Raw genomic sequence first — 57,671 nt, 5'->3', positions numbered from 1 at the left:
GCTGCCGACGCCGCCGAGTTCATGAATTTCGGTTTTCTGGCCGGGGCCAGGACCATGTTTAAGGATATCATGAACCTGTTGCCCGGTTCCACCATGACGTTCTCTCCGGAAGGTCGCAAGGAGCGGGTCTACTACACCGTGCCCCTGCTCTGGGATACTCCGCCCGAAGTCAACGAGAGCTACAACGCCTTGGAGTGGATGTGGCGAGTGCGCACGGGCCTGGACATATCTTTGCAACAGCGCTTTATGGCCGACGTGCCCTTCGGAGTCATGCTCTCGGGCGGGGTGGATTCCTCGCTCATGACATTGCGCGCCCAGCATCTGCGCCAGGATCCCTTGGACACGTTCAATGTGCGTATGCCGCCGCCGGTCACCGACGAAGGACCCTACGCCACTGCCGTGTCCAAGGTTGCCGGTACGCATCATTGGGAAGTCTACGGAAAGGAAAGCAGCGCCCTGGATTTGCTCACAAAAATGGCTTGGCACCACGACGAGCCCATGTGCTTCGACAATGGCGTCTGGGTGTATGCCATCTGCAGTCTGGCGCGGGAGCACAAGGAGAAGGTCCTTCTTTCGGGAGAGGGAGCAGACGAGGTTTTCGGCGGTTACATTCGCTACAAGGAAACCCTCCAGCGTTATTATGGGCTGGAGCATGCCAGAATGGGTGGGTCCCTGACTGATCGAGCCACGGCAGCCTCGGACCATTTGGCGTTTTCATGCTCCCTGAACCTGGATGAAACCCTGTTGCTCTCCAGTGCGGTATATTCAGCGGGCAAGGTGGCCCGGCTCCTGGGCACCATCGAGTGGGACAACCCCTACCGGGGCCAGGTGCTGGAGCGCGTGTCCCGTATCAAGGATCCCGTCCGTTCTCTCATGGCCCTGGACCAAGCCATTAGGCTGGTGGCGCTGCTTACCCGCATGGACAAGATGGGCATGGCCGCGAGCGTGGAAGTTCGGGTCCCGTATCTTGATCATCGATTCGTGGAGGAGGCTTCCACCATTCCCGCTCATTTGCTGATTCATCCCGATCAGCAGGAAGAGAATGGTTATGCTACAAAATCTTTGCTCAAGCGTCTTGCCCTGGGAGAAGGCGTGCCCCGGGACGCCATTTACAGGCGTAAGGTCGGGCTGGCTACGCCCATGAGTGATTGGCTCAAGAACCCCGATGGCCTTGGCCGTTATCTGGTGCGGCTGCTTGAGAAGAATGGCCGGGGCATATTCGATCCTAAGGAAATCCGGTCCATATGGGACGACCATCGAAGCGGACGGGAGGACTCGCGAGTAGTCCTCTGGTGGATGGTTTCGCTGGAGATGTGGGCCGAGCATTTTATCGACAACTAGGATCAGTTCATGCAACGCATTGTAGTGGAGAGTGAGGCGGCCTATCGGTATGCCGCTGCACAGGCTTCCCAAGAACGGGTATGGCTGACCACTTCACCGTGGCTTTTGGATTTGCTACCTCGTGAGGGGGAAACGGTTGTTTCGCTTGAAGCGGGGGTCGAGAGCTGCGACGAAGTCGTCTTCGGCAAGATCGCCATGGAGCTTGCCGGGGCGGTCGCGGACCACCTTGATTCGATGGAGACGGGCGACTTCAAGCTTGGATCGGCCATGTATGCGGCCCTGCACATGAGTTGCAATCCTTTGTTGTATAAGGCGTGGCTGTTGTGTCGGGCGCTTGCGGAAGGCGATCTCATCATAGTGGGATTGCCCGACATGGTTCTCCCCAGAACGTTGGGATGTGCTGCCGGGCGCTTTGATACGCTGTACGCGGCCATAGCGTCGCGCACGGTGAGCGGGCCCGAGGTGTGGCGGTTTGAGGATCGTAGCGGGGACGATCAGGTCAAGCGGATGCGGTCTGTGGGGGCGAGTTTATTTGAACGTTTGATTTTTTTGGTTAATTCTCGGGCTTGCTCGTTGTGGCTCAGATTCGTCAGGAAGGCACTGGGGGGGAAATGGCCGGGGCTGCCCGGCGCTCGGTTGTTTTTGATGGGGCGACAATGCGAATTGCTGGAGGAAACGGCTTTTGCGTTGGCGCTCCGGGGTTGTCGGTTGCAGTTGATTGATATGCCATCGGAGGAGAGCGAGGGCGCAGAGATTCCTCAAGGCTTCGATGCTCAAGGCCTGGAGACGTTGTTGTGGGAGCGGCTGAAACGCATTTGCCTGGATCAAGGGCTGCCATGTGGTGAGGTGCAACGGGCTGCTCTGGGTGCGTTTATGGAACTGCTCGTTGAGGGCCTGCGTCACTTCCTGCCTACACTCCACGCTGTGGAGGGTTTGGCATCATCCGTCGAGGTTGTTGGATGCGACGCCTTGTTGACAAATGGCTTGTCCGCTGTTTCTGAGCGCTTGTTATTCCAGGCGTTGGACCGGGCAGGGGTCACGGTGGTCGGATTCGAGCATGGGCTGCATGATGGCCTGGGAACATCAAGTCTGTATTCAGTTGGGAATTGTTCGACGTTACAGAGCCATGGCGTCGTCTGTTTGACCCCCGCCGCCGCAGAGCATTTTACGCGCCATGGAGCCGAGCAACAGTTTGCCATCGCAGGTGCATTCGGAGAGGTTCGGCGCGTCAAGATGCGTTGGTTGCAGCGGTTTTTTGTCAGCAGGCAGATCAGTGTGGGGAGGAATGAAAAGGTCTGCATGTATGTCATGACAAGCAATCGAAACAATGTGCTGCAAGGTCCTCATGGTCAAATTGACAAAGAATTCAGTTTGATCACGAGCAGCGTAGCCAAAATTCTCCATAATTCCCCATATTCGGCCCTGCTTAAGCAATACCCCTCCAATCGTTATCTTGATCCTGAACCGCTCGAACATCGTTACGCCGACGCAGGCACGACCCGAGTACTTCAATACATGGAGTACCGCTATGTGCGCAGTTGCGCGGACGTCATCGTGTTGGACAGCGCCCAGAGCGTTTTGGCCTGGGCCTGGGGAACCGATCGGCCGTTGGTGTTTTTGCAACTGCCTTCAGACCCTTTGCTGCCGGAAGCTCGCCGAGCGTTCGAACATGCTATATTCTTTATCGATTTGGCAGAGAGCGGCTGGGAGGAGAAATTGACGGAACTCCTTTGGATGCCGTTGGAAGAATTGCAGGCCAAGTGGAAGGCTAAAGAGGAGCGGCGGCAATGTGTGAGCGAGCACTTCATCATGGGGCCGGAGGGGAACTCAGGGGCGAGGGCTGCCAAGGCTGTGCTCGATTGGGTTGGGCGAAAGCGGCTCACCACTAGTCATGACAAGAACGGTTGTCCGCACGGGAGGGCATGATGGGACAGGCGATGAGAAAGCCGTTTCTCGTGGGGGAGCGCATTTATCTGCGTCCCCTGGAAGTCGAGGATGTTACGGACGAATATCTGCACTGGATGAACAACGCCGCCCTGGCAAAATTCATCCCCGCCATGACCTTCCCGGGTACGCGGGCCAGGGTGGAGGAATACGTGCGGCGGGAATCAGGCAGGCCGGAGGTGGTTTTTTTGGCCATCATCGAGAAGGCCACGAACAGGCACATAGGCAACATCAAGCTCGGCCCCATCAATTGGCTGGACCGGCGTGCCGAATACGGCCGCCTTATCGGAGACATGTCCGTCCGCTCCAAAGGATATGGCTCCGAGGCCGTGCGACTCATTCTGGGATACGCTTTCGATCAACTTAACCTGCACAAGGTGTATGCCTCGTGCCTAGCTTCCAATGCGCCGGCAATCCGTTCGAATCAGAAGAATGGTTTGGAGATCGAGGCATCCTTCAAGGAATACCGTTTTGTGGAAGGCCATTTTGAGGATGTGGTGTACATGGGCATAACGCGGCAGACTTGGTTGGCTAGGCCGAGGGAACACGCGTGAGTTCACGCACTGTGGAGATTTCCCTGAAACGCTTGTCGTTTTTTGGCCTGACGGGCTGGCGCATCGCCCTGTTCGTGGGATTGACCACGCTGACGGGAGTGTTCGAGGGCTTCGGCATGGCCATGTTCCTGCCCGTTCTGGAGTTCGTCGAGAAGGGCCAGGACTTGGCCCTGTTGGCCGGGCAGTCGGCCATGTGGGAGCGGCTGATAAGGGCGTTTCGGTTTGTGGGCTGGGAAATCACTCTGGCTACGCTGTTGGCGGCGGCCCTAGGCGTGATGATGGTCAGGGTTGGGCTCATGTACGCTAGACAAATCTATTCCGTCTGGCTGTCTAATACAATTCTGCACGTGACTAGGACCAAGCTTTTCGACGTTTATATGAAAATGGACTACGGGGCCTATGCCGGGCATTCCAGCGGGGCCATCATCAACATGCTGACCATCGAGTCACAGCGTGTGGGCGGCGGCTTCAGTGGCTTGCTGGCCCTGGTGGCCAATGCCGTGGTGGTTGTGGGGTTCCTGGTTGTCTTGCTCTGGCTGTCCGCGCCCATGACTCTATTGGCGGCCGGATTTCTTGGGTTGGCCAGTTGCGTGGTCCTGTTTTACGTGCGTCACACTCGGCGTTGCAGCAACGCGGTGCATGTGGCCAACGATCTTTATTCCCGTGGTGTTCTGGAGCGCCTGGGGGCCTTCAGGCTCATCAAGTTGACCATGACCGGCCCCCGAGAATCAGACAGGATCAGCCACACCTCGGGCTACGTGCGCGACACCAATTATTGGATGGCTAAGCTTCAGGCCCGGGTGGATCTATTTCTGGAGCCGTTGGTGTTGCTCTCGGGTGGGATCATCCTGTTTTTGTCCGTGACCTCCTTTGGCATGAGTATCTCCCAGCTTGGTCTGTTTATGCTTGTGCTCATGCGCCTTTTGCCCTTGTGCAAAGAATTGCTCCGCTCGCGCCAGTCCTGGGTGGGCAGCCTAGGCAGTCTGGACGCCGTGCTCCAGGATTTGGAATGGGCAAAGACGAGCCAGGAAGCCACCGGGGGCAACAAACGTTTTGAGCGTCTATCGAGGGGCATTACCCTAAAGGACGTGAGCTTCGTTTATCCGGGCAAAGATGTTCCAGCCCTGCAAGATATGACCATGGATATTCCGGCGGGCAGGATTACGGCCCTGGTCGGCCCCTCGGGCGCGGGCAAGACCACGCTGGCCGACCTGCTCCCCCGGTTGCGCGTTCCGCAGCGTGGGCGGCTGCTTTACGACGGCGTGGATGGGGCTGAATACGACCTGGTTTCCCTGCGCACGGGCATGGCCTTCGTGTCCCAAGATGCGGCCATTTTGGACGATTCCGTTGCCGAGAATTTACGTTTTGTACGCTCTGATGCCACGGATGCGGATATGTGGGACGCCTTGGACAGGGCGCGTGCCAAGGAATTCGTGATGGCCTTGCCCCAGGGCCTGGAGACCCGTCTGGGCGAACGTGGGGTTTTGCTTTCGGGTGGCCAGAGGCAGCGCCTGTCCCTGGCCAGGGCGCTGTTGCAGCACACAGGGGTGCTCATCCTTGACGAGCCCACAAGCGCTTTGGATTCGGAAACAGAGGCTGATATCCAGCGCGTCATCGACGATCTTCGCACAGCGGGTGAGACCACCATCGTCATCATTGCCCATCGCCTGTCCACTATCCGCGGCGCGGATCATATTGTGGTTTTGGAGGACGGGCGCATCAAGGAGCAGGGTACCCACGCAGAACTCATGGTTTCCGAGGAATGGTACAGCCGCGTTTCGGGATTACAGTCCGCAGGGTAGGCGGATAGGAGCATTTATGGAACTAGGTGGAAAGAAGATACTGGTCACCGGGGCAGATGGGTTCATTGGCTCGCATCTGACCGAGGCGCTGGTGCGCAGCGGGCACGACGTGCGTGCCTTCGTGCTCTACAATTCGTTCAACTCCTGGGGCTGGCTTGATCACAGCACCCCCGAGATCAGGAAGGGTCTGGACGTCTTCGCCGGCGACGTGCGCGATCCCAACGGCGTGCGCACGGCCATGCGGGGCTGCGACGTGGTGCTGCACCTGGCCGCGCTCATCGCCATACCCTATTCGTACCATTCGCCGGACACCTACGTGGACACCAACGTCAAGGGCACCCTGAACGTGGTCCAGGCGGCCCGCGACCTGGGCGTGGAGCGCGTGGTACACACATCCACCAGTGAGGTCTACGGCACGGCCCGCTACGTGCCCATCGACGAGGAGCATCCGCTGCAGGGCCAGAGCCCGTATTCGGCCTCCAAGATCGGGGGTGACCAGATCGCGTTCTCGTTCCACAAGAGCTTCGACACGCCCGTGAGTGTGATCCGGCCCTTCAACACCTACGGCCCGCGCCAGAGCGCCCGGGCCATCATCCCCACGGTCATTACACAGATCGCCGCTGGCAAGCGCACGCTGAAGCTGGGCTCCCTGCACCCCACCAGGGACATGAATTTTGTGGCCGACACGGCGCGGGCATTCATGGCCGTGGCCTGCTGCGACGAGGCCGTGGGCCGGGTGGCCAACGTGGGCAGCAATTACGAGATTTCCATGGGCGGCCTGGTGGGGCTCATCGCCAAGGTCATGGACGCCGACGTGGAGATCGTCACCGACGACCAACGCGTGCGGCCGGAAAAGAGCGAGGTGGAGCGGCTGTGGGCGGACAACGCTTTCATCCGCAAACTCACGGGATGGGCGCCAGAATACGGCGGCCTCGACGGCCTGGAGCGCGGTCTGCGGGAGACGGTGGACTGGTTTCGCGTTCCGGAGAACCTGAAGATGTACAAGGCCGACCTGTACAATATGTAGGCTGGTGGAGTGATGCGTATCGTCTTTATCGGCAGCGTGGAGTTCAGCAGGCGGATGCTGGCCGTGTGTCTGGACGCCGGTGTGCAGGTGGTCGGCGTAGTCGCCAAACCAGAGTCCGCCTACAACGTCGATTTCGTGGACCTCGCTTGCATGGCGGATGCCCATGGTTTGGATTTGCTGCACACCAAATGCATAAACGCCCCCGAGACCCTGGCCTGGGCCCGCGAGCATCGCCCGGATGTCATCTTCTGCTTCGGCTGGTCCTCGCTGCTGGGCCGGGAACTGCTGGCCATTCCGCCCTTGGGTGTGGTGGGTTATCACCCTGCCATGCTGCCTTCCAACCGAGGGCGACATCCTTTGATTTGGGCCTTGGCCCTGGGCCTGGAATGCACGGGGTCGACGTTTTTTTTCATGGACGAGGGTGCGGACTCCGGGGACATTCTCAGCCAGAGTGAAATGCCTATCGCCTACGAGGATGACGCGGCCGTCCTGTACGAGCGCATGTGCGCGACCGCCGCTATCCAGGTTCGTGAATTCCTGCCCAGCTTGGCCGACGGCTCGTATGTTCGCGTGCCCCAGGACTCCGCCTGCGCCAATGCGTGGCGCAAGCGCGGTCGGTCCGATGGTCGCATTGATTTCCGCATGACCAGTCGCGCGATCTACAACTTGGTGCGCGCATTGACGCGCCCCTATCCCGGAGCGCACGTGGAGACTCCCGAAGGTGACGTCACGGTCTGGAAGATCAGGGAATGTGCGATCGCCCCGGCGAACCTGGAGCCCGGCAAGGTGCTTTGGGTTCGGGACGGAGGGATAGGGGTCAAATGTGGCCTGGGGGCGGTGGAGTTGGTGGAGCATGAATTCGAGGTCCTGCCGAACGAAGGAGACTATTTGTGAGCGAGATCGTCTTGGTCGTGGCCGTACACCCCGATGATGAAACCCTCGGGTGCGGGGGCACTCTGCTGAGGCATCTCGCGTCGGGCGATGCCGTGCATTGGTGTCTGGTCACCGGAATTTCTGAGGCCGGGGGCTGGCCCCCGGACGTCGTGGCTCGGCGCGAGGACGAGATACGCATCGTGGTCGAGTATTACGGCTTCGCCGGTGTGCATCGGCTGGGCTTCCCGGCCCCGCGGCTGTCCGAACAGCCCTTGGGCGACGTGGTCCAGGCTCTGGGCGACGTGGTCCGGGCCGTGGGGCCGACCACGCTTTACCTGCCCTTCCTGGGGGACGCGCACAGCGACCACCGGATCGCCTTTCAGGCCGCGTACACCTGCGCGAAATGGTTCCGGTATCCTTCCATACGTCGCGTGTTGGCCATGGAGACGCCGTCCGAAACGGATTTCGCCCCGCCCGTGGGGCAAGGTTTCGCACCTAACGTGTTCGTGGACGTGAGCGTCCATTTTAAGGGCAAGCTGGAGGCCATGCGGCTCTATGGCCAGGAGTTGGGCGATCACCCCTTTCCGCGCAGCGAACGAGGCATGGAGGCCTTGGCCGTGACGCGAGGCGCGGTCTGCGGCTGTGAATACGCCGAGGCCTTCATGCTGCTCAAGGAAATTCGGCGGTAGGCGACGCCATGCGTCTGGCAGTGTTTTCCGTCATCCATCCCGGGGTCGCGCCCTTCCTGCCCGCCTGGGCCGAGAGCGTGGCCGCCCAGGATGACCGGGACTTCGACCTCTGCCTGGCCCTGGATGGCCTGGACGAGGCCCGTGCCGTGGCTGCTTGCGGCCGTGACCTTGGGGCGCGCTGGTTTCCGGCCTCGGCCGGGGCCGGTCCGGGCCGGGTGCGAGGTGAGGCCCTGGCCGTCCTGGTGGAGGAATACGAGGCTGTGGTCCTAGTGGATAGCGACGACGTCCTGTTGCCAGGGCGCGTGGGCCATGCCCGGGGCATGCTGGCCCTGGCCGACTTGACCTGCTGCGCCATGCGCGTGGTGGACGAGGCCGGACGCGAGTGTGGCCCTGTGTTCACACCCGGGCCGTGGTTGGAGCAACTGCATCGGGTTAACGTCTTCGGCTTCACCAACAGTGCCTATCGTTCTGAGGCCCTGCGGGCCGCCCTGCCCTTGCCCGATGACTGCCTGCTGGTGGACTGGCTGGTGGCCTGCCGGGCCGTCCTGGCCGGGTTTCGGGCCCGGATCGACGGACGCCTCGGCATGGACTACCGCCAGTACGGGGTCAATACGGCTCGCATCCTGGCCCCGTTCAACGCCAGGCAGGTCCTGCGGGCCACGCGTCTGGTGCTGGGCCATTACGTCTGCCTTGGGCGGGGAGGGCGGCTGGAAGGAGCCTGGGCCGAGGCCGCGAGGGATGCGGCGGACTTTTCGGATGTCGTCAATGGGGATGCGGCGTTGCTGGCGGCCTATGTCCAGGCCCTGAACGGCTTGGAAGGCGGGCACGTCTGGTGGTCGTGCGTGGCCCATCCTGATCTGGAGGAAATATGGAAAAATTGAACATCGAGGGTCGACTGATCGGCCCGGGCGAACCGCCCTATGTCATCGCTGAGATCGGCTCCAACCACAACGGTGACATGGATCTAGCCCGCAGGCTGGTGGACGCGGCCGTGGAGGCGGGAGCGGATTGCGCCAAGTTCCAGTCCTGGTCCAAGCGTTCGCTTATCTGCAAGGCCGAGTACGAGCGCAATACGGAGTACGCGGATACGCACCGGCACTTCGGCACCCTGGAGCAGATGTGCGCGAAGTACCAGTTCACCGAGACCCAGCACCGCGAGATGGCGGATTATTGCCGGGAAAGGGGCATTACCTTCATATCCACGCCCTTTTCGGCCCATGAGGCGGATTTGTTGGAAGGACTGGACGTGCCCTTCTTCAAGATCGCCTCCATGGACGTGCCCAACCTGCCCCTGCTGGAGCACATCGGGGCCAAGGGCAGGCCGGTCATGCTCTCCACGGGCATGTCCACCGTGGGCGAAGTGGAGCGGGCCGTGGCGGTCCTGCGCGAGGCCGGATCGGGTCCGGTCTGCGTCCTGCACTGTATCGCCGTGTACCCGCCGCGCTACGCGGACATAAACCTTCTGAACATCCCCATGTTCCAGGACGTGTTCGACGTGCCGGTGGGCTTTTCCGATCATTCCCGTGGTACGGCCATCCCCTTGGCCTCGGTGGCCGTGGGGGCCTGCGTGGTGGAGAAGCACTTCACCCTGGACAAGGACATGAAGGGCTGGGACCATTGGGTGTCCGCCGACCCGGCGGACATGGCGGAAATCGTGCGCGAAGGCCGCAATATAGCCTTGGCCCTGGGCGGCCGCAGACGGGTGCTCTGCGCGGACGAGCAGGCCAAGAAGCTGGCCTTCCGGCGCAGCGCCGTGGCCGCGCGGCCCCTAACCAAGGGCGCCGTGCTGGCTATGGACGACTTGGATTTCAAGCGCCCGGGCACGGGCATCGGCCCGGACGAGGCCGCATACCTGGTCGGTCGGACCCTGGCCCGGGACTTGGCCGAGGATGAGGAAATGCAATGGAACGACCTATTATAAATGGAGACTCATCATGTCATTGAACAAAATTGTGCATGTGGGCGACAAGTTCGTAGGTGACGGTTGCCCGTGTTTCACCGTGGTGGAGCTTGGCGTGAGTCACGAACAGAACGTGGACTTGGCGCGCGATTTCATTCGCCAAGCCAAGGCCTCGGGCGCGGACGCCGTCAAGGTGGAATCCTTCCAGGCGGACGACTTCGCCTTCGACAAGACCCTGACCCATACCTATGGCACGGCCGACGGGCCGCGCACCGAGAATTACTATGCCATGCTCAAGCGCCTGGAGTTGAGCTACGACGATTATGCCAAACTCAAACAGGAGGCCGACGAGCAGGGCATTCTGTTCTTCTCCACGGTGCACAATTCGGCCAATGCCCAGGTCATGCAGGACATGGACGTGTGCGCCTTCAAGATCGCGTCCAGCGACGTGACCAACCTGCCTCTGATCCGCGATCTGGCTAAACGAGGCCTGCCCGTGTTCATGGATACCGGTGGGGCCTACGTGGGCGAGGTGGAGCGGGGCATCCGCGAATTCGAGGCCCAGGGCTGCGAGAATTTGATCCTGATGCACAATCCTCTGGGCTATCCCGCGCCGCCGGACAAGACCGACCTGCGGATGATTCCGTCCCTCAAGGCGCTGTTCGATGTGCCCGTGGGCCTGTCCTGCCACACGCCGGGCTTCGACATGGTCGTGGCCGCCACGGCCCTGGGAGCCAACGCCATGGAAAAGCCCATCACCAGGGATCGGACCCTCCCTTCTCCCGAGCATATCTTCGCCTTCCAGACCGAGGAGTGCGACGAATTCGTGTTCAAGGTCCGGAATACAGAGATTGCCCTGGGCGGCAAGCGCCGGTCCAGTGTGCCCAGCGGATCCTATGCCCGCAAGACGCGCAGGGGTGTCTACGCGGCCAAAGCGATCAAGGCCGGGGAAACGCTGAGCGGAGACAATGTGGTCTTCGGGCGGCCCCTCAAGGGTATTCCGGTGGAGTTGGCCGACGAGGCCATGGGCATGACCCTGCGAAGGGACGTCGGGGTGCATGAACCCATCAACTGGAAGGACCTCGAATAATGGCCTCGGCCTGCATCATCCCGGCCAAAGGCCGTTCGCGGCGCCTGCCGGGCAAGAATGCGCTGCCCGTGGGCGGGGTGCCCATGGTGGTGCGTTCGGTGCGCGGCGCCGTGGACTCCGGGCGCTTCGACTACGTGGCCGTGAGCAGCGACGACGAAGCCATCCTGGCACTGGCCCGCGAGGCCGGGGCCGAAACCCTGCGCCGGGGACCGGAACTGTGCGCCGACGACGTGCGTGCCAAGGATGTGGTCCGCGAGCACCTGCGTGCGCTGGGCCGAGAATTCGAATACGTGGCCCTGCTCATGAACACCAATCCCTTCCGCACCGCGAACCACGTGCGCGAGGCCTTCGATCTCATGGTCGCTCGCAAGGTGCGGACCCTGGTGGGCGTGTGCGCCTTCGAGTTTTGCCCGGGGCTGGCCATGCGCATCGAGGACGGCCTGCTGCGGCCGTACCGAGGCCAGGGCATGGAATGGCTGCGCGAGGAGGATTTCCCCCAGGGTTACCGTCTCAACGGGGCCATGTTTATGGGTTGCTACGACCATTTCATGGCCACGGGCACGTTCCTGGATTCCGAGACCGTGCCCTACGTCATGGACCGCATGAGCTCCTGGGACATCGACACCCCGGAGGACTACCGCCTCGCCGAGGCGTACCTGAGGATGGAACAGTGATCGGTATCGTCAACTACGGCCTGGGCAATTTGTCCTCGGTGCGCAACGCGCTGGAGTTCCTCAAGCGCGAGGCCGAATTCGTCACTCGGCCTGAGGACCTCGATCGGGCCGAGGCCTTAGTGCTACCGGGCGTGGGCCATTTCGTTGCGGGTATGGAAAACCTCCTTCGTGGCGGCTTGGCCCAAGCCCTGTACCGGGAAGTGGTGGACAGGGGCAAGCCCATCCTGGGCATCTGCCTGGGCATGCAGCTCATGTGCGCGTCCAGCGCCGAGGCCCCGGGTGTGGATGGCCTTGGCTGGTTCGATCTGAGCTTCGAACTGCTCAAGAGCCGGGATCTGCGCACCCCCAACATCGGCTGGAACGATGTCTCGGCGACCGGGGATTCCCGGCTTCTGGCCGGGCTGAAGACTCCGACTTTCTATTTCGTGCACAGCTACTACGCCGACGGCCTGGGTTCCGGGGTGAGCTCATATATCGACGCGGACGTCAAGGTGGCCGCCTCCCTGGAGCGCGGCAACATGTTTGCCACCCAGTTTCACCCCGAGAAAAGCCAGCAGGACGGGCTCAAGGTATTGTCCAATTTCCTGGAGATCGTGGATCATGGCTAAGCGGCGGTTGATAGTTTCCTTGCTCTATCGAGATGGGGTCATTGTCCAGAGTCGACGGTTTTCGCACACCAACGTGGTGGGCTCTATGAAGATCGCCATCGAGTTCTTCAACGTCTGGGAGGCCGACGAGATCGCCATTCTCAACGTGGCCCGCCAGGACGACAACTTCGACTTGTTCGTGCAGGACATCCACGAGGTGTCAAAGTCTTCGTTTTTGCCCCTGTCCGTGGGCGGCTGGGTCACGGACAGGGACCGGGTGAAGATGCTCTTCGACAACGGGGCGGACAAGGTGGTGGTCAACACCCGGCTTTTCGATGATCCGGACTTCGCCCGGGCCATCGCCTCGCAGTACGGCAACCAGGCCCTGGTGGCCGCCATCGACGCCAGGCTTGAGAATGGTCGGCATATGGTCTATGTGGACCGTGGCCGCCGCCCCGTCGGACTGGAAGCGGCTCACTGGGCGCGCAAAGTGGAGTTGTTGGGGGCGGGTGAGATTCTGCTCACGTCCATCGACCAGGACGGCCAGAAGAACGGCTACGACTTGGAGCTCATGCGCCAAGTGTCCGAGGCCGTGGACATCCCCGTCATCGCCTTCGGAGGCATACAGGATTTCACCAATATGGCGGATTGTCTGGAGACCACGCGCATCGACGCCGTGGCTGCGGGCAACGTGTTTCACTATTTCGAGCAGAGCACTCGCAAGGCCAAGAACGCCCTTTTGGCCCGGGGCGTGGACACCCGGGTGCCCAACAACTACTTCAAGTACTAGTCCCCAGGGAACGAGGAGAATGACATGCAGTATTGCAAGAGGTGCTGTTATCCCAGCAACGCCCGCCCCTACACGGTTTTCGACGACGAGGGCGTGTGCAGCGGCTGCCGCGTGGCAGAGAGGTTCGTGGAGGTCGACTGGGACGAGCGCATGAAGGCCCTCAAGGACCTTGCCGCTCGGTACAAAGCCATCGCCAAGGAGCGCAAGAACTTCTGGGACTGCATTATCCCCGTGTCCGGGGGCAAGGACAGTCACTACCAAGTCCACGTGGCCAAGCACGTCCTGGGCCTTAACCCCCTGCTGGTGACATACAACCACCTGTTCAACACGCCGTTGGGCACGCGCAACCTGCGCAATCTGGTCTCCAAGCTGTCCTGCGACAACGTGCGCTTCACTTCCAATCCCGACGCCGTGCGCCGCCTGTCCACCTACATGCTCAAGAAATGCGGCGACCTGACCTGGCACTACCACGCGGGTATCCTGACCCTGCCCCTGCAGATGGCGGTCAAGTTTAACATCCCGCTCATCATCTGGGGCGAGAACAATTATTCGTTCCTGGTGGGCACCTTCGACCCCGACGACATGGTTGAGTTCTCGCGCAAGCACCGCAAGGATTTCGGCCTGCGCGGCATCGAGGCCGAGGATGCCGTGGGCCAGAACGGCATCCAATGGTCTGACATCGCGCCCTTTGTCTATCCCGACGACGAGGACATCGAACGGGTGGATGTCAAGGGCATCTACATCTCCAACTACGTGCCCTGGGACGAGAAGGCCCATTCCGAGGAGATGATCCGGCTTTACAACTTCGGCACGGCCCAGGCGCCCAGGGACCGGACTTTCAACCTCTACGCCAAGCTCGAGGATTGCCACGCCAACGGCGCGCACGACTACCTTAAATACCTCAAGTTCGGCTACGGCCGGGCCACGGACGACGCCTCGACCATGATTCGCCAGGGCTTCATCACCCGCGAGGAGGGCATCGAATACGTCCGGCGGCACGACCACGTCCGCCCGCGCGATCTGGACATCTGGCTGCGCTTCGCGGGCATGAGCGAGCAGGAGTTCTTGTCCCACGTGGACCCGCTGCGCGATTCCCGGATATGGGCGCGCAACGACCGCGGCGGCTGGGTGGTCAAGGACTCCATCGTCAACCACATCGACGAGCCGGGTGTGGAAGCGGCCCGTCTGCCACTGAAGAACGCCCACCGCAAGGAATTCATCGAGGGGCGCTATCCTGTGGACGACCCCAGGTGGTTGCTGGACTACGACGGCTACGTGACCCTCTAATTTAATCGGAGTTGCCGTGTACGATCATACCCAGAGCATGTGCGGCCCGGACGCCACGGTGCGGGGTATCATCGCCCTACTCACCAGGAGCGATTTACTCATGGCCATGGTGGTGGACGGGCAGGGGAAGTTGCTGGGCTGTGTCACCGACGGCGACATCCGGCGGGCCATACTGGGCGGGGTCTCTCTGGACAGCCCGGTGTCCATGATCATGAACGCATCGCCCCGGACTCTGCCCGAGAGCGAGGCGGACAAGGCCCTGGAGATGATCCGCTCCATGGGCGTGAAGCAGGTTCCGCTGCTGGACGAGGCCGGGCGCGTGGTGGGCGTGAAGACCTGGAAGGAGGTCTTTGGACTGCGGACCGGAGACCGACGGGACAACGCCGTGTTCATCATGGCCGGCGGAAAGGGCACCCGCTTGGCCCCGCTGACCCGGATCATCCCCAAGCCCCTGGTGCCCTTGGGCGACAAGACCGTCATCGAGGTCATCATGGACCGCTTCGTGCGCTGCGGCCTCGACCGGTTCGTGCTCTCGGTGAACTATAAGGCCGAGATGATCCGTGCCTATTTCGAAGAGAACAAGGGCTACGACGTGCGTTTCGTCCAGGAGGCCGAATACCTGGGCACGGCGGGCAGCCTGAGGCTCGGCCGCCAGCTGCTGGACAAGACGTTCTTTCTGGCCAATTGCGACGTGCTGGCCGATCTCGACTACGACGACATCCTAGACAGCCACCGGCGTTCAGGAGACGACGTGACCATGGTCGGCGTGCTCAAGAACTGGAAGATTCCCTACGGCGTCATCAAGCTCACGGACGGCAAGTTCAGCGAGGTGCGTGAGAAGCCCGAGTTCGACTTCATCATCAACGGCGGCATTTACGTCATGGAACCGCACGTCGTGGACCTGATCGGCGACGGCGAGGCCATCGATATGCCCGATCTCGTCCGACGGGTCGGGACCAATGGAATGAACGTGGGCGTGTATCCCGTATCCAGGGAATGGACGGACATCGGTGAGATCGACGAGTATAGAAGAATCTTCAACGAATTCTCGTTTATCAAGGAATAGCGTCCCGCAGAGCGCGGGGAGGGCAGCGCATGGTCATCGGAGTATACATCGGGTCCGAGTTGACGGGTTTTTTTTCCAGCATCGCCAAGGTGCTTTCAGAGGAACACAAGGTCGTCTTGGTGGTGCAGAACCATATGGTCAAGAAATACGCCCAGGCCATCTCGGGAATCCCCGACGAGCGGATCATCGTCCAGTCCGACTACGACGGCACCGTGCCCGAGGAGAACGTTCAGGCCGAGTGTCTGGCCCGTGAAGCCAAGTACGGCTTCCTGTTTTCGGAACTCATGATCTACGACCGGAGCGTGGCCCGGGGCTATCTTTTCAACGCCGAGCTGATCCCCCACATTGGTCGCTCCTGGTGGCCGCTGCGGAAGCGGCAGAACTACCTGCTGTCGAAGATCAGGCTGGCTGAGATGCTGGTGGAGCAATATGGCCTACAGATGTTCATCTCCATCGTTTCCGTGGTCTTCTTCTCAAGGGTGCTCGCCCACCACAAGATTCCGTACCTGACGTTTTATCCGGTGAAGTTCGGGAGCCGGATGCACTGGGCCGACGACGAGACTGCCACCAGCTCCAAGATGCGAACCATTATGGCCGAGGCCTTGGCGGATCCCGCCGAAGCCATCCGGGACGTGGAGTACGCCCAGGAGTTCACCTCGGCCTACAACCACAAGCAGATTCGGTACACCTACGGCGCGGCCCTGAAGACAGCGGCGCGCAACCTGGCCTCGGACATCAAGGCCCGCCTGCGGGGCAGGCAAAAGATTGATTCGTACTGCCTGGGGGGCTGGGTGCTCCCCATCCTGAACAAGCCGCGCATGTTCCATTATTTCGAGAAGCATGGCCGTAAGCCGGAGGATCTGGAGGGGCAGCGTCTGGTGTACATTCCGCTGTCCTACGAGCCGGAGATTTCTCTGTACGGGTTTTCGCCGGAGTTCAACAACACTATTGAGATGATCGCCCTGGTGTCCCGCGTCCTGCCTGCGGATATGAAGATTGTGGTCAAGGAGCAGCCCTTCACCTTTGGCGTGCGCTCCAGGCGCTATTGCGACTACCTGCGGCAGATGGGCAACGTGATTTTGGCGCATCCCTCGGTCCACAGCTGGGAGTGGATCAAAGCCTCGGACCTCGTGGTCACGGTCACGGGCACCGTGGCCATTGAGGCAGTCTACTTCAAGCGTCCGTCTATCGTCTTTGGCAAGAACCACATTGTCCGCGATCTGCCCTGCGCCCGGTTCGCGTGCTGCTACGACGACCTGCGCCGTGCCGTACCCGAACTATTGGCCTTGAAGCCGGACGCCGAGGAGTTTCGGCGTTCGGCCCATGCCCTGTTCAGGGCCCAGATGGGGGTTTCCCTGGAGATGCCTGGGTTCGAGAAGAGTTATGCTTCGAAGGGGCCGGACGAGAAGTATGCGCGCATGGCCTTGGCCAAGCTCGGGGAGGTCTATCCCGAGGTCCTTTCCTAGCTGCGTCCATGGTCGCAGGATCGTCCCATCGTCTTTTCAGAGGACGGAGAGTCGTCCGTATAAAGGAGATAGTATGCATTTCGAGACGTCGTTCGGAGACAGGATACCCATCCTCCCGGGGTATCGGGGCCTGTTTCCCCATCGCGAAGACAGCCTCCGCGCAGCGTCGAGCCTTGCCGCCCACATCGCCGAGGGCGGCGGACAAGCCGTGGAGGACCATTACCAGCCGATCTCCCTGATGGGCTACGCCGTTCGTCTGGGGCGGGTGTCCCGGATGATCCAGTTCATGAACGAGGCCGGTATCGCCGGGAAGTATCATTCTATGCTCGACCTCGGCACGGGCCACGGCGTGCAGCCCATGCTGCTCAAGGGGTTCGGCTTGGCCGAGCAGGCCAGGGGCATCGATATCGTCAAGCGCGAGGGCAGCGCCCCGCGCGGACATCTCAAAAAGCGCCACCTGCAGTTGCGGTTGATTGGACCCGTCTTGGATTGGCTGTACAGGAAGGCACAGTCCGATCCCAACGCGCCTTTTGGCGCCGATTTTAACAAGGCGGTGCTCAAGTTCGGCAGCCCCCGACTGGGGGATAGGCAATACACCGGCAGCGTTCTTGCGTCGGAGTATTTCTACAAGCTGCGCCTCAAGAGCGACACGCAACTGGACGAATACATCGGCGGCGATATCTACGAGCACAACGCCTCGTACGATCTGATCACCGCGTTTTCCGCACTGATGCTTTTCCCCACGGAAAAGGTTGTGGCCAAGATTTCGGACCTCCTGGAGGAGGGCGGCATCCTTTGCGTCCTGGACCCCGTCTGGTGGTACGGCTCCAACAGTTTTCCCTTTGTGGGCGACTTCCCCTGGGCCGGGCAGCGCCTCACGCCCGAGGACTACCTGAGGTACATCGAACAGTTCTATCCGTCGGAGCTGGAACGGTACGCCATGGCTCAGAAATATTTCACATTCCCGCAGCCGACGCTGCGGGCCTACGAGGAAATCGGCGCCAGGTATGGCCTGCGACTGATCGCCTACAAACGTTTTATCCCCTCGGGCTGGTCCTACAAACGTGGCCCGTCGGCGACCTTGCAGGCAAATTGGGCCGAGGTGGATGTGGACGAGATCCTGCACAATATTTCCCGCTTCAGGGACGACGTGTGCCGTGACGACCTGTTCACCAGTTTCATGGCCTTCGCCTTCCGAAAGTGCTCCTCACCTGCCAATGCCCCCGTGGGAGATCCGGACGCCAATCCGTTTCTGAAGCGGTACGACGGCAAGCAGAGCCCTCTGTTTCGACTGGTGAAGAAGACCGTCCTGAAGGTGACGACCAATAACTGATGGGCGGCCCCGGGCCAGCGGGCCGAGACCGACGCAACGCCGCGAGGAAATGATGCAATTCGCAAACGTGCTCGTCCTGTCCCCCCATCCCGAAGACGGGGAGCTGGGGTGCGGCGGGACCATACAGCGATTCATCCAGGATGGTGTACAATGCTGGTACGCTGCGTTCACCATTGCCGAGAAATCCACGCATCCCCCCTTTGATTCCGACGCCCAGCGCGGTGAGATGATGCGTTCCACGGGCATTTTGGGATATGCTCCGGAGAGGGTGTTGGTGAAGAACTGGGAGGTCAGGACCTTTCAGGCGCATCGCCAGGAAATCCTGGACTATATGATCGCGTTGCGCAACGAGATCCGGCCGGATCTAGTGTTCTGCCACAGCCGGGACGATACTCACCAGGATCACCAGGCCATCACGAACGAGGCCATACGGGCCTTCAAGCAATCGTCCATCCTGGGGTACGAGCTGCCCTGGAATACGTTCCACTTCTCCACGGAATATTTTGTGGAACTAAACGAGGCGCAAGTCGCTGCCAAGTGTGACGCCTTGTCCTCCTATCAGTCCCGCAACTATCGCCCATACCTGGACGGCAAGCGTCTACGCCAGTGGATGGGAACCCGCGGACTGCAGATTGAAACGGACTACGCTGAATGCTTTGAGGTCATTCGCCTCGTGGACAGGCTCATGCCTCTTTCCCAACGATAACGCCAAGACGGTAGGCAATAATGAGCAAGGACATTCTGATTCTCGGCATTCATGACGGCCACAACTGCGGCGCGACCCTGACCCGCAATGGCGTGGTCCTCGCCTCGGTTTCCGAAGAGCGCCTGACCCGCAGGAAGAATGAAGTCGGATTCCCGGCGAAGTCCATTGTAGAGGTCTTGCGTATCGCCGGGGTGGGCGCCGGCGATTTGGACGAGGCGGCCTATGCCTCCAACTTCATGCATTCTCCCGATCACCTTCTTGAATTGGGTCCATGGTATCGTGTCGGCCTTGAGGATCAGCGCCGCTATCAGCAACAACCCAAAGGGTACCAAAAGGTCGTTTTCGACCAGCGACGGGCGGAGCGCATCGAACTCGTTTGCGAATTGATCAAAATAAAGAAAGATAAAGTCACCTTTGTCGAGCATCATGAAGCCCACGTGGCCGCGGCGTATTACTCCGCTCCAAATTATCGGCCTGGAAAGCCGCTTCTGGGCATCACCTGCGACGGATCCGGCGATGGAATAGCTGCCACTGTTAGCGTGTGCCAAGGGAACGTCCTGCGGCGCATAGCCGAGACGCCCCGCCATGCCTCCCTGGGCAAGGTGTATTCCCGCGTCACCATGATGATGGGCATGAAGCCGTGGGAGCATGAGTACAAGCTCATGGGTATGGCCCCGTATTCCGATCCCGACCGCAGCCGCAAGGCCGCCGCCCCACTGTTCGAGCTGCTTCGGCTGCGCGGCGACGGCCTGGGCTTTGAGCAGGCCGGGGAACTGTCCACCAACTTCTGCTACGAGTACCTGCGCGAGATATTCGAGCGGGTGCGCTTCGACACCATTTGCGGCGCCGTGCAGTTGTTCACCGAGGAAATGCTTACGGGCTATGTGCGTGGCGCCATCAACCACACCGGCATTCGGGACGTATGCCTGGCCGGCGGCGTGTTCATGAACGTCAAGGCCAACATGCTCGTGGCGCAGATGCCCGAGGTCGACAGCATCTACGTGATGCCCTCGGGGGCGGACGAGTCCTTGTCCATCGGCGCCTGCCTGCACCGCTACTACGCCCTTTCCGGCGATGAAAACCATGCCCAGTCTGTGTTTCGCGATCTGTACTTCGGTGCGGATTACGACGAGGCCAACGAGCGCAAGGCCATGGAGGAATTGCTCCCCGGCACGGGCGTCACTGTGTCCACGCCCGAAGACATCGATCTGGCCACTGCGGATCTGCTGGCCGCCGGCGATGTGGTGGCGCGTTGCCGGGGCCGCATGGAGTGGGGTGCGCGGGCGCTGGGCAACCGCAGCATCTTGGCCCGCGCCGATGACTACCGTGTGGTTGCCAAGATCAACGACATGATCAAGATGCGCGACTTCTGGATGCCCTTTGCCCCGGCCATCAAGGCTGAGTGCAAGGACCGCTACATGGACGACCCCAAAGACCAGAAGCCGTACTTCATGACCTACGCCTACGAGTCCAGGCCCGAAACGTATGAGCATCTGACCGCGGGCAGCCATCCCAAGGACCGTACCCTGCGGCCGCAGGTGGTGACGCGCGAGGCCAACCTCGGCTACCACAGCGTCATCAACCGCTTCGAGGAGCTAACGGGCATGGGCGTGATCATGAACACATCCTTCAACCTGCACGGGTTCCCCATCTGCGCCGATGCGCGGGACGGCATCGACGTGTTTCTTCATTCCGGGCTGGACCATCTGGCCCTGAACGGTCATCTGCTCTCCAAGCCCAACAGAGGGTAGAAGGTCATGGCCATCCGTTTTCATGAGGCGGGCCGTGGCGAGTGGAGCACTCTCCACCGCGACGGCCTCGTCGTTTGGTATGCCGGGCGCGAGGGATCGGTCCGCGCCCTGTTGGACACCTTGCCATCGGGACGCGCACCACGACGGGCCGAGGCGGCCCAGGCCCTGCGCGGCCTGCCCGGGCATTTCGCCGTGGCCCTGCTGGGCGATGGCTGGGGTCTCGTTGCTGTGGACGAGGCGCGGGCCTATCCGCTGCTGTACGCCGAGACCGTGGACGAACTGCATCTCTCGGGCTGCGCGCGTGCGGTGCGCGACGCCGCCGGGCTGAGCGGTATGGACGAGACCGGCGTGCTGGAATTTTTGATGTCCGGCTTCGTCACTGCCGGTGGCACCGTGATCCGGGGGCTTCATCAGTTGCAGGCGGGTGAGGCCCTGCTGTGGTCCGAAGGCGGCGGTGGCGAAGTCTTCCGTTATTACCTCTTCCATACCCGGGAATTTCTGGAGGACGGCAGGGATGGCTTGGTGGAGCGGCTGGGCTTGGCCACGGACGCCGTGTTCGACCGATTGGTGCAGGACCTCGACGGGCGTCCCGCGCTGCTGCCACTGTCCGCCGGTCTGGATTCGCGGCTGGTGGCGGCCAAGTTGGTGGAACGCGGGTACGACGACATCCGTACCTTTTCCTATGGCACCCCCGGCAATCACGAGGCGGCCCACGCCCGCAAGGTGGCCGAAACCCTGGGAGTGCCGTGGCGGTTTGTGCCCATTTCCGGGCCGGACATGCGGGCTTTCCACGAATCCTCCCTGCGCCGGGAGTATTGGAACTTTTGCGACGGCCTTGCCTCGGTGCCCAATCCACAGGACATCGTGCCGCTGCTGAAGCTGCGTGACGAGGGCGGGTTGCCCGGGAATGCGGTACTCATCAATGGCCAGTCCGGGGATTTCAGCTGCGGGGCACATATCCCGCGCGCCCTGACTGAGGCGGATGCCTGCCTGGGCGATGTGTTCGAGCTTTTGCTCGCCAAGCATTTCGCCCTGTGGCGCGACATGCTCACCCCGGGGAACACGGCCCGCCTGCGGGCAAAGATGCAGGGGGCACTGGCGGCAATCGACCCGGACCCGGACACCCCTGCCCGCCTCGCCGTGTTGCACGATTGCTGGGAATGGCAGGAGCGCCAGTCCAAGTATGTGGTCAACGGACAACGCATTTACGATTTCCTCGGTCTGGACTGGCGGCTGCCCCTGTGGGAGGCTGAGTGGAACGACTTCTGGCCTCGCGTGCCTGTGGAATATCGCCTGGGGCGCGGCCTGCACAGGGATTATCTGCGCCGTTGGGATTACCGGGGCCTGTTCTCCGGGCGGGAACCCGTAGTCTCGCATTGGCCGGGGGCCAGCGTTGTCCTGTTCGCCGCCGCCCAGATCGCGGGCCTGTTCGGGCGCGGGGCCAAGGACGCCTGGTACCGGCACGCCCGCTGGTTCGGGCACTACGGCTTCCAATGGCGCTCCTACCACCTGGGCCGTTTCCTGCGCGATGCCAATCAGGCCCGCAATGTGCTGGCGCTGTTCGTGGAAGATTGGGTTGGGGAGAATTTGAATCTGGCGACGCGGCATGCCTTGAACTTCTGAGAGAGGGGCTTGTGATGAAGACGGCGCGGTTCGAGACTCTTTCGGTGGAGACGGTCGAGGAGAGTCTGCAGAAGTTGCTGGCCGTTGCGGCGGATCAGTCCGATGAGTATTGGACCCGCGACAATTTTTTGCGGGATCTTCCAGGTAAATGGGATTTGTCTTTTGCTGTTTTTTTGAATTCGGACCTTGTGGGGTATGCCGTGCTCTCGAACAAGGATTCCCGAACCGTGCATCTGCATCATTTCATGCTTCGCAGCGATTGCAGAGGGGAAGGATTGGGGGGGCTCATGCTGGCGGAGGTCGAAGCCAGGAGCCGAAGGGCCGGAGCAAAGGTGCTGTCCCTGAAGTATCGGGCCGACAATGATCGTGTTCGGGCGTTTTACGAGCGGGCCGGTTTCGGGGTCGTGGGGCAAAATGCCCCGTACCGACACATGGCCAAGATCCTTGTTCCGGCGGGATGAAGGAAAACGAATTTTCCGGTGGCTGTCCGTTATGCCATTGGGGTTTTTGTCTTTGTATTATAGCCTGTTTTGTCGCTGATGCGCCAGCGCCCGGCAGCCTTGCCTCTCCAACCTTAGAGGGCCGGGTCACCCACCTTGTGCCCGTGGAGCTTTAGTTTGATAGTCGCAATTCATCAGCCGCATTATTTCCCTTGGATTCCCTATATGAACAAGCTGGCTGTGGCCGACGTGTTCGTGGCCTATGACACGGTGCAACTACCGCGCGGCAAGTGCAAGGAACTGCGGACCAAGTATCTGGATGAGGGCGGCGAAAAGTGGCTGACCATCCCGGCAGGCAAGGAAAAGAGCGCCATGCGTCCCATCATGGATGTGCACCTGCCTGACTCAGACTGGAAGCAGAAGCATTTGGACAAGCTGCTCAACGCCTATCGCCGTGCTCCGCATCTCGATTGGGCCTTGACGTTCGTGGAGGAGTGTTTGGGGCCGGAGAGTCTGACCGGGCTGGCGGACATCCATTGCCGCATCCTGGAGCGCTTGTCCGAAGCCCTCGGGCTCGGTACGCGCATTGTCCGCGCATCCGCCTTGGCGCCCTATGACGGTGCTTCTCTTCATGATTATGTTGTCGAACTGGTGAAAAAGGCGGGTGGGACCCGGTATTTCACCGGCGCGGGCAAGGGCACCATGAAGACGGTGGATGAAGGGCGGTTCCTCCGTGCCGGTATCCAGTTGGAATACCAGGACTACGCCATCCCCCCGTGGAAGCACCTGCACGGGCATGAATTCGTCCCGGGAATCTCGGTGCTGGACGCGTTGTTCAACCTGGGGGCGGAGGCCGGACGGGTGATCGTCGGGGGCTAGTTCCCCGCTTGGGGCGATGGGTCGGTGTTGGGAACCTCGCCGTCCATGAGTCGCTCGAAGGCTTCGGGATTGTATTCCCTGAATACCCGGTAGTGGGCCGATGTCCGATAGGCGGCGTAGGCCGTTTGTTGTGTCTTCAGCATGCCGTCCACGTTGTCGGCGGTGAGCAGATCGCCAAATCCGTTGTCCGTTCCGTCCATGCGCCGCAGCAGGCGTTTTCCGTAGGCCGGGGTGAAGTGCGACAGTTCGTAGAAATCCTGGGGACGGAAGGCGAGAGTTGTCTGGTTCAGAGCTGTGAAGTCGTAGACAGGGGATATCCTCGTCAGAGCCCGTTTCCATTCCATGAATGAGCCCAGCATCTTGCGGCGTTCATAGCTGATCCAGGCGAAGACGTTGCGCGGTTCGATGAACAGCAGCATCCGCGTTCCGGCTGCCCGGCATTTCCTTTCCATCGTGTCCACTTCATTCAGCCGTTCGCCTTTAAACAGTGTCGCATGGGTGTTGGAATACATGGCCCGTAGGCCGACCTGGTTCTCGTGGCGGTCTTCGGCGTCGAAGGCTGTTCTCTCTCCTGTCTTCCATTGTCGTAGGCCATATTCGTATTTGTCGTCTTTATTTCCGGATAATTGGATCAGGCTGTGCTTGAGGACCGTGCTTGAGAGGGCGGCATCGAAGATCTTGTCCACGAAGAGTAAAGGCCCGTTCCCTCGATCGAGCATGTCGTGAGGGAACATTTCCCTGAATCCGTTTTCAGCGTCTGTGAACATCTCGTAGGACAGGCCGATGATGATTTTTTCCGGGGCGAATGTCCGTAGAGAGTAGTCCAGATAGGCGTGTATTTCCTGCAGGGTGGCACCGGTCACGCCGAGATTGTAGACCTCCCCGCGCCTGTAGCCGGAGAATTCTGCGGGGAGTCCCCAGGAAACGCGTGAGTTCCCCAGCAGGACGACCTTGGGACGCAGTGCTACGGCAGAATACGGCTTGAACAGATATTCGAAATGATTTTCACCGGGGGTGATTCCATGCTCGCCGTGGGGCCGCCAGACCCCGAAAGGGTCCGCATAGATGTTGAGCCCCGCGGCGGCGAGGGTCAGGATCAGGGTAAGCCCCGCGAACAGGCGAATGAAGGTCCGAGATGACTGCATGGACTTCCTAGAAGTTGAAATATAAAAATTCGCTTGCTTGGTTCAGGCAGAGCAGGCCGTAGGCGAAGAGGCAGGCGGCTGGAACGGCGTAGGAGACGGGGCGGGAACGCATGTCTGCGGCCATGTCGTGGCTGTTGCGGCACAAGAACGCGATGCCTAGCGAACCCGTGACCCAGAGTATGGTGTCCAGGCCTCCGTTGATGTCCGTCAACATCCCGTCGGCCCTGATGCCCCAGTCCGCGAGCCAGGGCAAGCGGGCCAAGACGAATCCGGGAACGGAAATTCCCGACAGTCCCACCATGCCCTTGAGGACCTTCAGGGCGTCGCCCCAAGTGGTCGCCCGGAAAAAGACCCAGGCCACGTTGACGAAGTTGAAGGTCAGGAACCAACCCAGCAGGGGCGGCAGGACGTACCCCCCGCGTTTCCATAGGCGCAGGCCGATGAGCGCCGCGCCGTGCAGCAGGCCCCAGAAGATGAAGTTCCAGCCCGCGCCGTGCCACAACCCGCCGAGCAGGAAGGTGACGAGTACGTTGGCCAGGGCCCGGCCGTCGCCTTTCCGGTTGCCGCCCAGGGGAATGTAGATGTAGTCGCGCAGAAATCGTGACAGGGTGATGTGCCAGCGTCGCCAGAAGTCCTGGATGTCCGTGGCCTTGTACGGGGAATCGAAGTTGATGGGCAGGCGGATGTTGAACATCAGCGCCGCGCCCAGGGCCATGTCCATGTAGCCGCTGAAGTCGAAGTACAACTGTCCGGAATAGCTGAGGCTGGTCAGCCATGCTTCCACGAAGGTCAGGGATGGGGCGCTGTCGAATCCGGCGGTAGCCCATGTCGCGAGGGTGTCGGCCACGGCGACTTTTTTGAACAAGCCGATGGCGAAGTACAGAAGTCCCGTTGCCAGGTTGGCCTGGTCAGGAACTAGATTCCGCACACGCCGGAACTGAGGCATCATCTCCTTGTGGTGTACGATGGGGCCGGAGATTAGTTGTGGAAAGAAGGTTACGAACAATGTGTAGTTCATGAAGTCATATTCGCGGGTCTGGCCCTGGTAGCTGTCCACGAGATAGGCGATTTGCTGGAAAGTGAAAAAGCTGATGGCCAGCGGCAGGATTATGGGGGGATTGGCCCACTCGAGGTTGGCCAGGGTATTTACATTATCGATGAAGAAATTGAAGTACTTGAAATAGGCCAGCAGCCCCAGGTTGGCCGCGATGCCCAGGCCGAGCACGGTGCGACGCTTCGTCGCATCGCTCCCGGCCGAGTTGCCGAGCATGGAGCCCACGGCGAAGTTGAACAGCACGGACCCCAGAATGAGTGGCAGATGGACGGGGTTCCACCAACTGTAGAAGAACAGGGACCCCCCCACCAGAAGCGTCTTGGCTCCCACGACGTATCGGCGTGCCACCAGGCCGAAGTATGCAACGTAGAGCAGCGGCAAGAATACCAGGATGAATTCCTTGGAACTGAATAGCAAGGGGAACGCTCCGGGGGATGGATGTCTGCTCCGGGGGTGCGAAATGCGAAGTAGATATACGTCTACCCGGAAGGCGGCGTCAAGGAAGGGTCTTGCCTCCGGGCGGGGAGTCTGGCACCGTGCTCACGCCGGGGCCGTTTCGGCTCCAATAATTGTTTTTGTGGAGAATTTCGGGATGGAAAAGAGCCCACTGCGCGTCCTGTGCCTGGACATCGAAGGCGGCTACGGAGGCTCGTCGCGCAGCCTGTATTATCTCCTGAAGCACGTGGACCGTTCCCTGGCCGCACCGGAGGTCTGGTGCAAGCGCGAGGGGCCTGTCCAGGCCCTGTACCGGGAGTTGGGCATCCCCGTGCGCGTGGAGCCGGACATGCCCAAAGTCAGCTCCCTGCCCCGGTTTTCACGCAGCCTCTTTGTCCACACCCGGCATTGCCTGGAGTTTTGGCGAGCCCGGGACTTTCGCGCCCGCCTGGCCCGGGAGGCCAGCGGGCGTTTCGACGTGGTGCATTGCAACCACGAGGCCTTGTATCTTTTGGCCCGCTGGCTGCGCCTCCACACGAAAGCGGCCCTGGTCATGCACCACCGTACCCAGATCTGGAATTCCTGGTTCGCGCGCCGACAGGCGCGCATTGCGGTGGCTGCCTGCCAAGGCCAGGTCTTCATCACTGGACGCGAGCGGGAAAACGTGGCCCGGCTCTGCGGCAGCGACCCTGGGGGCAATGTCATCTTCAACGTGGCCGAGTTGCCCGCCGAGCGCCCCGCAGCACACGGAGCCGTTCCCCGGGACGGGCGTTTCACCGTGGCCTGCCTGTCCAATTATTCCTGGTTGCGCGGGATTGACCGGCTGGTGGATGTGGCCCGGGCCCTCAAGGGCATGGGCCGTGCGGACGTGCGGTTCGTAATGGCGGGCAAGACTGCCCTGTCCCGTTCCCTGCCCGGGGAACTGGGCCGCACGGCGGCGCGGGGCGGCGATCTTGCGGATTATGCTACGCAAACCGGCGTGGGGGACATGTTCCTGTTCCTGGGGCATGTTTCCGAGCCGGAACGGGTGTTGGCCGCGGCCTCGGTGCTGGCCAAGCCGTCCCGGGAGGACAATCCCTGGGGACGGGATATCTTGGAGGCCCTGGGCATGGGCCTGCCCGTGCTGGCCTGCGGCACCATGGACACCTTCGTCACCCCCGGGGAGACGGGGTTTCTCTATCCCCACGGTGAGGATTTCGATTCCGGGGCCATGGCCCGGGACATCGCCGCCCTGGCCGACGATCCCGGCCGTACGGCAAAGCTGGCCCGGGCCGCCCGCGAGCGCGTGGCCGATCTCTGCCACGGCCCGTCCCGCGCGGCGGACCTCGTGCGCGTCTGGGAGGACGCGGCTCGCGCCGCAGGACGCAGCCCCTTTTCTCCCGCGCGGGATTGACCTATAGTCCGCGCAACGTGCCCCCGCGCAGCCCATGCGCGCTGGGGCGAAACGCTGGCCCTGGAGAGGCGCTTGAACCCGAATCAACCCCAGCCCACCGGCCGGATGTACAAACTGACCCTGGCGGCGCTGATCCTGTTCGCCATGTATCTGGCCTACATGGTCTTCAGCCCGTTCCTCACGCCCATCGTGCTTTCGGCGGTGCTGGCGGCCATTTTCTATCCGCTGTTCACGCGCATCGCCGCGAAACTCGGAGGGCGGGAAACGCCCGCGGCGGTCATCGTGCTGCTCATCGTGGTCTTTTGCGTGTTCCTGCCCACGATCTTTTTTCTCACGGGCCTGGTCTCCCAGGCGGCCACGTCCATCGCCGAGTTCACCAATTGGCTGAAGAGCCCGGATTTCCAGCAGTTGGTGACCAAGGCCCGGCTGGACGCTGTTCTGGCCTGGCTGCAGGACAAGATGCCCTACATGGACTTCAGCACCATCGACTTCCAGTCCGGGCTGGTGCAGTTCTCGCGCAACGTGGGCCAGACCATGGTCTCCATGAGCACCAGCATCCTGGGCAACGCCGTGACCGTGCTCATGGACTTCTTTATCATGCTTTTCATCCTGTTTTTCCTGCTCAAGGACGGCAAGCGGATCATCGCCTATTTGAAGTACCTTTCGCCCCTGCACGAGGAGCAGGAGGACATCATCATCGCCAGCCTGCGCAACGTGTCCCGCGCCGTGCTGGTGGGGGGCCTGCTGGTGGCCCTGCTGCAGGGCATCGCGGGCGGCGTGGGCCTGTCCTTCGTGGGCATTCCGCCCCTGTTCTGGGGCACCATGATGGGCTTCACCTCCCTGGTGCCCGTGGTGGGCACGGGCCTGGTCTGGGCCCCGGCGCTGATCTACCTGCTGCTCATGGCCAAGTGGAAGGCCGCCCTGTTCCTGGGCCTGTGGTGCGGCCTGGGCGTGACCAGCATCGACACCTTCCTGCGCCCGTATTTCATGCGCGAGGCCGCGGGCATGCCGCTTCTCTACATCTTCCTTTCCGTGATCGGGGGCATCCAGGTCTTCGGGCCCGCGGGCCTGCTCTACGGGCCGTTGATCCTGTCCTTCGCCATGGTCATGCTGCGCATCTACGGGGAAGAGTACAACGACCAACTGGCCACCGCGCCGCGCGAGATCCCGCCCCTGGTCACGGAGCCGGACCCGGAGGACGGCGCAGAGTAGCCCCGCCGCGCGGGACGTTTCGCGCACCGTGCGCCGGGCTTGCCCTGCGCCGCCGCAACCAGTATCCAACCCCCTTTGGGCGGGTTCGGCCCGCCGTCGTCAACAACGCCAAAAACGAAAGGGTGTTGTCGTGCACAAGGACATAGCGGTCATCGGCTCGGGCTATTGGGGCAAGAATCTGCTCAGAAACTACCACGCCTTGGGGTGCCTGGGGCTGATCTGCGACCGCAGCGAGGCCACCCTGGACCATTTCCGGACCATCTATCCGGACACGGACACCTGCCTGGCCGTGACCGAGGTCCTGTCCCGCGACGAGATCCGCGGCGTGGTGGTGGCCACCCCGGCCGAGACGCACTACGCCATCGCCAAGGAGGCGCTCCTGGCGGGCCGCCACGTGTACGTGGAAAAGCCCCTGGTGCTGGACGAGGCCGAGGGCGCGGAGCTCATCGCCCTGGCCGAGTCGCGCGGCTTGACGCTCATGGTGGGGCATCTCCTGCACTACCACCCGGTGTTTGTGCGCCTCAAGGAGATGGCGGCGGCGGGCGAGCTGGGCCGTATCGACTACATCTATTCCAACCGCCTGAACCTGGGCAAGATCCGGCGCGAGGAGAACGCCCTCTGGTCCTTCGCGCCCCACGACATTTCCATGATCCTGTCCCTGGCCGGGGAGATGCCCGAGCGCGTCCTGGCCACGGGCGGCAACTACCTGCACCGGGACATCGCCGACGTGACCACCACGCATCTGGACTTCGCCTCGGGCTGCAAGGCCCATATCTTCGTGTCCTGGCTGCACCCCTTCAAGGAGCAGAAGCTCGTGGTGGTGGGCGAGAGGAAGATGGCCGTGTTCGACGACACCCTGCCCTGGGCGGACAAGCTGCTGCTCTATGCCCACCAGATCAACTGGGAGCGCAACATGCCCGTGCCCGTGAAGGCCGAGGCCGAGCGCCTGGACATCCCCCAGGCCGAGCCCTTGCGCGCGGAATGCGAGCATTTCCTGAAGTGCATGGACGGGGGCTGCGAGCCCGTCACCGACGGGGCCGAGGGCCTCAGGGTGCTGTCCGTGCTCAACGCGGCCCAGCGCTCCATGGACAAGGGCTGCGAGGTGCGCCCGGCTGCCGCCCCGGCCGCGCCCAAGGCCGTCGGCGCTTTCGTGCACGAAACCGCCGTGGTGGAGGAGGGCGCCCGGGTGGGTGCGGGCTCCAAGATCTGGCATTTCGCCCACGTGCTGGGCGGCTCGGTCATCGGCGAGAACTGCACCGTGGGCCAGAACGTGGTCGTGGGGCCCGACGCCGTGGTGGGCGATGGCTGCAAGATCCAGAACAACGTCTCGGTGTACAAGGGCGTGACCCTGGAGGACCACGTGTTCTGCGGGCCGTCCATGGTCTTCACCAACGTCTACAATCCCCGCGCGCACATTCGGCGCATGGACGAGGTCCGGCCCACCCTGATCCGGAAGGGGGCGACCCTGGGGGCCAACAGCACCATCGTCTGCGGGCACACCGTGGGCCGCTACGCCTTCGTTGGCGCTGGCGCCGTGGTCACCCGCGACGTGCCGGACCACGCCCTGGTGGCGGGCAACCCGGCCCGGCCCATGGGCTGGGTCTGCGCCTGCGGCGAGAAGCTGGGCCCGGACCTGGCCTGCCCGGCCTGCGGCCAGGAGTACGAGACCGCCGGGAACGGCCTGGCCCCCAAGGAATAGGTTCGGGGCCGCATCCGACAGAAACGACAACCGCCCCGCGCGAGACGTTCGCGTGGGGCGGTTTTTTGTTGTCTGGGGCGGAGAGGCTTCGGGCCGCTACCGGGCGTCGTCCTTGGGCAGGACCCAGGCCAGGACCGCGCCCGTGACCACCAGGCCCCCCAGGCAGACGAAGCCCGTGGCGAAGTCGCCCCGGTCCCCGAACCAACCCAGGGCCGGGGGCGTGAGCCCCGAGCCCACGAAGACCGACGAGGGCACGATGAGGGACACGGCGATGTTGCGGATGTCCTTGGGGAAGACCATGGACGCGGCCGTGAGCCCGGCCGGGAAGAAGGCCGCCGCCATGGCGGGCTGCAGGATGGCCGCTGTGGTCATGCCCCAGCCGGGCAAAAGGCCCAGCAGCGCGGTGAGCGCCCCGGCCCCGCCCAAGGCCAGGGCCACGGTGCCCCGCGCGCCCAGCCCGTCCACGATGTGCCCGGCCATGAGCACCAGGATCGGCCCGCTGAGGCGCGAGGCCGTGAGCACGGCGTTGGCCCATTCCACGTCCATGCCCACCTCGTCCGTGAAGTACAGCGACAGCATGCTGTAGGGCCCGAAGCTCGCGGCCGAGGCCAGGGCGAACAGGGCCGTGAGCACCCAGAAGGCGGGCCGCCTGAGCACCTGGCCCAGAATCACCCCCAGGCGCGGGGCCTGGCCCCGGAAGTTTCCGCCCCTGCCGCGCAGGGCGAAGAGCAGACCCATGGCCAGGGCCGCGGCGCCAAGCCCGGCGAAGACCGTGCGCCAGGGGACCACGCCCTCCAGAAGCGCGGCCAGGGCCGGTGCGGCCACGAAGGCCGAGTTGGGTGCCAGTTCGTGGATGGCCAGCCCCCGGCCCCAGTGCCGGGGCGTGAGCAGGGCGGTGATGGAGGCGATGGCCGAGGGGAAGTACAGGCCCGCGGCCAGGCCCGTGGCCACCAGCATCGTATGGATCAGGGACAGGGACGAGGACAGGGACACGCCCACCAGCCCCAGGCCGATGCCCACGGTGGAGACGAGGATGGTCCGCCGGTGGCCCAGAGCCCGGGCGAACAGGCCCGAGAGGAGCATGGACACGCTGGTGCCCGTGCAGACGTAGAAGAACAGGGCCCCGGACTGCGCGTGGCTGAGGTCGAACTCGGCCTCGATGTGCGGCAGGAACGGAGCCAGGGAAACCCTGGTCAGGAAGTTCACGAAGAACAGCCCGGCGAAGATCAGCAGGCAGGGCAGGGCCCGGCGCAGGGCGAGGGGGGCGTCGTCGGCGAGCCCGTGGGATGCGCTCATGTCGTGTCCGCTCCGGGCGGGTCGGGTTTCGTGGGGCAGCGCTGCTCATACCCCGGGTCGCGCCCGAGGGCAATCCCCGGCCCGGGCTTTACTGCGGCCGGGAATTGGGGCACACATGCGCAGTGGGAACTATTCGTAGTCTATTCGTTTTGCCCGCGTTGAATTCCGGGGGGGCCGAACGCGTGATGCTGACCCTGCTCACGCATCTTGACCGCGAGCGCTTCGCGCCGACCCTGGCCGTGGGCGCGGCCACGGGGCCGCTGGTTTCCCTGGTGCCCCCGGACGTGCCCGTGCGCGAGCTGGGGGGGGCGCGCGCGCGGCGCATGCTGCCCGGGCTGGTGCGCCTGGCGAGGCGCGAGCGGCCCCACGTGGTCCTCAGCACCCTGGGCTACGTGAACGTGCTCCTGGCCCTGGTGCGCGGCCTCTTGCCCGGGATGACCGCCCTGGTGGGCCGCGAGACCAACATCCCCTCCCGGCACCTGGCCGGATGCCCCTGGCCCAGGCTGATGCCTTTCCTCTACCGCCGTTTGTATCCGCGTTTCGACCGCGTGGTCTGCCAGTCCCGGGACATGCTGCGGGACATGGTGGACAATTTCGGGCTGCCCGAGTCCCGGGCCCGGGTGCTGAACAACCCCGTGGACGTGGACGCCGTGCTGGCCCGCGCGGACCAGGGCGCCCACGGCCTGCCGCCCGGGCGCGTGAACCTGCTGGCCGCGGGCAAGCTCATGCCCCAGAAGGGCTTCGACCTGCTGCTCGCGGCCCTGGCCCGCACCCGGAACCCGGCCCTGCACCTGACCATCCTGGGCCAGGGCCCGGAGCGGGAGAACCTGTTGGCCCTGTGCGCTCAGCTGGGGCTTATGGACCGCGTGACCCTGGCCGGCTTCCAGGAGAACCCCTATCCCTGGATGCGGGCCGCGGACCTCTTCGTGCTCAGCTCCCGGTTCGAAGGCTTTCCCAACGTGGTCCTGGAGGCCCAGGCCTGCGGAACCCCGGTCCTGGCCTTCGACTGCCCCGGGGGGCTTTCGGAGATCATGCGCCCCGGTGTGAACGGCTGGCTGGTACCCGAGGGCGACGTGGCCGCTTTGGCCCGGGGCCTGGAGAAGTACGCCCGGGTCCGCCCGGGGCCCGAGGCCGTGCGCGCCACGGTGACGGAGCGCTACGGGGTCCGGGCCATCGCCGGGCGGTACGCCGACCTGCTGGAGGAAGCCGTGGCCTCGCGCGCGGGAGGGCGGCCGTGATCCGGGTTCTGCACGTCATCACCGGCCTGAACACGGGCGGCGCCGAGGCCATGCTGGCCAAGCTCGTGGGCGCCATGGACCGCGCGGAATTCGAGTCCCACGTGGTCTGCCTGCTGGAGCCCGGGCCGCTGGAGGTTGCGGTGCGCGCGGCGGGGGTGCCCGTGACGAGCCTGGGGCTTTCGCGCGGCACGGCCAATCCCATGGCCCTGTTCCGGCTGGCCGGAATCCTGCGCCGCGAACGGCCGGACGTGGTCCAGACCTGGCTCTATCACGCGGACCTGCTGGGCTTGGCCGCCTCGGCTCTGGCCCGCCAGGGCACGGTGGTCTGGAACCTGCGCTGCTCGAACATGGACTTTTCCCATTCCGGCCGCCTCACGCGGCTGGTGGTGCGCCTCAACGCCCGGCTCTCGCGCCTGCCCGCGGCCGTGGTGGCCAACTCGTCCAACGCCGTGGCCGTGCATCACGACATGGGCTACTGGCCCCGGCGTTTCGAGGTCATTCCCAACGGTTTCGACCTTGGGTGCTTCGTGCCCGATCCCCGGGCCGGGGCCTGGCTGCGGGCCGAGCTGAACATCCCGGCGGACGCGCCCTTGGTGGGCATGGCCGCGCGCTTCGACCCCCAGAAGGACCACGCCACCCTGCTGCACGCTACGGCCGAACTGCTGGCGGACATGCCCTCGGTGCACCTGGCGCTCTGCGGCAGCGGGGTGGACGACGAGAACGCCCCCCTGCGTTCCCTGGTGGATAGCCTGGGCCTGCGCAGCAACGTGCATCTCCTGGGGCCGCGCCAGGATATGCCCCGCGTGGCCGCCGCCCTGGACGTGAGCGTCCTGTCCTCGGCCTACGGCGAGGGCTTCCCCAACGTGGTGGGCGAGGCCATGGCCTGCGGCGTGCCCTGCGTGGTCACGGATACCGGCGATTCGGCCGCTGTGGTGGGCGATACGGGCGTAGTGGTGCCTCCGCGCGACCCCAGGGCCCTGGCCGGGGGGCTGCTGCGGCTCCTGGGCATGGCCCCGGACGAGCGCGCCGCCCTGGGCGCGGCTGCCCGCAGGCGCATCCAGGAGCGCTACTCCCTGGCGGCCGTGGCCGCGCGCTACCAGGATCTGTACCGCAGCCTCACCGCATGACGCGCGTCCGGGAAAATTGGTGAATACACTTGCACAAATGTGCAATCCATGTTGTGCTGTGCATTGCACAAGTGGGTGCGGGCTGTAGGAGTTGTGTTTAGGCAACTTCTTTGAAAAGCTTAATTTCTTTCTTTGGCACGGGCTGTGCTACATGGTGGTCAAACACACAGGAACCCTTTCCTGAACATAAGGAGAAACACCATGAATCGCAGAACCCTGATCATGACCCTGGCGGCCTTGATGGTCATTTCCCTCTCCGCGGTGGCCTATGCCGGCCGTGGCGGCGGTCCCGGATGGGGCGGAGGCCCCGGCTACGGCTGCCCCGGCTGGGGCGCCCAGGGCGACTACGGCGTCCAGGCCCTGAGCCCCGAGCAGAAGGAGAAGCTCGACGTCCTGAGGACCGAGCATCTGAACAAGGTGGCCCCCCTGCGCAAGGATATCTACGCCAAGGGCTATGAGCTCGAGTCCCTGATGGTGGACCCCGCCGCCAACGCCGCGAAGATCAAGTCCGTGTCCAAGGAGCTCGGCCAGCTCAAGGGCAAGCTGTTTGAGGAGCGCACGGCCTTCCGCGCCGGGCTCGTCACCCTGGGCGTCGAGGACTACGGTCGCGGCCACATGGGCCCCGGCTTCGGCCGCCACCATCGCGGACGCGGCTTCGGCCCCCAGAACTGCCCCGGCTTCGGCCCCGGCCAGGGCTACGGCATGGGAATGGGCATGGGCCCGAATGTTGACGACGAACCCGCCGGCTAGATGACGAACGAACGGAAAACGACATCCATCCTTTCCGACGCTACGGCCCGGAGCACCGCCTAGGAGGCGGGGCTCCGGGCCCATCGAATTTTGATCCGGGCGCGGGGAGAAACACGACATGGACATAGGCCTCAAAGTCAGGGACAGGAGCTTTTTGTTCGGCGCCACGCTGGCGCTGGTGCTCCTGGGCCTTGGCCTTTCCTTCCTCACTTTCCAGAGCCTCAGGCGGCAGCGCGAGACCGTGGAGGAACACATGTTCCTGGCCTCGCAGTCCATCCTGCGAGGCATCGAGGGCGCCCTGGCCCGCGAGCTGCGGGACCACCTGCCCCGGCTGCTCAGGCGGCGCATGCACGGCGGCGCCCCGGGCGGGCACATGCGGCCCGAGGCGCCCGACGGCATCCCCGGCGAGATCCTGCGCAACCTGCCCGGCGGGCTCCTGGACGGCCGCGACGCCAAGACCCGCATCGAGGAGATGTTTACCGAGTTGGCCGCCGAGGGCGACGTGGAGTTCATCGCCCTCTACGCCCGCCAGGACGCCCTGCTTAGCGGCGTGACCCAGGACAAGGACAAGGAGCTGCCCAAGCTGCCCGCCTCGGCCTGGCGGCAGCTGTCCACGGCCGGGTTCTGGGCGGCCATGTACACCGGCGGGCGGCGGGAGATGTTCGTCTCCAGCATCCGCCTGCGCCCCAGCTTGGCCCGGCTCTGCACCCTGGATTCCTCCCTGGACTGCCCGCCCGGGGCCCCGGCCTTCCCCGTGCTGGTTGTGGGGATGGACCCGGGCAAGCATCTGGATAATTTCAAGAAGTTCAAGCGCGCGGCCCTGTTGCAGACGGGCTACGTGCTGCTGGTGGCCCTGTTCCTCTGGGGTCTGGCCGTGGCCTACCTGCGCCGCCGCGACCAGGGTCGCGCCCTGCACCGCCTGGAGACCTTCCATTCCAGGCTCCTGGACACCATGCCCGACGGGCTGGTGACCCTGGATTCCGGGGGCGTGATCCTGGCGGCCAACCCGGCGGCAACGCGCCTGCTGGGCGGGGGCGAGGAGCTGGTGGGCACGCGCTGGGACGAGCTGCCCCTGGTGGGCGGAGCGGGCTGGAGCGGCGCGCACACCGGCGTTTCGGACACGGGCTGGGTGCAGTACGAGGCCGGGGGCCGCAGCCTGGAGCTGTTGTCCGCGCCCATCCCCGACGAGGCCACGGAGGAGGGCGGGGGCGAACGCCTGCTCCTGGTGCGCGACCGCACGGAGTTGAAGGCCCTGGAGGAGGACCTCAGCGAGGCCAAGCGCCTGGCCGCCATCGGCCGCCTGGCCGCGGGCCTGGCCCACGAGATCCGCAACCCCCTGTCCGCTTTGAGGGGCTTCGCCCAGTTCTTCCAGAAGAAGCTCAAGGGCCGCGAGCCTGAGGAACAGTACGCGGACACCATGGTCCGCGAGGCCGACCGGCTGGACAAGGTCATCACGGACCTGTTGTTCCTGTCCCGGCCCCGCGAGCCCGAGCTGTGCCACGTGGACCTGGCGGCCCTGGGCCGCAGCCTGGAGAACCTCCTGCGCTTCGACTTGGAGCACGCCGACGCCGATTTCTCCATGGACATCCGGGAGCCCCGGGTCATGGCCGACGCGGATATGCTCAAGCAGGCGTTGCTCAACCTGGTGCTCAATTCCCTGGCCGCCGTGGAGCGGGTGGACGAGCCCGGGCGCATCGTCCTGTCCAGCGAGGCCGAGGGGGGCATGTTGGCCCTGTCCGTGGCGGACAACGGCCCGGGCATGCTGCCCGAGGAGCGCGAGCACGCCCTGGAGCCGTTCTTCACCTCCAAGAAGCAGGGCACGGGCCTGGGCCTGGCCATCGTGCACCGCATCGCCCGCGACCACGGCGGGCACGTGGAAATCCGCACGCAATGCGACGGTCCGGAGCGCGGCACTCAGGTGCGCCTGCTGCTGCCGCTGCGCAAAGCCGCGAAACATGACAACCAGGGGAGTGGATCATGATCATGGCCGCAGAGCACCGCAAACGCGCGCTGGTCGTGGACGACGAACCGGCACTGCGCCTGATGGTGGGAGCCGTGCTGCGCGACGAGGGCTGGGAGGTCCTGGAGGCGGGCAGCGCCGAGGAGGCTCTGGACATGCTGCCCCAGGCCGCGCCCGACGTGGTGCTCCTGGACATGCGCATGCCCGGCATGGACGGCTTGGAGGCCCTGGGCGCGCTGCGCAGCAAGCTGCCGGGCGCGCCCGTGGTCATGCTCACGGCCTACGGCACCGTGGGCCACGCTGTGGACGCCATGAAGCGCGGGGCCTTCGACTATCTGACCAAGCCCGCGGACAACGAGGAACTCGTGGCCGTGCTGGGCAAGGCCTATGAATATTCGCGCCTGGTGGCCGAGAACGAGGACCTGCGCCGCGAGACGGGCATGACCGAGGAGTCCCGGCGCATCGTGGGCCAGTCCCCGGTCATGCAGCGGGTCTTGAAGCTCATCGAGCAGGCCGGACCCAGCGAGGCCACGGTGCTCATCACCGGCGAGTCCGGCACGGGCAAGGAGCTGGTGGCCGCGGCCCTGCACGCCGCCAGCCAGCGCGCCAAGGGCCCGCTCATCAAGGTCAACTGCGCGGCCCTGCCCGCCAACCTGCTGGAGAGCGAGCTCTTCGGCTACGTCAAGGGCGCGTTCACCGGCGCGGTCAAGGACAAGCCCGGCCGTTTCCAGCTGGCCTCGGGCGGCACACTGTTCCTGGACGAGATGGGCGAGCTGCCCATGAACCTCCAGGCCAAGCTCCTGCGCGCCTTGCAGGAGCACACCGTGGAGCCCCTGGGCGGCGTGGGCGCGGTGCCCGTGGACGTGCGCATCCTGGCCGCCACCAACCGCGACCTGGCCTCCGAGGTGGCCGAGGGCCGCTTCCGCGAGGACCTCTATTTCCGCCTCAACGTGCTGGAGATCCCCATCCCGCCTCTGCGCGAGCGCATGGAGGACCTGCCGCTTCTGACCACCCACCTGCTGCGCAGGCTGACGCGCAAGAACAACAAGTCCATCCGCGAGGTGGGGCCCGCCTTCGTGGACGCCCTGTCCCGCTACGACTGGCCGGGCAACGTGCGCGAGCTGGAGAACGCCCTGGAGCGGGCCCTGGTGCTTTCGCGCACGGATTCCCTGTCCCCGGCGGACCTGCCGCCCCAGGTCCTGGACCCGCGCCCCGTGATGCGCAGCGCGCCACCCGTGTTCCGGGAGCGCCCCGGCGCGGACATGCCCCCGTCCCTGGACGAGGCCGAGAAGCAGGCCATCATCGACGCCCTGGCCCTGTACGGCGGGCATCGCCAGAAGACCGCCGACGCCCTGAACATCAGCCGCCGCACCCTGCAATACAAGCTGAAGAAATATGGTTTGACCACAAGGGGATAGCGGGGGGCTGCCGGAACGCCGCCCTGGCCCCGGGCTTGCATTTCCCGGGCGGATGGGGCACCCCCAGGGGGGTATGGCTCCACCTTCCACGCACGGAACCGGGAGACGAGCATGGATTTCCTGAGCAGCATATTCTCGACGCCCGTCTGGATCGCGATCCTGGCGGCGGTCCTGGCGGCCGCCGTGGGCGCGGCCGTGGTCCTGCGGCGGCGCGGGACCGGCCGTGGGCCGGGGAAACCCGCGGGCCTGGGACGCGACCTGGGCGCGTCTCCCGTATCCGACTCCGACTGCCATCTCTACGAGGCCGCGCCCGTGGGCATCTTGAGCGTGACTGCGGACGGCAGCCGCGTGCTCACGGCCAACGCGGCGGCCGCGCGCCTGTTCGGCTATGCCACGGCCGAGGAATTCATCGAGCGGTTCGTGCCCGGCGAGGCCTGGCTGGACGGCTCGCTCCGCCAGGAGATCCTCGACGTCCTGGGCCGCGAGGGCGCGGTGGAGGGCTACGAGGTCCCCGTGCGCCGGGCGGACGGCTCGCGCCGCTGGCTGGGCCTGTGGGTCCACTTGCACGAGGACCGGGGGTGCATCGAGGGCGCGGTCATGGACGTCAGCACCCAGCGCCGCATGTACCGCGAACTGCGCGACGGGCACCTGTTCCTGCAGAGCGTGCTCGGGGCCATGGCCGAACCGTTCTTCTATCTGGACCGCCAGGGCGTGATCCTGCACGTCAACGAGGCCATGGAAACCTTCATGGGCATGAGCCGCGCGGAACTCACGGGCAAGCGCCCCGATGACCTGGTGCCCGCCGAGGCCGCCGGGCTGTGGGACGACGCCCTGGAAATTCTGCTGGCCCCGGAAGGTCCGGCCCTGCATGATTTCGAATCCTGGCTGCGCACCCGGGGCGGCCGTCGCGAGATCGCCGCGCGCCTGGGCGCCGTGGGCGACAGCGCGGGGCGGCGCATCGGCGCGGTTGCCGTGCTGAGCGACCTGACCGATTTGGTGCGCGCGCGGGGCGGGCTGCACCGCGCCGAGGAGGCCTACAGGGCGGTGTTCGAGTTCAGCCCCCAGGCGGTGTTCGCCACTCTGGCCGACGGGCGGCTGGTGCGCGCCAACCAGGCCGCGGCCGAACTGCTGGGCTACGCCACGCCCCAGGAGGTGCTGGAGGCCGTGGGCGACGTGGCCCGGGACGTGTACGTGGACCCGGCAAGGCGGCAGGACGTTCTGGAGCGCCTGGCCGCCGAGGGCCAGGTGCGCGGGCTGGAGCTGGACCTCAAGCGCGCGGACGGCGGCGTGGTGCGCGCGGCCCTGGACCTGCGCGCCGTGGCCGACGCCGACGGCGCGCTGGTGCGCGTGGAAGGCCTGGCCGAGGACGTGACGCAACGGATGCAGCGCCTGCGCGGCTGAGCACGAGGGATGAGCGTTTTTCAAAGGCGGGCTTCGGCCCGCCTTTTTATTTTTTTTCGGGAATCAGGTCGCAGGCCAAGCCGGGGCAGAAGGTCTGGCGGAAGGCGCGCACGTCCTTGTCGTCGCCGATGACGGCCAGGAGGTCGCCCGGAGCCAGGGGGGCTTCCACGTCGGGGTTCACCGAGAGCTCGCCGCCGCGCAGCAGCGCGGCAACGGAGACCCCTGAGCGGGTGCGGATCTCGGCCTGGCGGATGCTTTGGCCGGCCAGGGGGGAGTCCTCGGGCAGCTCCAGCCAGTGCAGGTCGAAGAGGCGGCTCGGCACCTGGAGCCCGTCCAGTCCGTTCTCCCTGCGTCGGCCCTCGTCCAGCAGGGCGTACTGCTCGCGGTGCACCGCGTCGGTGAAGCGCATGATGTCCGTGGCCGGGACGCGCATGCGCGCCAGGGTCTGGCGCACGAATTCCAGGCCCGCCTCCAGGCCCGGCTCCACGGGTATGTCCAGGCCCTCGGCCGAGAGGATGCGCATCTGGTCGCGGCCGTGGGTGCGGCCGATGATCACGGCCCGCGGGGCCAGGGCCTTGACCAGCTGGGTCACGGCCCGCACCACCTCGAAGGACGGCGGCGTGAGCAGCACCGTGGCGGCCCGGCCCACGTGCGCCGCCTCCAGCACCACGTCCGTGGCCGCGTCCCCGAAGATCACGGGGTGCCCGGCGGCCTTGAGTTGTTCCTTCTGGCGGTAGTCGCTTTCCAGGACCACGTAGGGCTGCTGCAGGCGTCTGAGGATGTCCGCGATCATGCCGCCGATGGCCCCGCCGCCCACAACCACCACGTGGTCCGCGAGCCCGGCCTCGGCGATGTTCACCGTCTCCAGGGTCTCGCGGGGGAAGAGCTTGCGCCGCAGGGAATACAGGGGCGCGGTGAGCTTGGTCAGGGTCGGGGTCAGGATCATGCTGACCACGGTCACGGACATGATCACCGTGAACTGCTCGTGGCTGAGCGCCCCGGCCTCCACGCCCGCGCCCGCCAGCAGGAAGGACAGCTCGCCGATCTGCGACATGCCCAGGGCCATGGCCAGGGGGATGACGTTGCCGTAGCGGAAGGCCCGGGCCACCAGCCCCAGGATCAGCCCCTTGCCCGCGATGACGCAGCCCAGGATCAGCAGCACGGCGGGCAGGCTGCGCATCAGGGCCGCCGGGTCCAGGAGCATGCCCACGGAGGCGAAGAACAGCAGGCCGAACAGGTCGCGGAGCGGCAGCATGTTGGAGAGCATGTGGTGGGCGTAGTCCGACTCGCTGATGACCACCCCGGCCACGAAGGCCCCGAAGGCGAAGGACAGCCCGAAGAGATAGGTGGCGTAGCCCACGCCCAGGCCCATGGCGCAGGTGGAGAGCATGAACAGCTCGCGGGACCCGGCCCGGGCCGTGCGCTCCATGATCCAGGGGATGACCGTGCGCCCCAGCACCACCATCACCGCCAGGAAGCCCACGGCCTTGGCCGCGGCCAGGGTCAGCGGCACCAGCTCGGCCCCCAGGTTGCCGACCTTGGGCAGGATGATGAGCATGGGCACGATGGCCAGGTCCTGGACGATGAGCATGCCGATCATCACCCGGCTGGACAGGGTGCCCATGCGGCCCTGGCTCTCCAGGGTCTTCAGGATGACCATGGTGCTGGACAGGGAGATGATGGCCCCGAGCCACAACGATGCCTCGCCGCTCCACCCGGACAGGCGGCCGATGCCCCAGCCCAGCGCCATGGTCAGGGCGATCTGGACGGGCGTGCCCATGAGGGCCACCGCGCGCACGGGCCGCAGGCGCTTGAAGGAGAACTCGATGCCCAGCACGAAGAGCAAGAGCGCCACCCCGATCTCGGCCAGGAGCTCGATCTCGTGGGCCCCGGACACGGTGACCCCGCCGGTGTAGGGCCCCACGAGCACGCCCGCGGCGATGTAGCCCAGGATCAGCGGCTGGCCCAGGCGTCTGGCCAGCACGGCGCAGATCAGCGAGGCCACGATGATGATGATCAGGTCGGAGGCTATGCCCACGCGTTCTCCCCTTGCGAAAAAGCCGCCCGGAATCCACTGATCCCGGACGGCCTTGATACACCATTTTGCGGCGGCCGTCAGGCTCCCACGTGGATCTCGTAGGCCTGCACCGTGTTCAGGAGCAGCTGGGCGATGGTCATGGGCCCCACGCCGCCGGGCACCGGGGTGATGGCCGAGCACTTGTCCTTCATGGCCTCGAAATCGCAGTCGCCCACCAGGCCGTTGTCCGTGCGGTGGATGCCCACGTCCACCACCACGGCCCCGTCCTTGATCCAGTCGCCCTTGACGTGCAGGGGCCGGCCCACGGCGGCGATGACGATGTCCGCCTCGCGGCAGGCGGCCTTCTGCTCCTCCACGGGGGTGCGCGAGTGGGCGATGGTGGTGGTGGCGTTGCCGAAGTCCCCGTATTCGATGAGCATGAGCGCCATGGGCTTGCCCACGATGTTGGAGCGCCCGAGGACCACGGCCTTCTTGCCCGCGGTCTTCATGCCGTGGCGGCGCAGCAGCTCGATGACCCCGGCCGGGGTGCAGGAGCGGTAGCCCGGCAGGCCCAGGGCCAGCTTGCCCACGTTCACGGGATGGAACCCGTCCACGTCTTTGCCCGGGTCGATGAGCTCCAGGCAGGCCTGGGAGTCCAGCCCCTCGGGCAGGGGCAGCTGCAAGAGGATGCCGTCCACGCCGTCGTCGGCGTTGAGGCTGCGGATGAGGTCCATGAGCTCGTCCTGGGACACGGACGCGTCCAGGCGGTGGGGGATGGAGCGGATGCCCGTCTCGGCGCAGGACTTTTCCTTCATGCGCACGTAGACCTGGGACGCCGGGTCCTCGCCCACCAGGATCACGGCCAGCCCCGGCGCGCGGCCGACGCTTTTCTCCCGCTCCGCCACCTTGTCCTTGATCTCGGCCCTGATGGCCGCGGAGGTGGCCTTGCCGTCCAAGAGAATCATGTTTTTACCCCTGTGCTTCGGCTGTCCATAACCGCACGTCTACTTCGTTGCTGCGTAAAATCCAATCCCTCGCGTAGCGCAAGCGTTGGGATACGCGTCGGGATTGGATTTCCCTTGCGCCTCGTATCCGCACGATTCTGAACAGCCTTACGTTCGTATTTGTATCCTTGTGGGCGGCAGCACCGGCCACCCAAAATGATTTCTCCCCCAAAGCGGGAAGAGCGCCCCGCGCGAATTCCCGCTCCCCGGCAGCCTACAGGCCCGTTGAAACCGGCCAGAAGGTGTCGGATGCGAGGCGCGAGGGGCATGCGGGGCCGACGCGTATCCCAATACGCGAGGGTCCGCATGCCCCGAAGCAACGAAGCAGACGGCGCCTTATGGCCGGTTTCAATCCATGTCGAACCATTGTTCGCCCATGATGGGGCCAAAGTAGATGCCGTCGTCGTCCAGGTCTTCCTCGATGCGCACCAGCTGGTTGTACTTGGCCAGCCGGTCCGAGCGCGACAGGGAGCCGGACTTGATCTGGCCCGCGTTCACGGCCACGGCCAGGTCCGCGATGAAGGTGTCCGCGGTCTCGCCCGAGCGGTGGGAGATGACCGTGGTGTAGGCGGCCTGCTTGGCCATCTCGATGGTGTCCAGGGTCTCGCTCACCGTGCCGATCTGGTTCAGCTTGATGAGGATGGAGTTGGCCACGCCCTCGTCGATGCCCCGGGCCAGGATGTCCGGGTTGGTGACGAAGATGTCGTCGCCCACCAGTTGGATCTTGTCGCCCAGGGCGTTGGTCAGGACCTTCCAGCCGTCCCAGTCGCCCTCGGCCAGGCCGTCCTCGATGGAGATCAGCGGGAAGGTGGAGCAGAGTTCCTTGTAGTAGTCCACCAGGGCGGCCGCGTCGAACTCGCGCTTTTCGCCGGCGAACACGTACTTGCCGTTCTCGAAGAACTCGCTGGCCGCGGCGTCGATGCCCAGGGCGATCTGCCTGCCGGGCTCGTAGCCCGCGTCGGTGATGGCGCGCATGAGGTATTCGAAGGCCACCTTGTGGCTGGCGAGGTTGGGGGCGAACCCGCCCTCGTCGCCCACGGAGGTGACCATGCCGTCCTTGGCCAGGATCTTCTTCAGGGCGTGGAAGGTCTCGGAGCCCATGCGCAGGGCCTCGGCGAAGGTCTCGGCGCCCAGGGGCATGATCATGAATTCCTGGATGTCCAGGTTGTTGGGCGCGTGCTCGCCGCCGTTGATGACGTTCATCATGGGCGCGGGCAGGAGCTTGGCGTTGACACCGCCCAGGTAGCGGTACAGGGGCAGGCCCATGAACTCGGCCCCGCAGCGGGCCGCGGCCAGGGACACGCCGAGCATGGCGTTGGCGCCCAGGCGGGACTTGTTCTCCGTGCCGTCCAGGTCCAGGAGCAGGTTGTCCAGACTGACCTGGCGCAGCACGTCCAGGCCCACGATGTTCTCGGCGATCTCGCCGTTGACGTTCTCCACGGCCTGGAGCACGCCTTTGCCGCCGTAGCGCGATTTGTCGCCGTCGCGCAGCTCCAGGGCCTCGCGGGTGCCGGTGGAGGCGCCCGAGGGCACGGCTGCCACGCCCGTGGCGCCGGAATCCGTGGTCACTTCCACCTCGACCGTGGGGTTGCCCCTGGAGTCGAGAATTTCCCTGGCCCAGACATTGATGATGGTGCTCATGGCGTCGCTCCTTGCGTTGTGAGGCTTGCGCGCGGGGTGCGTCCGTGCGCGCGCCGATGGTATCAGGTTTTTCGGGGCCGTTCCACATAAGCGCCGAACAAGCCCCGGAAGATCAGGTTGGGGTGCACGTAGCGGATGGCCGGGCAGTGGTCGGCCACGGTCTTGGCCAGGCCGCCCGTGGCCACCACCAGGGCCTCGCCGCCCAGGACCTCCGTGAGGCGCGCGGCCAGGCCCTCGACCATGGCGGCGAACCCGAAGATGAAGCCCTGGTTCAGGCTGAGCATGGTGCCGAACCCCAGGCGCAGGGGCCCGTCCAGGGCCAGGGTCAGCTCCGGGAGCTGGGCCGTGCCCGTGGCCAGGGCCCGGCCGGAACTCTCGATGCCCGGGCAGGTCATGCCCCCGAGATATTCGTTGCCGCGCACGCAGTCCATGGTGGTGGCGGTGCCGAAGTCCACGACGATGAGGTTTTTGACCTCCGGGTACATGGTGCGCGCGGCGCGGCAGCCCACGAGCCGGTCCGCGCCCACGTTGCCGGGGATGCGGTCCATGTTGTCGAAACCAAGGGGCAGGTCGCCCGGCACGAACAGGGTGGCGCAGCCGAAGAGCTTGCGCACGGCCTGCGCCAGGGGGGCGTTGGCCCGGGGCACCACGCTGGACACCACGCAGTCCGCCACGTTGTCCGGGGATACGCCCGCGCTCTGGCTGGCGGCCAAAAGCCCCGGGGTCAGGGCCTGCACCGGGTCGGCGAAGGTGGGCACCACCACGGCCCGCCCGGGCGGGGGCGGGGCGTCGGGGCCGCCGATGGAGGCCTTCAAATTGGTGTTGCCGATGTCGATGAGCAGGACGTGGTTTTTCTTCATCTTTTGAACCTCGGGCGGGGGCGGGCTCCGCTCCCAGGGAATGTAGCCGTTTCAGGCGGAAAGACAAGAAATTGATGTAGAGCGAAGAAAGGTTGTCCTTTCCCCTGTAGACGGGTATTGAATAAAACCATGCGCCCACTGGGCGCTTGCGGGCTTCAACTCCAAAAGGGGGAACGCATGGACCCGATGACCCTTATTCCGAAACCCGACCCCATCATGTTGGATTGGGGGTGGTTCCAGGGGCTTCTTGATCTCACCTTCATGGTGCACATCCTGTTGGTGAACCTGACTCTGGGCACGGCGGTGGTGGCCCTGTTCAGCATCTGGAGCGGTCAGGAAAATACGGAACCCGTGGGCAAGGACATCTCCGTCAGGCTGCCCACGGTCATCGCCCTGACCGTGAACTTCGGAGTGGCGCCCCTCCTGTTCCTGCAGACCCTGTACGGGCATTTCTTCTACGTCAGCGACATTCTCATGGGTTGGTACTGGCTGGCCGTTCCCTTCGTGGTCATGGCGTCCTACTATCTGGCGTACATCTACGACTTCTCCTTCGCGTCCCTGGGCGGGGCGCGGGGGCTGGTCATAGGCCTGTGCGTTCTCTGCCTGCTTGCCGTGGGCTTTCTCTTCGTGAACAACCTGACCCTGATGATGTCTCCCGAGCGCTGGTCCCGCTACTTCGACGGGCCGGGCATCTTCCTCAACTGGAGCGAGCCCACGCTCGTGCCGCGCTACCTGCATTTCGTGATGGCCTCCCTGGCCGTGGGCGGTTTGGCCACGGCCCTGTTCTACGGCCGCCGCAGCCGCCGCACCGCGCCGCTGTCCCTGGAGCACGTGGAGCGCGGCATGAAGTGGTTTTTCCGCTGCACGGTGCTTCAGATGGTGGTGGGCGTGTGGTTCCTGCTGGCCCTGAAGAAGGACGTGATGCTCTGGCTCATGGGCGGTTCGGTCCTGGGTACGGTGTTTTTCCTGGCCTCGCTGGCGGGCGCGGGCCTGTGCCTGTACGCGGGCTGGCGTAGGCTGCCCCGCCTGGCCCTGTTCGCCGTGGTGCTCACCGTGGTCTGCATGAGCGGAGTGCGCGAGATCGTGCGCGTGGGCTACATGGGGCCGTATTTCACGCCCACCGAGCTGGAGGTGGTTCCCCAGTATTCACCGTTGGTCATGTTCCTCCTGGCCCTGGTCCTGGGGCTGGGCATCGTGGCCTATGTTCTCGGTTTGGCACGCAAAGCCGTGAGGGAGGGTTGATTTCATGGATTATCCCATTTGGCAAATTCCGTATCTGGGCGGCGGCTCCCTGGTGGCGCTCATCGCCGTGGTGCATGTGTACGTGGCCCATTTCGCGGTGGGCGGGGGCCTGTTCCTGGTGCTCACGGAGATGCGCGGGCGCAGGCAGAACAACCAGGCCATCCTGGACTACTGCCACAAGCATACTAAATTTTTCCTGCTGCTGACCATGGTCTTCGGCAGCCTCACGGGCGTGGCCATCTGGTTCATCATCGCCCTCACCAACCCCACGGCCACCCTGACCCTGATCCACACCTTCACCATGGGCTGGGCCACGGAGTGGGTCTTCTTCCTCACGGAAATCATCACGCTGCTGGTCTACTACTACACCTTCAAGACCATGGAGGCCCGGGCCCATGTGCGGGTGGGCTGGCTGTATTTCGGCAGCGGGTTCATGTCCCTGGTGCTCATCAACGGCATCATCTGCTTCATGCTCACCCCGGGCGACTGGCTGGCCACGGGCGACTTCTGGGACGGGTTCTTCAACCCCACCTTCTGGCCGTCCCTGTTCTTCCGCTCCATGATGGGCTTCTCCATCGCCGGGCTGTTCGGGTTCTTCACGGCCTCGCGCTGGAGCGACGAGTCCGTGCGCGCCGACCTGGCGCGCTACAACGCCCTGTGGACCTGCATCCCCCTGGTGCTCATGGCGCCCCTGGCCTGGTGGTACTACGGGGCCCTGCCCGAGGCGCGCCAGGCCATGGTGGCGGGCGGCAACACCGAGATCCTGCCCATGACCCGGGCGCTGTTCTACGTGGGCCCGGCCATCCTGGGGCTCGGCCTGTTCATGGCCCTTCGCCTGCCGCGCGGGGCGCGGCGCTGGGTGTCAGTGCTGCTCCTGGTCCTGGGCCTGATGCAGATCGGGGCCTTCGAGTGGGTGCGCGAGGCCGCGCGGCGGCCTTTCGTCATTGCGGGCCACACCTATTCCACGTCCGTGCGCACGGCCGAGGCGGCCGAGATCAACGAGAAGGGCTGGCTGCAGGTGGCCAAGTGGGTCAAGAACAAGACCGTCACCGACGAGAACCGCATGGACGCGGGCAAGGAGCTGTTCAACGGCCAGTGCCTGCCCTGCCACAGCGTGGGCGGGCCGGTGAACGACATCCTGCCGCTCACGGCCAAGTTCAGCGTCTTCGGCATGGACAGCCAGCTCGACGGCCAGGGCAAGCTGCGCATGCAGATGCCGCCCTTTATGGGCACGGGCGAGGAGCGCATGGCCCTGTCGGAATACATCGTCGTCGGCCTGCATGGCGGGGACAAGCCCGCGTATTCCGCTGGTCCCGGGTCCACCACGCCCACCCCGGTGGAGGTCCCGCCCTTTGACAAGGACAAGGACGAGTACGTGCTCTTGGCCTGGAACAACCTGGGCATGCACTGCATCTCGGATTCCGATCCCTGGTGGGTGCTGCTGCCCCCGGCCAACGACATCTACGCCCAACTGGTGCGCCGGGGCGAGGTGCCCGAGCGCGTCACCGAGGGCGTGACCCTGCGCTACAAGGTGGAGAAGGAGTTCGAGAACCCGGCGGGGCACGTGCGTTTCTGGGAGTTCGCCAAGAGCCTGTTCGGGGCCGAGCCGCCCAAGAACGTGGGCCTGGCGGGCAAGGGCCTGTCCGGCGAGATGGAGCTCAACGGCGACCTGGGCTGCTTCCATGCGGACTTGGTCCCGGTGGTGCCGTATCCCGACGCGGGCGGATACAATCCCTATCCCCTGTTCACGGTGGAAGCCCGCGACGAGTCCGGCAAGGTCCTGGCCACCACGCGCATCGTGGCGCCCACGGCCACGGAGATGGGCTGCCGCAACTGCCATGGCGGCGAGTGGCGCGTGGGCGGCGTGGCCGGGTTCACGGACGAGACGTCGCGCGACATCCTGGTGGTGCATGACAAGATCAACGGCACGGATCTGGTGGCCCAGGCCGAGGCCGGGAAGCCCAAGCTCTGCCAGAGCTGCCACGAGGATCCGGTGCTGGGCACCAAGGGCCGGCCGGACACCCTGTCCTTCCCCGCGGCCCTGCACGGCTGGCACGCCAACTACCTCTCGGGCCGGGGCGCCGAGGCCTGCGCGGCCTGCCACCCCAACAATCCTGAGGGTCCCACGAGCTGCCTGCGCGGCGTGCACGACGAGGTGGGCCTGGATTGCACCAGCTGCCACGGCACGCTGGAGGACCACGCCCTGTCCCTGCTCAAGAAGGAGCAGGAAAACGGCAAGAAGGCCGCCGACAGGTTCATGAAGAACCTCGCCCCGCGCACCGTGGACAGCGTGGAGGCCGTCAATCCGCGCATCCCGTGGCTGCAGGAGCCCGACTGCCTGAACTGCCACAAGGGCTTCGAGCCGCCCGAAACCATGGACGGGTTCAACACCTGGACCAAGGGCGGCAGCGAGCTGTTCCGCCTGCGCCATGACGACATGGGCGCGCTGATGTGCGAGGCCTGCCACGGCTCCACCCACGCGGTGTATCCGGCGCGCAAGGATTCGGGCTACGGAGTGGACCGCGACAACATCCCGGCCCTGCAGTACATGGGCAAGGCCCAGCCCATGGGCAAGGGCGGGAATTGCGGGCTGTGCCATGTGGGCACCGCGTACACGGCCAAGGACAGCGCGCATCATCCCATGGGGTTCCGCTAGGCGCGGGGCCGTAACTGACTGGTATATGGAGAGCCCCGCCCTGGATAGGGCGGGGCTCTTTTTTGTTGGCTGGGGGAGTGGTTGGTGGGCCTGCGGCATGGCGGGGAGGCATGGTTCGGGTGGGACACCTGGTTCAAAAGCGGGAGCTTCTGAACCAGGTGCCAAAGGGGCCGGGGGGCGAGCCCCCCAGGCCCCTCTGCACTCCCCTGCCCCCTCTTAAAGTGGAGGCGATACCGCACCCATGAGTGAAATGGTAACGCCAAAGCATGTCCACCCGTGAAGGCCATACGTGTCGGCGGGGCAGGGGCTTTGGCGGGGCTACGCGATACGCCTCCGCGTCGCCCCTATCGCCCCGATGCAGGGGGTGGTTTTGTGCGTCCGAGAGACGCGTTGCTGGAAGAGAATGGCCGCAGAGTCATGACGACGAGGGCGCAGGCGGTCCCTGCGTAATTCCTCGGGCTACACGGTACGCCCGGGAATTCGCTTTACGGTCCCGATTTTCGGGGTGGGTATGGGTGTGCACCGCTGAAATTGGCTGATGAGCTTGGGCATTGAGCGGATGAGGGGCAGGATCATTGGGCACTGCCCGACGCCACGGCTCTTGGCCACAAATTACCATATCGATCGTGCCGTGACTCCCGGCCCCGGAATGCAGCGCTTCTTGCGCTCCACTTTCCGGGACTCCCCAAGCCCCGGCGCGCTGCCCGGCGGAGCGGCTGTGATGGAAATCAGCGAAGCGGAGCCGGGCTCGTGCGACGGGGCGGCACTACCTGTGCCGCGACACGAGGGGAAGAACCATTGAGGGACTGCACCATAGCGATGAGCCAGCGTCCCGGGCTGGTGCGGGGGGCGCAGCGGCTGTGATGGTAATCAGAAAAGCGAAGCCCCCCGCACCCGCCCGGGGCGCGGCCGCGCCACCTCCCCTAACATTCCCGACAAACCAACGCCCAACCCGCGAGGGAACGCGGTGGGCGGGCGGGAGGGCTTAATTGGTTTTGCGCCACGACAAAAAAGCATGGCCCAACCACATTCCCCCCAATCCAAAACGACAGTTTCCGCACCATCCACAAAAGGGCCCTGGCTGGGGGACGATCCCCCAGCCACCTCCCCTCGCCGGGCTTTGCTCCCGGCGCTTTTCCATATAGGACTATAAAAACACGGAAACCGCCGCCCCGGAATTTCCGGGGCGGCCTGCAACGCCTATCTGGAGACCTCATGTCCTCTGAATCCCCGCAGGACCGCATCGCCACCGCCGAGAAGGCGCGCGTCATGCTGGAAGAACATCTGGAGCAGGCCCGGGCCGAGATCAACCGCAACCTGGAGGAGGCGGGCCTTGGCCTCGCCGCGTTGAGCCAGGCCATGCGGAACTTCGCGGTGCAGACCAGCGCTCTGACCCCGCCCGGGGACGTGCAGTGCCGTCCGGGCTGCGCGTTCTGCTGCCACACGAGGGCCAGCGCCTCCATCCCGGAAGTCCTTGTCATCGCCGGCCAGTTGCGCCAAGCCATGGCCCCCAGGGTCCTGGACGGCCTGCGCGGGGGGCTCGTCGCCCTGGCCGAGGGCGGCGACGCCACAAGCCTCGAATGGTGGCTCGAAACCCGCACCCCCTGTCCGTTCCTGCTCACCAGCGAGGGCGGGGTCTGCGCGATCTACGACATTCGCCCGTTCACCTGCCGCAGCCAGCATTCCACGGACGCGGCCGCGTGCCGCAAGGGATTCGAGGAGGGCCGGGCCGTGGACGTGCCGTGCTATCCGCTGCTGCGCCGGGGCCTGGACATCTTCTCCTCGGCCTTCATCTCGGTCATGCGCGAGCGCGGTCTGCCGTCCTACCAGGTGGGTTTCGTGGCCGCCATGGCCGTGGCCCTGTCCGAGGAGGACGCCGCCGGGCGCTGGCTGGCCGGGGAGGACGTTTTCCGCGCTGCCGAGGTGGCCGCCTAGCGGGCCGCCCACGAAAATGATCTCGTTATTTTTGAGCGGCCTGCGAACAATGTATTTTTCTTTGATCCGCAAGTTCGCCCCGTTCCCGGACCCGGATGCCCGGGGGAGGGCGCGCCACGAGGCTTTGCACTCGCCCGCGTCCCGCTTTGGGCTTGACTCCCAGTCCCCACGTATGTACAACCACCCGGCCTTTCAGCTTGACGAATAGCCCGGGGTTCTTTTAACAAGAACCTCTTTTATTTTTCGGAGCGCGCGACGACCCATGTTTGACAATCTGCAAGATCGGCTGAACTCTGTATTCAAGAAGTTCAAGGGCCAAGGCCGCCTGGATGAGAGCAACATCCAGGAGGGTCTGCGCGAGGTGCGCCTCGCGCTGCTCGAGGCCGACGTCAACTTCAAGGTCGTCAAGGACTTCATCGCCCGGGTCAAGGACCGCTGCCTGGGCCAGGACGTGCTGCGCAGCCTGACCCCCGGCCAGCAGGTCGTCAAGATCGTCCACGAGGAGATGATCGAGCTTCTGGGCGGCGAGACCCAGGGCCTGGAACTGCGCGGGACCCCGGCCGTCATCATGATGGTGGGCCTGCAGGGCTCGGGCAAGACCACCAGCGCGGCCAAGCTGGCGCTGCACCTGCGGCGCGAGGGCTTCAAGCCCTACCTGGTGCCCGCGGATGTCTACCGCCCCGCGGCCATCGACCAGCTGACCACCCTGGCTCGGCAGCTGGACATGCCCGTGCATCCGTCGGAAACGGGCATGAATCCGGTGGACATCGCCCGCGACGCGGCCCAGGCCGCCAGGGACCAGGGCTGCAACGTGATGCTCCTGGACACGGCGGGCCGTCTGCACATCGACGAGACCCTCATGGAGGAGCTTTCGGCCATCAAGGCCGAGGTGGCGCCCCAGGAGATTCTCTTCGTGGCCGACGCCATGACCGGCCAGGACGCCGTGACCGTGGCGGACAGCTTCAACCAGCGCCTGGACGTGTCCGGCGTGGTGCTGACCAAGATGGACGGCGACGCGCGCGGCGGCGCGGCCCTGTCCATCAAGCAGGTCACGGGCAAGGCCATCAAGTTCGTGGGCGTGGGCGAGAAGACCGGGGACCTGGAGATTTTCCATCCGGACCGGGCCGCCTCGCGCATCCTGGGCATGGGGGACATGCTGACCCTCATCGAGAAGGCCCAGGAGACCATGGATGAGGACGAGGCCGAGCGCCTGGGCAAGAAATTTCAGCGCGCGGAGTTCGATTTCGACGACTTCCGCACGCAGATGCGGCGCATGAAGAAGATCGGCTCCATGGAGGGCATCCTCAAGCTGCTGCCCGGCATGGGCGCGCTCAAGGAAAAGATCGGGGAGCTCAACGTTCCGGACAAGGAACTTGTGCGCGTGGAGGCCATGATCAACTCCATGACCCCCGAGGAGCGCAAGAAGCCCGCGCTGCTCAACCCGAGCCGCAAGGAGCGCATCGCCCGGGGCTGCGGCCTGAAGATCGGCGACGTCGACAAGATGGTTGCCAACTTCACGCAGATGCGCAAAATGATGAAGAAGATGATGGGCGGCGCCAAGAAGAAGGGCGGCAGGCTGCCCAAGATCCCCGGTCTGGGCGGCGGTATGCCCGGGCTCGGGGGCGGAATGCCCGGCCTGGAGGGCATGGACCCCATGGGCGGGCTGGGCGAGGGCCAGGAGGCCACGCGCGCGGCCTTCACCAAGGCCAAGAAGGAACGCAAGAAGCGGGTGAAACCGCAGAAGAAGAAAAAAAAGAAGCGCTAGTTACGGCCATGCGGGACGCGGCTGCCTCGCGTGGGCCTTGGCATAACGGTTTTGGCGGATTCAACCGACTTTCCGGTTTGGCTTGCTTTTAACGTTGAAATTGTAATAGTATATTCATTGGGAGATAGACGATGGCTTTGAAGCTTCGACTCACCAGGATGGGCTCCAAGAAACGCCCGTTCTACCGTATTGTGGCTATGGACAGTGCTACCCGTCGCGACGGCCGGGCGCTTGAGTATGTGGGCTTTTACAACCCCATGGTCGAGCCCAACGAGCTGAAGGTGGACATGGAGAAGGTCAACAAGTGGATGGAGCGCGGGGCCACGCCCAGCAACACCGTCCGCGCGCTGATCAAGAAGGCCGCGGAGACCCCGGCCGAATAGTCCGCTCTTTGGTTCACCCTGCCCGGCGATTCGCGGCAGTGCGTATCTGAGTTGCTTTGCTCTTGGACCTGATGCGGAGGATGCCATGCTGAAAGACCTGATTACGTACATTGCCAAGTCGTTGGTGGACAATCCGGACGAGGTCCATGTCTCCGAGATCGAAGGAGAACAGACCTCTGTCATCGAGCTCAAGGTCGCCAAAGAGGATCTCGGCAAGGTGATCGGCAAGCAGGGCCGCACGGCCCGAGCCATGCGAACCATCATCGGCGCCGCCTCCACCAAGGCTCGCAAGCGGGCCGTGCTGGAGATCATCGAGTAGGAACGGCGTAGCGGCGCGACGGCGCAGGCGGCCGGGGCTTCGGCCCTATGGTCGCGCGCGTTTGCGCCCGCGCATCCGGAGGCGGCTGGTGTCTTCAGGCGGCAAGGATTTCGTGCTCATCGCCGAAATCGCGAAGCCTCATGGAATTCGAGGGGAAGTCTCAGTGATCTATCACGGGGACTCCCCTCTGCTTTTGGAACACGTGCCCGCGCTGTTTCTGCGTCCCGGCAACGGGACGCGGCCGCCGCGCCGGGCGCGCGTGGCTTCCTGGCGTCCGCACCAGGGCCGCGTCCTGGCCCGCTTCGAGGGCGTGGAAGACCGCGACGCGGCCGAGGCCCTGCGCGGCCACGAGATCCTCGTGCGCCCCGAGGACCTGCCCGAGCCAGGCGAGGACGAACTCTACCTCTATGAGATAGAGGGCCTCACCGTGCTCCTGGAGGACGGGAGCGTGCTGGGCGAGATAGCCGAGGTCGTGTTCCCCGGCGGCCAGGAGGTCTGGAGCGTGCGCACCCCCGACGGGCGCGAGGTGCTCCTGCCCGTGGCCGAGGAGTTCGTGACCGACGTGGACCTGGACGAGGGCCGCGTCACCGTTGCGCCGCCGCCGGGGCTCCTGGATATCTACCTGGGCGAGAGCTGATGCGTTTCACCATCCTGACCCTGTTCCCCGAGTTCTTCGACTCGCCCCTGGCCTGCGGCATGCTGGCCAAGGGCGCGCGCGAGGGGCAGGTGGAGTATTCCCTGGTCAACCCCAGGGACTTCACCGAGGACAGGCACCGCACCGTGGACGACCGCCCGTATGGCGGCGGCCCGGGCATGGTCATGATGTGCGAGCCGCTCGCGCGGGCCCTGGAAAGCGTGCCCCAGCCCGGGCGGGTGGTCTACCTGTCCCCGCGCGGCCGGGCCCTGGACCAGTCCCTGGCCCGGGAGCTGGCCGCAGAGCCCGCCCTGACCCTGGTCTGCGGGCGCTACGAGGGCGTGGACCAGCGCTTCCTGGACCATTTCGGCGTCGAGGAAGTCTCGGTGGGCGACTTCGTCCTGAACGGCGGGGAGGCCGGGGCCCTGTGCCTGGTGGAGGCCGTGGCCCGGCTGCTGCCCGGGTTCATGGGCCACGACGATTCGGCGGACGAGGAGAGCTTTTCCCACGGGCTGCTGGAGTATCCGCACTACACCCGGCCCGAGGAATTCCGCGGCCTCAAGGTGCCCGACGTGCTCCAGGGCGGGGACCACGCGGCCGTGGCCCGCTGGCGGCGCAGCGAAGCCCTGCGCCTGACGCTTTCTCGGCGGCCCGACCTCTTGGACGAGGCTCCGCTCTCGGACGGGGACCTGGACGAGCTGCGCCGCGCCCGGGCCTCGGGGACGGGCGCAAGGCTCGGGCGGAACCTGTATCTGGCGCTCCTGCACGCCCCGGTGCTGAATAAATTCGGCCATACCGTGTCCGTGTCTTTGACAAACCTCGACGTACACGATATAGCCCGCGTTTCCCGAACCTGCGGCTTGGGTGGTTACTACATCGCCACGCCGCTCACCGACCAGCGGGAGCTCCTGGAGCGACTGATCGGGCATTGGCTGCAGGGACCGGGACAGAGCGCAAACCGCGACCGCGCGGAGGCCCTGGGCCTGATCCGCGCGGCCACGGACCTGGACGAGATCGTCCGGGACCTCACCGGGCGCTGCGGCGAGCCGCCCCTGGTGGTGGCCACCTCGGCCCGAGGCGCGGGTACCCTGACCGTGGGCCGGGTTCGCGGCGAGTTGGCCAGGCGGCCGGTGCTCCTGGTCATGGGCACGGGCCACGGCCTGGCTCCGGAGATCCTGGAGCAGGCCGACGGAGTGCTCAGGCCGGTTCGGGCCCTTGGCGGGTACAATCACCTGTCGGTCCGCTCGGCAACGGCCATGATGGTTGACCGGCTGCTCGGCGACACGCTATGATGCCGGGCTCACGAAACAAGGAATCATCCCCTGAAGGAGATAGGAATATGGATGTCATCAAGAAGATCGAACAGGAGCAGATGCGTATCGACCTGCCCCTTTTCAAGGCCGGGGACACCGTGAAGGTGCACACCCGCATCATCGAGGGCGGCAAGGAGCGCATTCAGGTCTTCCAGGGCGCCGTGCTGCGCGTGCGCCGCGGGACCACCAACGCCACCTTCACCGTGCGCAAGGTGTCCGACGGCGTGGGCGTGGAGCGTATTTTCCCCATGCACAGCCCCTATCTGGAGCGCGTGGAAGTGGTCAGCGAAGGCAAGGTCCGCCGCTCCCGCATCTACTACCTGCGCCAGCGCCGGGGCAAGGCCGCGCGCATCAAGACCAAGAACCTCTGGGATTAGTCCCACGGGTTTCCGGGGCCTCGGCTCCCGGATGCTTGATGGCGGCGCAGGGCGGTTTGCCATGACGTTGCTGGAAACTTTCGAAATGGCCGGGGAAGTTTTTCCCCGGCCTTTCGCCGGTTTGGACGAGGCCGGGCGGGGCTGCCTGGCCGGTCCCGTTGTTTCCGCCGCCGTGATCCTGCCGCCGGACTTTTCCCTGCCCGGGCTCACCGATTCCAAGAAGCTCACCGAGGCCCGCCGCCTGGAGCTGGAGCCCGCCATCAAGGCCGGGTGCGCCGCCTGGGCCCTGGGCCTGGCCTGGCCCGCCGAGATCGACGCCACCAACATCCTGCGCGCCTCCCTGGCCTCCATGGCCCGGGCCGTGGAGCGCCTGAAGACCGTCCCCGTGTTCCTGGCCGTGGACGGAAACCAGACCATACCCTCTTCCATCCCCCAGCAGACCGTGGTGGGCGGCGACGCCAAGATTCCGGCCATCTCCGCGGCCTCGGTGCTGGCCAAGACCTTCCGCGACCGGCTGATGACGGCCCTGGACCGCCGCTACCCGGGCTACGGCTTCGCCGTGCACAAGGGCTACGGCACCAAGGCCCACCTGGCCGCCCTGCGCGAGTCGGGCCCCAGCCGCATGCACCGCAGAACCTTCCGGGGCGTGCTGCCCGAGAAGCCCTCCAAGGAGCGCTCCCTGTGCCTGCCGGGCATCTGATGCTCGGCGCCCGGGGCGAGGAGGCCGCGGCCGCGTACCTGAAGAAGCGCGGCTACAAGGTGCTCGTGCGCAACTGGCGCGGCCGGCGCGGCGAGCTGGACATCGTCTGCGAGCGGCGCGGGACCCTGGTCTTCGTGGAGGTCAAGACCCGCACCCCCGGACCCATGAACGCCCCGCACCAGGGCCTGACCCCGGTGAAGATGGAGCGCGTGGCGCGCACCGTCGGGGAATATCTGACCCGCGAGAACGCCTGGGACCGCCCCTGCCGCCTGGATCTGGTCAGCGTGCTGCTGCCCGAGGGCGGGGAGCCCGAGGTGGAGCACGTGGAAAACGCCTTCGGCCTGCCCCAGGGCGGCGACGGGTGGCAGCCATGGTAGACGAAACAGCAGCCGTGCGGGGCGGGACCCTGTACGTGGTGGCCACGCCGCTTGGCAACGCGGGGGACTGCTCGCCCCGGGCGCGGGGGATCCTGGCGGCCGCCGACGTGGTCCTGGCCGAGGACACGCGCCGCGCCGGGCTTCTGTTCCAGCGCCTGGGCATCCCCTCCCACGGGTTCGTGAGCTTCCACGAGCACAACGAGGACCGCAAGCAGAACGCGGCCCTGGCCTCCCTGGCCGAGGGCAAGGCCGTGGCCCTGGTGTCCGACGCGGGCACGCCGCTGCTCTCGGACCCGGGCTTCACCCTGGTGCGCGCCTGCCGCGAGGCCGGCCACGCCGTGGTGCCGGTGCCCGGGCCCAGCGCGCCGCTCACGGCGCTCATGGCCTGCGGCCTGCCGCCGCAGCCCTTCACCTTCCTGGGCTTTCTGCCGCGCCGCGAGGGGGAGTGCGAACGGCTCCTAGAGACCCACGGCGCGAGCGGCGCGACCCTGATCTTTT

50 protein-coding genes (2 of these 50 running past the window's edge) are annotated in these 57,671 nt (G+C 64.9%); 43 read left to right on the top strand and 7 right to left on the bottom strand.

The window, feature by feature from the left end:
• The 22 genes from asnB to ACYYG1_RS01195 form a co-directional block, all read left to right on the top strand.
• On the top strand, positions 1-1,341 hold the 3' portion of the coding sequence (asnB, locus tag ACYYG1_RS01300) for an asparagine synthase (glutamine-hydrolyzing) (protein WP_461208460.1). 525 nt of this gene lie to the left of the window's left edge; only the last 1,341 of its 1,866 coding nucleotides appear in the window; its start codon lies beyond the left edge, outside the window; the stop codon is at positions 1,339-1,341.
• A 9-nt stretch (positions 1,342-1,350) separates the two neighbouring features.
• The gene (locus ACYYG1_RS01295) at positions 1,351-3,267 is read left to right on the top strand and encodes a hypothetical protein (RefSeq protein ID WP_461208459.1); all 1,917 of its coding nucleotides are present in this window, start codon (positions 1,351-1,353) and stop codon (positions 3,265-3,267) included.
• The gene (locus tag ACYYG1_RS01290) at positions 3,264-3,839 is read left to right on the top strand and encodes a GNAT family N-acetyltransferase (RefSeq protein ID WP_461208458.1); all 576 of its coding nucleotides are present in this window, start codon (positions 3,264-3,266) and stop codon (positions 3,837-3,839) included. Before ACYYG1_RS01295 ends, ACYYG1_RS01290 begins: the two co-directional genes overlap by 4 nt.
• Entirely contained in the window at positions 3,836-5,641 is a 1,806-nt protein-coding gene (locus ACYYG1_RS01285; RefSeq protein WP_461208457.1) for an ABC transporter ATP-binding protein, read from the top strand. Before ACYYG1_RS01290 ends, ACYYG1_RS01285 begins: the two co-directional genes overlap by 4 nt.
• 16 nt (positions 5,642-5,657) lie before the next feature.
• The gene (locus ACYYG1_RS01280) at positions 5,658-6,668 is read left to right on the top strand and encodes an NAD-dependent 4,6-dehydratase LegB (protein ID WP_461208456.1); all 1,011 of its coding nucleotides are present in this window, start codon (positions 5,658-5,660) and stop codon (positions 6,666-6,668) included.
• 12 nt (positions 6,669-6,680) lie between these two features.
• On the top strand, positions 6,681-7,562 hold the full coding sequence (locus ACYYG1_RS01275) for a formyltransferase family protein (RefSeq protein ID WP_461208455.1): 882 nt from the start codon (positions 6,681-6,683) through the stop codon (positions 7,560-7,562).
• Positions 7,559-8,230, top strand: coding sequence for a PIG-L deacetylase family protein (locus ACYYG1_RS01270; RefSeq protein WP_461208454.1), 672 nt, complete (start codon positions 7,559-7,561; stop codon positions 8,228-8,230). Before ACYYG1_RS01275 ends, ACYYG1_RS01270 begins: the two co-directional genes overlap by 4 nt.
• An 8-nt stretch (positions 8,231-8,238) precedes the next feature.
• Entirely contained in the window at positions 8,239-9,111 is an 873-nt protein-coding gene (locus tag ACYYG1_RS01265) for a hypothetical protein (RefSeq protein WP_461208453.1), read from the top strand.
• Positions 9,099-10,151: an N-acetylneuraminate synthase family protein gene (locus ACYYG1_RS01260; protein ID WP_461208452.1), complete on the top strand. Its 1,053-nt coding sequence runs from the start codon at positions 9,099-9,101 to the stop codon at positions 10,149-10,151. The genes ACYYG1_RS01265 and ACYYG1_RS01260 overlap by 13 nt, the downstream gene beginning before the upstream one ends.
• Before the next feature lie 13 nt (positions 10,152-10,164).
• A complete protein-coding gene (locus tag ACYYG1_RS01255; RefSeq protein WP_461208451.1) occupies positions 10,165-11,220 on the top strand; it encodes an N-acetylneuraminate synthase family protein in 1,056 nt (351 codons plus the stop codon).
• Positions 11,220-11,894, top strand: coding sequence for an acylneuraminate cytidylyltransferase family protein (locus tag ACYYG1_RS01250; RefSeq protein ID WP_461208450.1), 675 nt, complete (start codon positions 11,220-11,222; stop codon positions 11,892-11,894). The genes ACYYG1_RS01255 and ACYYG1_RS01250 overlap by 1 nt, the downstream gene beginning before the upstream one ends.
• Positions 11,891-12,502 (top strand): imidazole glycerol phosphate synthase subunit HisH, encoded by a 612-nt coding sequence (hisH, locus tag ACYYG1_RS01245; RefSeq protein WP_461208449.1) that lies wholly within the window; start codon positions 11,891-11,893, stop codon positions 12,500-12,502. The genes ACYYG1_RS01250 and hisH overlap by 4 nt, the downstream gene beginning before the upstream one ends.
• The gene (hisF, locus tag ACYYG1_RS01240) at positions 12,495-13,271 is read left to right on the top strand and encodes an imidazole glycerol phosphate synthase subunit HisF (RefSeq protein WP_461208448.1); all 777 of its coding nucleotides are present in this window, start codon (positions 12,495-12,497) and stop codon (positions 13,269-13,271) included. The genes hisH and hisF overlap by 8 nt, the downstream gene beginning before the upstream one ends.
• 24 nt (positions 13,272-13,295) lie before the next feature.
• Positions 13,296-14,558: an N-acetyl sugar amidotransferase gene (locus tag ACYYG1_RS01235; protein ID WP_461208447.1), complete on the top strand. Its 1,263-nt coding sequence runs from the start codon at positions 13,296-13,298 to the stop codon at positions 14,556-14,558.
• 16 nt (positions 14,559-14,574) lie between these two features.
• Positions 14,575-15,624: a nucleotidyltransferase family protein gene (locus tag ACYYG1_RS01230; protein WP_461208446.1), complete on the top strand. Its 1,050-nt coding sequence runs from the start codon at positions 14,575-14,577 to the stop codon at positions 15,622-15,624.
• Positions 15,625-15,653: 29 nt separating this feature from the next.
• Entirely contained in the window at positions 15,654-17,090 is a 1,437-nt protein-coding gene (locus tag ACYYG1_RS01225) for a capsular polysaccharide export protein, LipB/KpsS family (RefSeq protein ID WP_461208445.1), read from the top strand.
• 73 nt (positions 17,091-17,163) lie between these two features.
• Entirely contained in the window at positions 17,164-18,423 is a 1,260-nt protein-coding gene (locus tag ACYYG1_RS01220) for a hypothetical protein (RefSeq protein ID WP_461208444.1), read from the top strand.
• Positions 18,424-18,472: 49 nt separating this feature from the next.
• A complete protein-coding gene (locus tag ACYYG1_RS01215) occupies positions 18,473-19,129 on the top strand; it encodes a PIG-L deacetylase family protein (protein WP_461208443.1) in 657 nt (218 codons plus the stop codon).
• A gap of 20 nt (positions 19,130-19,149) precedes the next feature.
• Complete coding sequence (locus ACYYG1_RS01210) at positions 19,150-20,880, top strand: carbamoyltransferase C-terminal domain-containing protein (protein WP_461208442.1); 1,731 nt, start codon at positions 19,150-19,152, stop codon at positions 20,878-20,880.
• Between the two features lie 6 nt (positions 20,881-20,886).
• Positions 20,887-22,503 (top strand): asparagine synthase-related protein, encoded by a 1,617-nt coding sequence (locus ACYYG1_RS01205; RefSeq protein WP_461208441.1) that lies wholly within the window; start codon positions 20,887-20,889, stop codon positions 22,501-22,503.
• A gap of 14 nt (positions 22,504-22,517) precedes the next feature.
• Positions 22,518-22,964 carry a GNAT family N-acetyltransferase gene (locus tag ACYYG1_RS01200; RefSeq protein WP_461208440.1) on the top strand — a complete coding sequence of 149 codons (447 nt, stop codon included), beginning with the start codon at positions 22,518-22,520 and terminating at the stop codon, positions 22,962-22,964.
• Between the two features lie 135 nt (positions 22,965-23,099).
• Positions 23,100-23,822: a WbqC family protein gene (locus tag ACYYG1_RS01195; protein WP_461208439.1), complete on the top strand. Its 723-nt coding sequence runs from the start codon at positions 23,100-23,102 to the stop codon at positions 23,820-23,822.
• Here ACYYG1_RS01195 and ACYYG1_RS01190 read toward each other — a convergent pair.
• Complete coding sequence (locus tag ACYYG1_RS01190) at positions 23,819-24,967, bottom strand: SGNH/GDSL hydrolase family protein (protein WP_461208438.1); 1,149 nt, start codon at positions 24,965-24,967, stop codon at positions 23,819-23,821. The genes ACYYG1_RS01195 and ACYYG1_RS01190 overlap by 4 nt on opposite strands.
• A 7-nt stretch (positions 24,968-24,974) precedes the next feature.
• Complete coding sequence (locus ACYYG1_RS01185) at positions 24,975-26,438, bottom strand: MBOAT family O-acyltransferase (RefSeq protein WP_461208437.1); 1,464 nt, start codon at positions 26,436-26,438, stop codon at positions 24,975-24,977.
• Between the two features lie 175 nt (positions 26,439-26,613).
• Between ACYYG1_RS01185 and ACYYG1_RS01180 the strand changes: the two genes are divergently transcribed.
• The 3 genes from ACYYG1_RS01180 (at position 26,614) to ACYYG1_RS01170 (ending at position 30,760) form a co-directional block, all read left to right on the top strand.
• Entirely contained in the window at positions 26,614-27,849 is a 1,236-nt protein-coding gene (locus ACYYG1_RS01180) for a glycosyltransferase family 4 protein (protein ID WP_461208436.1), read from the top strand.
• 72 nt (positions 27,850-27,921) lie between these two features.
• Positions 27,922-29,061 carry an AI-2E family transporter gene (locus ACYYG1_RS01175; protein WP_461208435.1) on the top strand — a complete coding sequence of 380 codons (1,140 nt, stop codon included), beginning with the start codon at positions 27,922-27,924 and terminating at the stop codon, positions 29,059-29,061.
• Positions 29,062-29,191: 130 nt separating this feature from the next.
• Positions 29,192-30,760 carry a Gfo/Idh/MocA family oxidoreductase gene (locus ACYYG1_RS01170; RefSeq protein ID WP_461208434.1) on the top strand — a complete coding sequence of 523 codons (1,569 nt, stop codon included), beginning with the start codon at positions 29,192-29,194 and terminating at the stop codon, positions 30,758-30,760.
• A 96-nt stretch (positions 30,761-30,856) separates the two neighbouring features.
• Here ACYYG1_RS01170 and ACYYG1_RS01165 read toward each other — a convergent pair whose 3' ends face one another.
• Positions 30,857-32,056, bottom strand: coding sequence for an MFS transporter (locus tag ACYYG1_RS01165; RefSeq protein WP_461208433.1), 1,200 nt, complete (start codon positions 32,054-32,056; stop codon positions 30,857-30,859).
• Here ACYYG1_RS01165 and ACYYG1_RS01160 point away from each other — a divergent pair.
• The 6 genes from ACYYG1_RS01160 (at position 32,047) to ACYYG1_RS01135 (ending at position 39,950) form a co-directional block, all read left to right on the top strand.
• Positions 32,047-33,294, top strand: coding sequence for a glycosyltransferase (locus ACYYG1_RS01160; RefSeq protein ID WP_461208432.1), 1,248 nt, complete (start codon positions 32,047-32,049; stop codon positions 33,292-33,294). The two genes, ACYYG1_RS01165 and ACYYG1_RS01160, sit on opposite strands and share 10 nt — an antisense overlap.
• Positions 33,291-34,421: a glycosyltransferase gene (locus ACYYG1_RS01155; protein WP_461208431.1), complete on the top strand. Its 1,131-nt coding sequence runs from the start codon at positions 33,291-33,293 to the stop codon at positions 34,419-34,421. The genes ACYYG1_RS01160 and ACYYG1_RS01155 overlap by 4 nt, the downstream gene beginning before the upstream one ends.
• A 201-nt stretch (positions 34,422-34,622) precedes the next feature.
• Positions 34,623-35,171 carry a Spy/CpxP family protein refolding chaperone gene (locus ACYYG1_RS01150; RefSeq protein ID WP_461208430.1) on the top strand — a complete coding sequence of 183 codons (549 nt, stop codon included), beginning with the start codon at positions 34,623-34,625 and terminating at the stop codon, positions 35,169-35,171.
• Positions 35,172-35,289: 118 nt separating this feature from the next.
• Entirely contained in the window at positions 35,290-37,152 is a 1,863-nt protein-coding gene (locus tag ACYYG1_RS01145; RefSeq protein WP_461208429.1) for a two-component system sensor histidine kinase NtrB, read from the top strand.
• On the top strand, positions 37,149-38,549 hold the full coding sequence (locus tag ACYYG1_RS01140) for a sigma-54-dependent transcriptional regulator (protein WP_461208428.1): 1,401 nt from the start codon (positions 37,149-37,151) through the stop codon (positions 38,547-38,549). Before ACYYG1_RS01145 ends, ACYYG1_RS01140 begins: the two co-directional genes overlap by 4 nt.
• A gap of 111 nt (positions 38,550-38,660) precedes the next feature.
• Entirely contained in the window at positions 38,661-39,950 is a 1,290-nt protein-coding gene (locus ACYYG1_RS01135) for a PAS domain-containing protein (protein WP_461208427.1), read from the top strand.
• Between the two features lie 46 nt (positions 39,951-39,996).
• On the opposite strand, the gene ACYYG1_RS01130 is transcribed toward ACYYG1_RS01135, so the two are convergent.
• The 4 genes from ACYYG1_RS01130 to ACYYG1_RS01115 all read right to left on the bottom strand — a co-directional run bounded on the left by ACYYG1_RS01130 (position 39,997) and on the right by ACYYG1_RS01115 (position 45,472).
• The gene (locus ACYYG1_RS01130; protein ID WP_461208426.1) at positions 39,997-41,988 is read right to left on the bottom strand and encodes a monovalent cation:proton antiporter family protein; all 1,992 of its coding nucleotides are present in this window, start codon (positions 41,986-41,988) and stop codon (positions 39,997-39,999) included.
• 77 nt (positions 41,989-42,065) lie between these two features.
• Positions 42,066-42,932 (bottom strand): bifunctional methylenetetrahydrofolate dehydrogenase/methenyltetrahydrofolate cyclohydrolase FolD, encoded by an 867-nt coding sequence (gene folD, locus ACYYG1_RS01125; RefSeq protein ID WP_461208425.1) that lies wholly within the window; start codon positions 42,930-42,932, stop codon positions 42,066-42,068.
• Between the two features lie 387 nt (positions 42,933-43,319).
• Entirely contained in the window at positions 43,320-44,612 is a 1,293-nt protein-coding gene (gene eno, locus ACYYG1_RS01120) for a phosphopyruvate hydratase (RefSeq protein ID WP_461208424.1), read from the bottom strand.
• A gap of 62 nt (positions 44,613-44,674) precedes the next feature.
• Positions 44,675-45,472 (bottom strand): type III pantothenate kinase, encoded by a 798-nt coding sequence (locus ACYYG1_RS01115; protein ID WP_461208423.1) that lies wholly within the window; start codon positions 45,470-45,472, stop codon positions 44,675-44,677.
• A gap of 177 nt (positions 45,473-45,649) precedes the next feature.
• Here ACYYG1_RS01115 and ACYYG1_RS01110 point away from each other — a divergent pair, with 177 nt between their 5' ends.
• The 12 genes from ACYYG1_RS01110 to rsmI form a co-directional block, all read left to right on the top strand.
• Positions 45,650-46,714, top strand: coding sequence for a hypothetical protein (locus ACYYG1_RS01110; RefSeq protein WP_461208422.1), 1,065 nt, complete (start codon positions 45,650-45,652; stop codon positions 46,712-46,714).
• Between the two features lie 4 nt (positions 46,715-46,718).
• Entirely contained in the window at positions 46,719-49,370 is a 2,652-nt protein-coding gene (locus ACYYG1_RS01105) for a cytochrome C (RefSeq protein ID WP_461208421.1), read from the top strand.
• A gap of 1,215 nt (positions 49,371-50,585) precedes the next feature.
• On the top strand, positions 50,586-51,305 hold the full coding sequence (locus ACYYG1_RS01100; RefSeq protein ID WP_461208420.1) for a YkgJ family cysteine cluster protein: 720 nt from the start codon (positions 50,586-50,588) through the stop codon (positions 51,303-51,305).
• A gap of 262 nt (positions 51,306-51,567) precedes the next feature.
• Complete coding sequence (gene ffh / locus ACYYG1_RS01095) at positions 51,568-53,070, top strand: signal recognition particle protein (protein ID WP_461208419.1); 1,503 nt, start codon at positions 51,568-51,570, stop codon at positions 53,068-53,070.
• Positions 53,071-53,201: 131 nt separating this feature from the next.
• Positions 53,202-53,453: a 30S ribosomal protein S16 gene (gene rpsP / locus ACYYG1_RS01090; RefSeq protein WP_461208418.1), complete on the top strand. Its 252-nt coding sequence runs from the start codon at positions 53,202-53,204 to the stop codon at positions 53,451-53,453.
• Positions 53,454-53,538: 85 nt separating this feature from the next.
• Positions 53,539-53,772 (top strand): KH domain-containing protein, encoded by a 234-nt coding sequence (locus tag ACYYG1_RS01085; protein WP_461208417.1) that lies wholly within the window; start codon positions 53,539-53,541, stop codon positions 53,770-53,772.
• A gap of 88 nt (positions 53,773-53,860) precedes the next feature.
• Entirely contained in the window at positions 53,861-54,409 is a 549-nt protein-coding gene (gene rimM, locus ACYYG1_RS01080; protein ID WP_461208416.1) for a ribosome maturation factor RimM, read from the top strand.
• Positions 54,409-55,698 carry a tRNA (guanosine(37)-N1)-methyltransferase TrmD gene (gene trmD, locus ACYYG1_RS01075; RefSeq protein ID WP_461208415.1) on the top strand — a complete coding sequence of 430 codons (1,290 nt, stop codon included), beginning with the start codon at positions 54,409-54,411 and terminating at the stop codon, positions 55,696-55,698. The genes rimM and trmD overlap by 1 nt, the downstream gene beginning before the upstream one ends.
• A 47-nt stretch (positions 55,699-55,745) precedes the next feature.
• A complete protein-coding gene (rplS, locus tag ACYYG1_RS01070) occupies positions 55,746-56,096 on the top strand; it encodes a 50S ribosomal protein L19 (protein ID WP_461208414.1) in 351 nt (116 codons plus the stop codon).
• 61 nt (positions 56,097-56,157) lie between these two features.
• On the top strand, positions 56,158-56,796 hold the full coding sequence (locus ACYYG1_RS01065; protein WP_461208413.1) for a ribonuclease HII: 639 nt from the start codon (positions 56,158-56,160) through the stop codon (positions 56,794-56,796).
• A complete protein-coding gene (locus tag ACYYG1_RS01060; RefSeq protein WP_461208412.1) occupies positions 56,778-57,173 on the top strand; it encodes a YraN family protein in 396 nt (131 codons plus the stop codon). The genes ACYYG1_RS01065 and ACYYG1_RS01060 overlap by 19 nt, the downstream gene beginning before the upstream one ends.
• A protein-coding gene (gene rsmI / locus ACYYG1_RS01055; RefSeq protein WP_461208411.1) for a 16S rRNA (cytidine(1402)-2'-O)-methyltransferase crosses the window boundary here: on the top strand, positions 57,167-57,671 show its 5' portion. 344 nt of this gene lie beyond the right edge of the window; 505 of the gene's 849 nt are visible here — the first part of the coding sequence; its start codon is at positions 57,167-57,169; the stop codon falls past the right edge of the window. The genes ACYYG1_RS01060 and rsmI overlap by 7 nt, the downstream gene beginning before the upstream one ends.

This window comes from Desulfocurvus sp. DL1XJH-121 (assembly GCF_054819825.1).
This window is presented reverse-complemented; position numbering and strand designations above follow the sequence as displayed.

Bases quoted from the DNA above. Each gene is read 5' to 3' on its own strand.
- ACYYG1_RS01145 (WP_461208429.1), top strand. From the start codon at position 35,290: ATGGACATAGGCCTCAAAGTCAGGGACAGGAGCTTTTTGTTCGGCGCC.
- ACYYG1_RS01275 (WP_461208455.1), top strand. From the start codon at position 6,681: ATGCGTATCGTCTTTATCGGCAGCGTGGAGTTCAGCAGGCGGATGCTG.
- ACYYG1_RS01215 (WP_461208443.1), top strand. From the start codon at position 18,473: ATGATGCAATTCGCAAACGTGCTCGTCCTGTCCCCCCATCCCGAAGAC.
- ACYYG1_RS01105 (WP_461208421.1), top strand. From the start codon at position 46,719: ATGGATTATCCCATTTGGCAAATTCCGTATCTGGGCGGCGGCTCCCTG.
- ACYYG1_RS01205 (WP_461208441.1), top strand. From the start codon at position 20,887: ATGGCCATCCGTTTTCATGAGGCGGGCCGTGGCGAGTGGAGCACTCTC.
- ACYYG1_RS01210 (WP_461208442.1), top strand. From the start codon at position 19,150: ATGAGCAAGGACATTCTGATTCTCGGCATTCATGACGGCCACAACTGC.
- ACYYG1_RS01225 (WP_461208445.1), top strand. From the start codon at position 15,654: ATGGTCATCGGAGTATACATCGGGTCCGAGTTGACGGGTTTTTTTTCC.
- ACYYG1_RS01220 (WP_461208444.1), top strand. From the start codon at position 17,164: ATGCATTTCGAGACGTCGTTCGGAGACAGGATACCCATCCTCCCGGGG.
- ACYYG1_RS01265 (WP_461208453.1), top strand. From the start codon at position 8,239: ATGCGTCTGGCAGTGTTTTCCGTCATCCATCCCGGGGTCGCGCCCTTC.
- ACYYG1_RS01250 (WP_461208450.1), top strand. From the start codon at position 11,220: ATGGCCTCGGCCTGCATCATCCCGGCCAAAGGCCGTTCGCGGCGCCTG.
- ACYYG1_RS01290 (WP_461208458.1), top strand. From the start codon at position 3,264: ATGATGGGACAGGCGATGAGAAAGCCGTTTCTCGTGGGGGAGCGCATT.
- ACYYG1_RS01180 (WP_461208436.1), top strand. From the start codon at position 26,614: ATGGAAAAGAGCCCACTGCGCGTCCTGTGCCTGGACATCGAAGGCGGC.
- ACYYG1_RS01260 (WP_461208452.1), top strand. From the start codon at position 9,099: ATGGAAAAATTGAACATCGAGGGTCGACTGATCGGCCCGGGCGAACCG.
- hisF (WP_461208448.1), top strand. From the start codon at position 12,495: ATGGCTAAGCGGCGGTTGATAGTTTCCTTGCTCTATCGAGATGGGGTC.
- ACYYG1_RS01110 (WP_461208422.1), top strand. From the start codon at position 45,650: ATGGACCCGATGACCCTTATTCCGAAACCCGACCCCATCATGTTGGAT.
- ACYYG1_RS01140 (WP_461208428.1), top strand. From the start codon at position 37,149: ATGATCATGGCCGCAGAGCACCGCAAACGCGCGCTGGTCGTGGACGAC.
- rpsP (WP_461208418.1), top strand. From the start codon at position 53,202: ATGGCTTTGAAGCTTCGACTCACCAGGATGGGCTCCAAGAAACGCCCG.
- ACYYG1_RS01085 (WP_461208417.1), top strand. From the start codon at position 53,539: ATGCTGAAAGACCTGATTACGTACATTGCCAAGTCGTTGGTGGACAAT.
- ACYYG1_RS01150 (WP_461208430.1), top strand. From the start codon at position 34,623: ATGAATCGCAGAACCCTGATCATGACCCTGGCGGCCTTGATGGTCATT.
- trmD (WP_461208415.1), top strand. From the start codon at position 54,409: ATGCGTTTCACCATCCTGACCCTGTTCCCCGAGTTCTTCGACTCGCCC.
- folD (WP_461208425.1), bottom strand. From the start codon at position 42,932: ATGATTCTCTTGGACGGCAAGGCCACCTCCGCGGCCATCAGGGCCGAG.
- ACYYG1_RS01280 (WP_461208456.1), top strand. From the start codon at position 5,658: ATGGAACTAGGTGGAAAGAAGATACTGGTCACCGGGGCAGATGGGTTC.
- rplS (WP_461208414.1), top strand. From the start codon at position 55,746: ATGGATGTCATCAAGAAGATCGAACAGGAGCAGATGCGTATCGACCTG.
- ACYYG1_RS01295 (WP_461208459.1), top strand. From the start codon at position 1,351: ATGCAACGCATTGTAGTGGAGAGTGAGGCGGCCTATCGGTATGCCGCT.
- ACYYG1_RS01135 (WP_461208427.1), top strand. From the start codon at position 38,661: ATGGATTTCCTGAGCAGCATATTCTCGACGCCCGTCTGGATCGCGATC.
- ACYYG1_RS01235 (WP_461208447.1), top strand. From the start codon at position 13,296: ATGCAGTATTGCAAGAGGTGCTGTTATCCCAGCAACGCCCGCCCCTAC.
- ACYYG1_RS01165 (WP_461208433.1), bottom strand. From the start codon at position 32,056: ATGAGCGCATCCCACGGGCTCGCCGACGACGCCCCCCTCGCCCTGCGC.
- ACYYG1_RS01255 (WP_461208451.1), top strand. From the start codon at position 10,165: ATGTCATTGAACAAAATTGTGCATGTGGGCGACAAGTTCGTAGGTGAC.
- ACYYG1_RS01115 (WP_461208423.1), bottom strand. From the start codon at position 45,472: ATGAAGAAAAACCACGTCCTGCTCATCGACATCGGCAACACCAATTTG.
- ACYYG1_RS01160 (WP_461208432.1), top strand. From the start codon at position 32,047: ATGCGCTCATGTCGTGTCCGCTCCGGGCGGGTCGGGTTTCGTGGGGCA.
- ACYYG1_RS01100 (WP_461208420.1), top strand. From the start codon at position 50,586: ATGTCCTCTGAATCCCCGCAGGACCGCATCGCCACCGCCGAGAAGGCG.
- eno (WP_461208424.1), bottom strand. From the start codon at position 44,612: ATGAGCACCATCATCAATGTCTGGGCCAGGGAAATTCTCGACTCCAGG.
- ACYYG1_RS01200 (WP_461208440.1), top strand. From the start codon at position 22,518: ATGAAGACGGCGCGGTTCGAGACTCTTTCGGTGGAGACGGTCGAGGAG.
- ACYYG1_RS01190 (WP_461208438.1), bottom strand. From the start codon at position 24,967: ATGCAGTCATCTCGGACCTTCATTCGCCTGTTCGCGGGGCTTACCCTG.
- ffh (WP_461208419.1), top strand. From the start codon at position 51,568: ATGTTTGACAATCTGCAAGATCGGCTGAACTCTGTATTCAAGAAGTTC.
- ACYYG1_RS01065 (WP_461208413.1), top strand. From the start codon at position 56,158: ATGACGTTGCTGGAAACTTTCGAAATGGCCGGGGAAGTTTTTCCCCGG.